Genomic DNA, 57,332 nt, shown 5'->3' with positions numbered 1-57,332 from the left:
CACGTACTGGGCGCGGCCGAAGCCGAACGACCAGTCCTGCGGCCCGTTCTCGACGTACCCGATGAAGACGTCCTCGCTCGCGACGCCGACCTCGGCGAGGCGGTCGTGCACGGCGCGGTACAGCCCCTGCTTCGCCTCGTCGCTGCGCCCGCGCTGCGTGAAGACCTGAACGACCACGACGCCGTCCGTCCGCTCGAAGCCGAGGCCGGCGTCCTGCGCGATGATCTGCTGGGCGGGGTGCTCGGTGATCACCTGGAAGCGGTCGCGCTCCGGGATGCCGTACTCGGCCACGATGGCGGTGTGGATCGCGTCGGCGATCGCGCGGACCTGTTCTGGGGTGCGGCCGGTGGCGAGGTCGATACGGACGAGCGGCATGGTGCCTCCTTGTTGGGTAAATTTGTCCTTACATACTAACAAGCACGGGTTCGAGCAGTCTCCCCGTGACGAACTGGAGGCGCGATGCGAGCCCGCACCGCGCCTCCAGATCGACTCGCGACCGGTCTACAGCACCGGTGCCGCCGCATCCGTCGTCAAGCGTCCGTCGACCCGCGCCACGTCGTGCCACGCGCCGTCGGCGAGCGATGCCTCCGCCGCCTCGACGATCGACGCGGCCGCCAGGCCGTCGGCGACCGACGGCGCGAGCTGCTCGCCGCGCAGCACGCTCGCGACGAACTGCGCCGCCTCGATCGTCTTGAGGTCGTCGTACCCCATCGCCGTGCCGGCACCGGGCTGGAAGCGCGCGAACTGGCCGTCCCCCGGCGCGACGAGGTGCGTGACGTAGCCGTCGACCTCCTGGTCGTCGAGGGCCACCTGCAGCTCGTTCAGGCGCTGGAAGTCCCAGCGCACCGAGCCCCTCGTGCCGTAGACCTCGAGCGTGTACTCGGCGTGCGGCCCCCGCACCACCCGACTCGAGTCCATGGTGCCGACCGCGCCGTCCTCGAAGCGGAACAGCAGGGCGGCGTAGTCCTCGTTCTCGACCGGCCCGTGCTCGCCCGCCACCGCGGCGGAGCGGTCGACGATCCCCTGACCCGGTCGTGGCCTGGTCGGGATGAACGTCTCGGCGACCGCGGTGACGCTCGCGATCCGGCCGACCAGGTACTGCGCCAGGTCGAGCCCGTGCGACAGCAGGTCGCCGAGGACGCCCGACCCCGCCCGCTCCCGCTCGAAGCGCCAGGTGAGCGGGGCGTCCGGGTCGGACGAGTAGTCGGCGAGGAGCGACCCCCGCACGTTGGTGATGCGTCCGAGGCGGCCGCTCCGGACGAGCTCCCGTGCGCGCTGGATCGCCGGCGCGTGCCGGTAGTTGAAGCCGACGCTCGTGACGAGTCCTGCTCGCTCGACGGCCTCGTGGATCGCGCGGGAGTCGCTGGCGTACCGCCCCATCGGCTTCTCGATCCAGAACGGCTTGCCGGCCTCGGCCGCCGCGACCGCCATCTCGCGGTGCAGGAAGTTGGGCGAGCAGATCGAGACGACGTCGACCGCGGGGTCGGCGAGGACCTCGTGGAAGTCGGCGACCGCGCGTTCGTACCCGAGCCGGCTGACGGCCTGCTCGCGGGCCTCGGGCACCGGGTCCGCGGCGACCACCAGCCTCGGGCGGACCCCGAGCTCCGGGAAGTGGTCGGGCAGGGCGCGGTAGGCGCGGGAGTGCAGTCGCCCCATCCACCCGACCGAGACGAGCCCGACACCGAGGGTGTCTGCGGTCATGCTGCGAAGTCGTCGGGGTGCGGGTCGATGAGCACGCGGATGTCCGATGCCTCGATGATCGGCAGGAGTTCCTCCATCGACCGGTAGAACGCGTCCTCGGACTCCTCCGCCCGTTCGGGACGGCCGGAGAACTCGGTGTTGATGGTGTCGACACCGAGCCGCTTCGTGATCTCGATGACGCGCTTCCACTTCTGCACCGCGGCCTCGCGGGCGTCGCGGTCGGGGCCGGACCACCGCAGGACCGGCAGCACACTGGCGATGCCGACGCCGGCGTCACGGCAGGCGGCGGCGAACGCGTCGACGAGGTCGTCGTCCGCCTTGGGGTGCCGGTAGAACGGGATGAAGTCCTTGTGTGGGGTCAGCTGCAGGTGGTCGTACCCGAGCTCGGCGACCTTCCGCGGGAACTCGAGCAGCGACAGGTCGTGGTGGAACGGCGTGGGGTCGAGTGCGATCTTCGGCACGGGCTACGCCCCCACGAGCTCGTCGGTGGCGTCGACACCGTAGAACGCCGGCTTCTCGAGCGCGTACTCGACCGCCTCGGTCACACCGGACTGCTGCGCCCGCACCGCGACCTCGGCGACGACGGACGCCGTGTACCCGTCCCAGGCACTCGGTCCGTCGATCCCGCCCCGGCGGGCTGCGTCGACCCAGCGCTGGACCTCTTCGTCGTAGGCGGCACCGAAGCGCTCCTTGAACGACGGCGTCACGCCCTGACCGGACGCACCCGCGGTGACGACGGTGGCCGAGGTGTCACGACCGATGTACGCGACACCCGACTCGAACACCGCGTCGGTGGTGACCTGGTACCCGAACTGCGCGTTGACGTTGATCTCGACGATCGCCATCGTGCCCGACTCGGTGGTGAACAGCACGAACTGGGGCTCGGGCAGGTCTGCCGGGGCGAGCGAGTTCTTGCGCGGCTTCTTCACCTCGACCGCCACGATCGACTCGCCCGTCAGGAACGGGATGATGTCGATCTCGTGGATGACCGAGTCGTGGATCAGCATCGACTCGCTGAAGTTCGGGGGCGTCGTCGGGTTGCGGTGCGCGTGGTGCAGCGCCAGCAGGGCGCCGTGGGCACCGGACTCGCGGAGTGCCTTGAGCTCCTGGTACCCGGCGTCGAAGCGGCGCATGAAGCCGACCTGGATCTTCGGGCGCTCGGCGTGCTGCTGCTCGAGCTCGACGATGCGCAGACTGTCCTCGGCGCTGGTCGTCAGCGGCTTCTCGCACAGGACGGCCAGGCCCCGCTCGAGCGCCGTCACGAGGATCGGCTCGTGCAGGAAGCCCGGTGTGGCGATGATGACGCCGTCGACCTGGGTGGCCCCGAGCGCCTCCTCGAAGGACGCTGCCGTGATCGCGCCCGGTGCGAGGGCTGCGGCGGCCCGGGCGCGGGCCTCGTCCGGCTCGACGACCGCGACGACGTCGGCGTTCGAGATCTTCGCGGTGATGCGACGGACGTGGTCGGCGCCCATCATGCCGGCGCCGACGACGGCGACGCGGAGGTTCTGCGTGGTCATGCTGGTGTTCTCCCGGGTTGGTGACGGCGCGTCAGGAGACGCGAGCGGCCGAGGTGGAGCCGAAGATGTGCTGGAAGGTGCGGTCCGCGATGGGGCCGGGAGCGTCGACCGAGCAGCCGTACATGTCCTGCTCGACGATGCCGAAGATGTCCGGGTCGATCTGCGCGACCGCCTCGATGATCGGCGCCAGCGCCGGCGTGCCGTGCGGGGGTTCGGTCATGATCCCCTGCGACACGGCGGTGGCGAAGGGGACGTCGTTCTTCAGCACGTCGAACAGCAGGTCGGTGTCCACCTGCTTGAGGTGCAGGTAGCCGATGCGCTCGGGGTGCTCGGCGATGAGCTCGAGGTTGTCGCCGCCGTAGTAGGCGAAGTGGCCCGTGTCCAGGCAGAGGTTCGTGTACTCGGGGCTGGTGACCTCGAGGAAGCGCACGGTCTCCTCGTAGGTCCCGACGTGACTGTCCGCGTGCGTGTGGAACTGCTGGTGGACGCCGAACTCCTCGAGCAGCGCCTTCCCGAGCTGGTCGTGCCCCTTGCCCAGTCGGTCCCACTGCTCTCCGGTCAGCGTCCGCGGCTCGAGGACCTCCTCCGTCGCGTCCGACCGCCAGAGGTCCGGGATCGTGACGAGGTGCTGGGCACCGAGCTTCGCAGCGAGCCCCGCCACCGCGACGGCCTGGTCCCAGGCGCGCTGGAACTGGTCGTCGCCCTTGTGGAACCCGGTGAAGACGGTGCCGGCCGAGAGCTTGAGCCCGCGGGACTCGAGTTCGTCGGAGAGCTGGTTCGGGTCCGTCGGCAGGTACCCGTAGGGTCCGAGCTCGATCCACTCGTAGCCCGCGGCCGCCGCCTCGTCGAGGAAGCGCTGCCACGGCACCTGCTTCGGGTCGTCCGGGAACCAGACGCCCCACGAGTCGGGCGCCGTGCCGATCCGGATCGAGGCGGGCGCCGCGTCCGTGGACGGGGACCCGATGGGGGTTGCGGTGTCGGTCATGACGTCGCTGTCGCTTTCTGGGCCGCGGCCCGGGTGTGGTGGAGTGGTCAGCCGAGCAGGGGCCGCTGCGACGCGACCTGCTGTTCGTACTCGGCACGGGCGGCACGGGTGCTCTCGAGCGTGGAGGTCTGCGCGACCGGCACGTCCCACCAGCCGTCGCCCTCGGGGGCGTAGACGAGCGGGTCCGAGTTGATGTGCACGAGCGTGGTGTGGTCGTTCGCCTTCGCCTGGCGCACCGCGGCCTTGAGGTCCTCGATGGCGTGCGGGCCGGGCTGCACCTCGATCACGTCGACGCCGTACGACCGGGCGTTCGCGGCGAGGTCGACGGGCAGCGGGTCGCCGTCGTCGAACGAACGGGTCTCGTCGAGGTACCGGTACTTCGTGCCGTAGCGCTCGGAACCGACGGTCTCGGACAGGTGTCCGATCGACGCGTACCCGTGGTTCTGGATGAGCACGACGATGATCTTGATGCCCTCGGCGACGGCGGTGACGAGCTCGGTGTGCAGCATGAGGTACGAGCCGTCGCCGACCATGACGATCGCGTCGCGGTCCGGGGCACCGCGACGGACGCCGATGCCTCCGGCGATCTCGTAGCCCATGCACGAGAACGCGTACTCGACGTGGTAGCCGAGTGCGTCCCGCACCCGCCACAGCTTGTGCAGGTCGCCCGGCAGCGAGCCGGCCGCCTGGATGACGACGTCGCGGGGGTCGGAGACCTCCTGCACGGCGCCGATGATCTCCGGCTGTCCGGGCAGGGCGCTGCCCGACGGCGCGAACGCGGCGTCCACCGTCTGGTCCCACTCCTGCTTGCGCGACGCGATCTCGGCGGCGTAGCCGGCGTCCACGGCGGAGGACGACCCGGTCGTGAGTGCCGATGTGAGCGCGACCAGCGCCTCCCGGGCGTCCGCGACGAGCGGCAGCTGCGAGCCGTGCTTGTAGGCGTCGAACGCCGCGACGTTGACGTTCACGAAGGTGACGTCCGGGTCCTGGAACGCGGTGCGCGACGCGGTCGTGAAGTCGCTGTAGCGCGTGCCGATCCCGATCACGACGTCGGCCTGGGCCGCGATCGCGTTGGCGGCGGCCGTCCCGGTCGCGCCGATGCCGCCGAGGTACTGCGGGTGGTCCCAGCTGAGCGAACCGCCACCCGCCTGCGAGGTGCCGACCGGGATCCCGGTCGCCTCGACGAACGCGCGCAGCTCGTCCTCTGCGCCCGAGTACAGGACGCCGCCGCCGGCGACGATGACCGGTCGCTCCGCAGCCGCGATCGCCGCGACGGCGCGGGCGAGCGGGCCGTGCTCGGGCAGCGGGCGGCGGATGTGCCACTCGCGGGGCTGCAGGAAGGCGACGGGGACGTCGAACTCCTCGGCCTGCACGTCCTCCGGCAGGGCGATCGTCACGGCACCGGTCTCGGCCGGGTCGGTGAGCACACGCATCGCGGCGAGCGCGATCGAGAACAGCTGCTCCGGGCGCTCGACGCGGTCGAAGTACCGCGACAGCGGGCGGAACGCGTCGGTCACCTGCAGCGAGGTGTCGTGCGGCAGTTCGATCTGCTGCAGGACCGGGTCGGTCGTGCGCGTGGCGAAGGTGTCCGACGGCAGCAGCAGCGCGGGCAGCCGGTTCGTCGTCGCGAGGGCGGCGGCGGTCAGCATGTTCGCGGCGCCGGGGCCGACCGACGCCGTGCTGGCGAACGTCGCCCGGCGGCGGTGCATGCGGGCGAAGCCGACGGCCTCGTGGACCATCGCCTGCTCGTTCCGGGCCTGGTGGTACGGCAGCAGGCCGGGCTGCTCGACGTGCAGCTGCTTGATCGCCTGGCCGAGCCCGGCGACGTTGCCGTGCCCGAAGATGCCGAAGATCCCGGGGATGGTGCGCTCGCGGACGTCGCCGTCGACGGTCCACTGGTTGGCGAGGAACTCGACGAGTGCCTGGCCGACGGTCATCCGGCGGGTCTGCTCCGCACCGGTGTGCTGGCTCATCGGGAGGGCTCCTTCTCGTAGGGCAGGCGCGGATCGACCGGTTCCGAGGTCCACGTCTGACGGACCCAGCCGTGGGCGGGGTCGTCGGTGATGTTCCAGACGCGCTCCGGGTCCGGCCCGGCCATCACGTTGAGGTAGTACATGTCGTAGCCCGGTGCCGCCACGGCCGGACCGTGCCAGCCGTAGGGCACGAGAGCGATGTCGCCGGTCCGCACCTGGCGGAACTCGTCGATCGGGCGGTCGTCGGACGCGTACGTCCGGTGCAGTGCGAACGGATCGGCCTCGGGGGGAGCGGAGACGCCCCGGGCGACGGCGGTCTCGTAGTAGTAGATCTCCTCGAGGTCCGACTCCTGCCCGGGCACGAGCGTGTCGTGCTTGTGCGGCGGGTACGACGACCAGTTGCCGGCCGGCGTGATCACCTCGCAGACGATGAAGCCCACGGCGTCGAGCGCCGCAGGAGTGCCGAAGTTGTGCACCTGTCGGCTCGACTGCCCCGCGCCGCGGAGCTCCACCGGGACGTCGTCGCGGGCGATGTACACGCTCGGCTTGACGGTACCGGTGGGCGCCTCGGCCACGGCGATCCGGCCGGAACCGGTGATCGTCGCGGCGGTGCCGGACCCGAGGTACAGGACGTCGGTCTGCCCCTCGAAGACGCCGGCGCGTCCCTCGAGCGCCTGCTCGGTGTCGTCGTACGCGACGGTGAAGCTGCCCGCGAGCGGGACGATGAGCCGCTCGACCGCGTCGGCCGGGAGGCGCAGCTCACCCCCGTCCTGCAGGGCACCGGTCCGCAGACCGGTGTGCGTCCACCCCTGGATGCGGCCGTCGACGACGTCGGTCCAGCCCGCCTCGGGGCGGGAGCCCGCCGGGATGAACCAGCGGTCGTGCTGTTGCTGTTCGTTCGCCATGCTGCGGATCAGCCGTTCGACGGGAAGCCGAGGTCGACACCGCCGTGCGTGGCCGGGTCGAGCCAGCGGGAGGTGATCGCCTTCTGGCGGGTGAAGAAGCTCACGCCGTCGGCGCCGTACGCCTTGTGGTCGCCGAACAGGGAGTTCTTCCACCCGCCGAACGAGTAGTAGGCCACCGGGACCGGGATCGGGACGTTGATGCCGATCATGCCGACCTGCACGTCGCGCTGGAACCGGCGGGCGGCGCCGCCGTCGTTGGTGAAGATCGCGGTGCCGTTGCCGAAGGCGCCGGAATTGATCAGCTCGAGGCCTTCGTCGTAGGACTGCACGCGGACGACGCTCAGCACCGGGCCGAAGATCTCCTCGGTGTACACGCGGCTCGTGGTGGGCACCTCGTCGATCAGCGTCGGACCGAGCCAGAACCCGTTCTCGTCGCCGTCGGGTCGGACGGTGCGGCCGTCCACCACGACCACCGCACCGTCCTGCTCGGCGACCTCGATGTACGAGGCGACCTTGTCGCGGTGCTGCTCGGTGACGAGCGGACCCATGTCGCAGCCACGGCGTCCGTCGCCGATGCGCAGGGTGGCCGCGCGCTCCGTGATCTTCTGGATGAGTTCGTCCGCGACGGGCTCGACCGCCACGACGACCGAGATCGCCATGCAGCGCTCACCGGCCGAGCCGAAGCCGGCGTTGATCGCGTTGTCCGCGACGAGGTCGAGGTCGGCGTCGGGCAGGACGAGCATGTGGTTCTTCGCACCACCGAGCGCCTGGACGCGCTTGCCGTGCTTCGTGCCGGTCTCGTACACGTACTGGGCGATGGGGGTGGAACCGACGAACGAGATCGACTCGACGTCGGGGCTGGTGAGGAGTCCGTCGACCGAGGCCTTGTCGCCGTTGAGCACCGTGAATACGCCGTCGGGCAGGCCGGCCTCCTTGAACTTCGCGGCCAGCCAGATCGCTGCGGACGGGTCCTTCTCGCTGGGCTTCAGCACGACGGTGTTGCCGGCGGCGATCGCGATCGGCAGGAACCAGAGCGGCACCATCGCCGGGAAGTTGAAGGGCGAGATGATCCCGACCACGCCGAGCGGCTGGCGGATCGAGTACACGTCGATGCCGGTCGAGACCTGGTCGGAGAACTCGCCCTTCATCAGCGACGGGATGTTCGTCGCGAGCTCCACGACCTCCTGCCCACGGGCGATCTCGCCCAGGGCGTCGTCGATGACCTTGCCGTGCTCGCTCGTGATGATCTCGGCGAGCTCGGCCTTGTCGCGGTTCAGGACCTCGCGGAAGGCGAACAGGATCTGCTGCCGCTTCGCGAGCGACAGGGTGCTCCACGCCGGGAACGCAGCCTTGGCACTCGCGATCGCCCGCTGGATCTCGGCCTCGTCGGCCAGGGCGACCTGCTTCGTCACGACGCCGAGCGCCGGGTCGTACACCGGGGCGGTCCGTCCGGAGGTCGACGCGACGTGCGCGCCGTCGATCCAGTGCCCGACGGTGGTGGTCTCGGTGCTGGTGGTCATGCGTTGCTTCCTTCCGGGACGGACGTGTCCAGGGTGGTGGACGTGGTGGGCGAGTCGGCGTGACCGCGAGCCGGTGTGGAGAACTCGCCACGGTCCTCCCGGCTGTGGACGAGTGCGGAGGCGACGTCGACCGCGGTGGCGACGTCCCCGTCCTGCGGGTAGAGGAGGGTCCGGCCGACGACGAGTCCGCGGACGCCCGGCAGGGCGAGCGCGTCCGCCCACGTGGCGTACGTCTCGTCCGGGCTGCCGGACGGGTCGCCACCGAGCAGCAGCGTCGGCAGGGTGGTCGCGGCCATGACGCGCGCCATGTCGTCGACCACCGGGATCTTCAGCCAGCTGTAGGCGCTCGACTCCCCGAGGCCCGCGGCGATCGCCATCGACGTGATCACGGCGTCGGCGGTCAGGTCGTTGACCACCTTGCCGTCGCGCCACGACGACATGAACGGCTCGAGCATGATCGGCAGCTGCAGCGCGGCCGCCTCGCTGACGGCACGCGCCGTGGCCTCGAGCGTGGGCGCCGTGCCGGCATCGTCGAGGGCGACGCGGACGAGCAGCTTCGCGAAGTCCAGGCCGGCGTCCTTGATCGCCCGCGCGGAGTACGCGGTGTAGCGGTCGTCGAGCTCGAACGAGGCACCGCGCAGGCCGCCCCGGTTCATCGACCCGACGACGACCTTGCCGTCGAGCGCTCCGAGGAGCGCGAGGTCCTCGAGGACGTCCGGTGTGCCGAGGACACCGTCGACGCCCGGTCGGGCGAGGGCCACGACGAGGCGTTCGAGCAGGTCGTAGCGGTCGGCCATCGCCGACGCGTCGTCGCGCACGGCGAGCGCACCGCGGGCGGGGTGGTCGGCGGCGACGATGAAGAGCTTGCCGTCGTCGGCGAGGAGCGGTCGGCGGGTCCGGGTCCGCAGGACCGCGGCGACCCGTTCCGGCGACCCGGCACGCAGGTCGCGCAGCCGGGCGAAGTCGGCAGGGCTGATCTCAGGCATCGACGCCCTCCTTCGTGGTCGCCTGCGCCGGGTTCGTGCGCAGGAAGTCCTCGATCTCGTCGCTCGTCGGCATCGCGGTCGAGCACTCGAACCGGGTGGCGACGATGGCACCGGCCGCGTTCGCGAAGGCGAGGGTGCGGTCGAGGCTCCAGCCCTGCAGCAGCCCGTGCACCAGGGCCCCGCCGAAGCCGTCGCCGGACCCCAGCCCGTTGACGACGTCGATGGTGTGCGGTCGGTACTCGACGGTCTCGTCGCGGGTCTTCGCCAGCACGCCCTTGGGTCCCTGCTTCACGATCGCGATCTCGACGCCACGCTCGAGCAGGGCGTCCGCGGCGCGGACGGGGTCGGTCTCCCCCACGGCGACCTCGCACTCCTCGCGGTTGCCGACGGCGACGGTGGCGTGCTCGAGCGCGACGGCGACCTCACGCGTGGCGGCCTCGGGACTCGACCAGAACACCGCCCGGTAGTCCAGGTCGAGCACGGTGTGGAGCTCCGTGCTGCCCGAGGTGTCCCGCAGTGCCGCGCTCCGCGCCTCGAAGGCCGTGTGGTGCGCGCTGCGGCTCGGCTCCTCGCTGAGTCCCGTCACCGTCGTCCAGAAGACCCGCGCGCGCTCGATGGCGTGCAGCGGCAGGGACTTCGCGGTGATCATGAGGTCCGGGGCCTTCGGCGCCCGGTAGAAGTACAGCGGGAAGTCGTCCGGCGGGAAGATCTCGCAGAAGGCCACCGGGGTGTTGAGCCCGTCGACCGTGGTGACGAAGTCGTTCGCCACGCCGAACTCCGGCAGGGTGCGCGCGATGTAGCGGCCGAACGGGTCGTTGCCGGTGCGGGTGATCACCGCGGCGTCCGCACCGTGTCGAGCTGCGGCGATGGCGACGTTGGTCGCGCTCCCGCCGACGGACTTCGAGAAGGTCGAGACGTCCTCGAGCGGGCCGGTCTGCTGGGGGTAGACGTCGACGCTGACGCGTCCCATCGTGATCACGTCGTGGGCGTGAGGAGCTTCGTTGGTCATGCGACGTGATGGACCTTCCGTTCGGCTTCGTCGGCGGACGATCACGACTGTACACGGACTTTGCCCTAATGTCAGTACATGGATCGAGAGGGGTGCGGCGAGCGGCTCCGGCGGGCCGGGAGGCGCGTGTCGGTGGGACCTGCCACAGTCGCGTCATGCAGATCCTCGCCCTGGTCATCGGCCTCGTCCTCGGGATCGCCGTGGGCGCCGTCGTCGCGTGGTCGCTCGCCCGTGCGCGCGCCGGCGTCGACGCCGCCTCGGCCCGCGCCACGGCGGACGCGCTGCGCGCCCAGCTCGATTCCGTGCGCGCCGACGCCGAGGAACGGCTCGACGCCCAGGACGCCCAGTACCGCCGCCAGGTCGACTCGCTCGAACGCCGTGCCGCCGAGCTCGAGCACCTCGTGCAGCGGATGCACGGGGCCGACGCGGCGCGCAACCAGGGCGAGTCGAAGGTGCTGTCGGCGCTCAGCCCCGTGGCGCAGACGCTCGACCAGATGCGGGCGAAGATCGCCGAGCTCGAGCAGTCGCGGACCGAGCAGTACGGCGCACTGTCCGCCCAGCTGCGGTCCGCCGCCGAGTCCGAGGAACGACTCCGCGCCACGGCCGACACGCTCGCGAGCGCCCTGTCGTCGAACAGCACCCGGGGCGTCTGGGGCGAGACGCAGCTGCGCAACGTCGTCGAGGCAGCCGGCCTGCTCGAACGGGTCGACTTCGACGTGCAGTCCTCGGTGACGACCAGCGCCGGCACCGCCCGACCCGACATGGTCGTGCACCTCCCGGGCGGCAAGACCATCGCCGTCGATGCGAAGGTGCCCTTCAGCGCCTACCTGCAGGCCGCCGAGATCCCGGCGAGCGCGACCGGGGCCGAGGGCGCCCGGCGTGACCAGCTGATCGGGCAGCACGTGAAGGCGCTGCGCGCGCACGTGGACGCCCTCGCTGCGCGGGAGTACTGGACCGGCTACGACGCATCGCCCGAGCTGACGATCGCCTTCATCCCGTCCGAGTCCCTGATCTCGAGCGCCCTCGCCGCCGATCCGGGGCTGCTGGACCACGCGTTCCGCAAGCGGATCGCCCTGGCGTCACCCGTCACGCTGTGGTCGGTGCTGAAGACCGTCGCGTTCTCGTGGCAGCAGGACGTCGTCACCGCCGAGGCGCGGGAGCTCTTCCGGGTCTCCCGGGAGCTCTACGGCCGCCTGGCGACGCTCGGGGGCCACGTCGACAAGCTGGGCCGGGCGATCCGCGGGTCCGTGGTCGACTACAACCGCTTCGTGGGGTCGCTCGAGCGCCAGGTGCTGCCGAGCGCCCGGCGACTGTCACTGCTCGACGAGTCGAAGGTGCTCGCCGACCCGGGGACGATCGACGACGAGCCGCGGCTGCTCACCGCGCCCGAGCTCGTCGGCGCGCTCGACGACGACTGAGCGCGGCGTCGCCGCGGCGCGACGTGCTCCCGCACGACGAGCCGCACCCCGAACCACGTGATCCCGTGGTTCGGGGTGCTTCCGGTCGTGCAGGCGGTCAGACGCGCGGCGGCACCGACGGACGTCAGCACACCGGCTGGGTCAGAACCACTTCTCGGCGCGGTGGTCCGCCTGGATGCGCCGGATGGTGTTCGAGCGGGAGCGGAGGACGAGCGAGTCCGTGTGGATGACACCGCGCGACCGGCGGACACCGTCCACGAGCACACCGTCGGTGACACCGGTGGCGACGAAGAAGGTGTTGTCGCCCGTCACCAGGTCGTCCTGGTCGAGCACCTTGTCGAGGTCGTGGCCGGCGTCCAGGGCCTTCTGGCGCTCCTCGTCGTCCTTCGGCTGCAGCTTGCCGAGGATCACACCGCCGAGCGCCTTGATCGCGCACGCGGTGATGATGCCCTCGGGGGTGCCGCCGACACCGACGCACATGTCGATCTTCGAACCCGGCAGCGCCGCCGAGATGCCTCCGGCGACGTCGCCGTCGAGCAGCAGGCGGGTGCCGGCGCCCGTGGCACGGATCGCGCGGATGAGTTCGTCGTGACGGGGACGGTCGAGGACGGCGATCTGCATGTCCTCGATGTCCTTGTGCTTCGCCTTCGCGAGCGCGCGGATGTTCTCACCGATCGGCTTCTCGAGGTCGAGGACCCCGCGCCCCTCGGGACCGGCCGCGATCTTGTCCATGTAGAAGACGGCGGACGGGTCGTACATCGAGCCGCGGTCCGAGACGGCCATCACGGAGATGGCGTTCTGGCGGCCGGCGGCCGTGAGCGAGGTGCCGTCGATCGGGTCGACCGCGATGTCGCAGGCCGGCCCGTGACCGTTGCCGACGTGCTCGCCGTTGTAGAGCATCGGCGCGTTGTCCTTCTCGCCCTCGCCGATCACGACGACGCCGTCGAAGTTCACGGTGCCGAGGAACTTGCGCATCGCGTCGACGGCCGCTCCGTCCGCGAGGTTCTTCTCGCCCCGGCCGACCCACGGCTGTGCACGGATCGCGGCGGCCTCCGTCGCACGCACGAGCTCGAGCGCCAGGTTGCGGTCGGGCTGGAGGAACAGGGAGCCGGTTTCCGTAGTGGGAGTCACGACCAGAGCCTACCCACCGCACTCACAGCCCTCACGCCGACTGCACGGACGTGCACGTGTCACCCGTGGAGGACCGCTGACTAGGCTCGGCGACGACACCACCGAAGTCGAAGGAGATCGCAGTGCCCATCGCAACGCCGGAACAGTACGCCGAGATGCTCGAACGAGCGAAGGCCGGCAAGTTCGCCTACCCCGCGGTGAACGTGTCCTCCTCCCAGACGATCAACGCGGTCCTCCAGGGTCTGCAGGAGGCCGGTTCGGACGGCATCCTCCAGGTGACGACCGGCGGCGCCGACTACTTCGCCGGCCACACCGTCAAGAACCGCGCGGCGGGCGCCCTCGCGATGGCCCGCTTCGCGCACGAGGTCGCGAAGAACTACGACGTCACCGTCGCACTGCACACCGACCACTGCCCGAAGGATGCCCTCGACGGCTTCGTCATGCCCCTCATCGCCGCGAGCGAGGAGGAGGTCCGCCAGGGCCGCAACCCGATCTTCCAGTCGCACATGTGGGACGGCTCGGCCGTGCCGCTCGACGAGAACATCGAGATCGCCCGCACGATGATCGAGAAGACGCGCAACATCAACGCGATCCTCGAGGTCGAGATCGGCGTCGTCGGCGGCGAAGAGGACGGCGTCCAGCACGAGGGCACCAACGACGCGCTGTACACGACCCCGAACGACGTCGAGAAGGTCGTCGACGCGCTCGGGCTGGGTGACCGGGGTCGCTGGATCGCCGCCCTGACCTTCGGCAACGTGCACGGCGTCTACAAGCCGGGCAACGTCAAGCTCCGTCCGGAACTCCTCGGCGAGATCCAGGCCTCGGTCGCGCAGAAGCACGGCACCGGCGAGAACCCGCTCGACCTCGTCTTCCACGGCGGTTCCGGCTCGACCGACGACGAGATCCACGAGGCCGTCCGCAACGGCGTCATCAAGATGAACATCGACACGGACACGCAGTACGCGTTCACCCGCTCGATCGCCGACTCGATGTTCCGCAACTACGAGGGCGTCCTGAAGATCGACGGCGAGGTCGGCAACAAGAAGCAGTACGACCCGCGCGCCTGGGGCAAGGTCGCCGAGACCGCCATGGCGGCACGCGTGGTCGAGGCCGCGAAGGTCCTCGGCTCGGCCGGGAACAGCAAGGGCTGATCCGGTCGCACGCCGGCGGTCACCAGCCGGGAGGAACGGGGCGCGTCCGACGGACGCGCCCCGTTCCGCGTCCGGTCACCACCACCGCGCGTGCCACGATGGGCAGGTGACCACCGACGCCATCGCCTCCTCGTTCGCCCAGTACGTCACCGAGTCCCCAACCGCGTTCCACGCGGCCGCGGTCGCACGGGACCAGCTCGTGGCGGCCGGGTTCACCGAGCTGTCGGAGCTCGACGCCTGGCCGACCGAGGCCGGCGCCTACGTCGTCGTGCGTGACGGGGCCGTCATCGCCTGGCGGCTCCCGGAGTCGGCCGTGGCGACCACCCCGTTCCGGATCCTCGGCGCGCACACCGACTCCCCCGGGTTCCGCATCAAGCCGAACCCGACCGTGCGCGTCGGCGGCTGGGAGCAGCTCAACGTCGAGGTCTACGGCGGCGCGCTCCTGTCGACGTGGTTCGACCGCGACCTCCGCATCGCCGGCCGCGTTGTCGACGCCGACGGCTCGGTGCGCCTCGTGTCGACCGACGCCGTTGCCCGGATCCCGAACCTCGCGATCCACCTCGACCGCGGGGTGAACGACGGCAAGGAGATCGACCGGCAGCGCCACACCCTGCCGGTCGTCGGCACGGACGGCACCGCCGGCGGCACCGACGTGCTCGCGTGGCTGCGCGGTCGGCTCGGGGACGACGCGGTGTCGTGGGACCTCTTCCTGGCGGACACGCAGGCCCCGGCACGGATCGGCATCGACCGGGAGTTCCTCGCGTCCGGTCGGATGGACAACCTGACGAGCGTGCACGCCGGGCTCCGCGGGATCATCGACGCACCGGCCGACGGCGACCACATCCCGGTCTTCGCGGCGTTCGACCACGAGGAGATCGGCTCGTCGACCCCGTCCGGTGCGGGCGGTCCGTTCCTCGAGGACGTCCTCGGCCGCGTGCAGGAGGGCCTCGGCGCGACCCGCTCCGAGGCCGCGCGGGCGTTCCGCGCCTCGTGGCTGCTGTCGAGCGACGCCGGCCACCTGGTGCACCCGAACCAGCCCGAGAAGCACGACCCGACCAACCGTCCGCGTCCGGGTGCGGGTCCGCTCCTGAAGATCAGCGCCAACCAGCGCTACATGACCGAGGCGAAGGGTGCAGCCGTCTGGTCCGCCGCGTGCGATGCCGCCGGGGTGTCCTGGCAGCCGTTCGTCAACGTGAACACGATCCCCGGCGGCTCGACCATCGGGCCGATCGCGGCGACCCGGCTCGGCATCCCGACGATCGACATCGGCGTCGGCCTGCTGTCGATGCACTCGGTGCGCGAGCTCGTGCACGTCGACGACCTCGCGGCACTGCACGGCGCGGTCGCTGCCTTCCTGGCGGGGTAGTCGGCCGCCCGCGCCTCGGGCGTCAGAGCGTCAGAGCGTCAGAGCGTCACGACGACCTTGCGCGCGGACACCCCTGCGCGCTGCCGGTCGACGGCGCCCTGGACGGCGTCGAGTCCGTGCCCGACGACGAGCGGCTCGGGCATCGGGCGGATCGAGCCGTCCGCGAGCCCCTCGGGCAGGACCCGACCCCACAGCTCCGGCCCCAGGTCGTCGTCGCGGAGGCTGCTCCCCCACACGAACGCGGCCCGGATGCCGGCCCGGCGTGCCCGCAGGGTGAGCGCCACCGTGGTGAGCCCGATCCTGGTGAACACCGGCAGCATCCCCGGGAAGAGTCGCCGTCGCCCGGCGATCCGGTCGAGCGACACCGGCGTGCTCGCCATCGCCAGCACCGTGCCGCCGGTGCGCCGCAGCACCGCGATGCAGGCGGCGGTCGAGGTCGTCCCGAAGGCGACCGCTCCGACGACCGGCCGTCCGGCGACGGCCGCGACGAGGTCGTCGACCGCCGTCGGCGACCCGTGGTCGACGACGACCTCCGCGCCGAGCGACCGCACGGTGTCGGCGTTGCGGGGCGAGGCGGTGCTCACGACCGTGTACCCGGCGGCCCGGGCGAGTTGCACGGCGTTCATCCCGACGCTCGTCGAGCCGCCCCAGACCACGACGACGCCGGACCGGTCGGACGACGCGTCGGCGGCACCGGGCAGCGGGAGCCCGAGGTGCTTCGGCTGGAACAGCGCGCACGCGGCGGTCGACGCACCGAGCGGCAGGACAGCGGCGCGGTCGAACGACACGTCGTCGGGGATCGCGGCGGTCAGGCGTTCGAGGAGCGCCGTGTGCTCCTGGAACGCGCCCTCGTGCAGCGGGTCACGCCCCCGATCGGTGCCCGTCGCCAGGCCGACCACGCGGTCCCCCGTCCGGAAGCGCGTGACCGCCGGGCCCACCGCGACGACCTCGCCCGCGACGTCGGAACCGAGCACCGCCGGCGTGCGGAGCCAGCGGTAGGTGACGGGCCCCGTGCCCTGGATCACCCAGTCCACGGGGTTGACCGCCACGGCCCGGACGCGGACGACGACCTCGTCGTCGGCGGGCTCGGGAACCGGGAGCCGGTCGACGACGAGGGCGCCCCGGGGTTCGCGCAGGACAGCGGCGGAGTGGTCGGGCACGGTGGGCCTTTCGTCGAGGGTGATGGCACCGGGTGCCATCACCCTACGCTGGAACGGCACCGGGTGTCATCACTAGGGTGTCCCCATGGCGAGATGGGCACCCGACACCCGCGAGCGGTTGCGCGGTGCAGCGCTGGAGCTTTTCGCGGAGCGGGGTTTCGCGGCGACGACGGTCCCGGAGATCGTCGAGCGCGCGGGCGTCACGCGTCGGACGTTCTTCCGGCACTTCAGCGACAAGCGCGAGGTCTTCTTCGGGGACGACGAGATCCCCGTACTGGCCTCCCGGATGATCGCGGCGGCTCCGGCCGGAGCGCCCCCGATGACCGTGGTCGTCGACGGACTCCGGCAGCTCGCAGCCGAACGGTTCGACCCCCGGCGCGACCAGGTGCTCGCGGCGCGGCGGATCATCAGCGCGGAACCCGACCTGCGCGAGCGCGACCTGCGGAAGCAGGAGGACCTGCGGCAGGCGGTCCGGGAGGGCTTCCGTCGCCGCGGCGTGGACGACCGTACCGCGCGGGTCGTCGCCGGCGTGACGGTCCTCGTCCTGCAGACCGCACTCGAGGCCTGGCTCGACGACGCAGATGGTGCGCCGCTCACCGACCACCTCGACGCGACCGTCGACCAGGTCACGTCGATGCTCGCCCCCGGTCCCTGACGGGAGGCACGGGACCGCGCGGCCGCGGCGCTGGCCCCGGACGGTCAGGCGCCGGACTGCTGCAGCAGGGCCTGCACGAAGCCCGGGTCCTGGAACATCACCAGGACGAAGGCGACGAGGCTGATCAGCGACGCGACGCCCCCGCCGAGCAGCGGCACCCAGAACGTCCACTTCCGTGCGCGCAACCGCCGCAGCGACCACCAGGCGACGAGCGCGAAGACGACGACGCTGCTGATCGCCCCGACGACCGCCGCGGTCGACAGGGCCCCCGGGTCGGACAGCTGGAGGCCCTGCTGCCGGAAGGCCTCCCGGACCCTCGATGCGACCTCGGTGACGGCGAGGGACTGCAGGACCGAGAACAGCCCGAACGCCAGCAGACCGACCGTCACCACGAAGTCGAACTGAGACGCACCGTACCGACTGGTGGGCAGCGCGGTCCCTGCCGGCCGACCGTCCGGTCGCTGCGCAGGGGCCCGACCCGGAGCGCTGCGCTGCGACGGCGTCGCGGGTTCCGCGCGAGCTGCGCGCTCGCGCTCCTCGGTCGCCCGCCGCTCCTGCTCGACGAGCACCGGGTTCACCCAGCCTGCCGGCGCGTACTCGCCGTACTCCGGCGCCGGTGTGCCGTGGACCCGGCCGCCCGCGCCACCGGCCGCCGACGTGTCGGGCGCGGGGCGGGCCTCCCGGCCGGACGACGTGTCCGCCACGCGACCCGGCTCGCGGGCCGGGGCCGACGACCAGTCGCCGCGCGGGCCGCTCACGAGCGACGCCCGCCGAGCGCGCGCGTCGGGTTGCCCGACGCGTCGGTGCGGAGCTCCTTCGGGAGCGAGAACATCAGGTCCTCGTGCGCCGTGACGACCTCTTCCACGGTGCCGTACCCGGCGTCCGCGAGCTGCTCGAGCACCTCGGTGACGAGTTCCTCGGGCACGGACGCACCGCTCGTGACGCCCACGGTGCCGACCCCGTCGAGCCAGTCCTGGCGGATCTCCTCGGCGTAGTCGACGCGGTGGGCCGCCTTCGCACCGTGCTCGAGCGCGACCTCGACCAGACGGACGCTGTTCGACGAGTTGGCCGACCCGACCACGATGACGAGGTCGGCAGCGGGCGCGACCTTCTTCACCGCGACCTGGCGGTTCTGGGTGGCGTAGCAGATGTCGTCCGACGGCGGGTTCTCGATCGACGGGAACCGCTCGCGGAGCAGCCGGACCGTCTCCATCGTCTCGTCGACGCTCAGCGTGGTCTGCGAGAGCCAGACGAGGTTGTCGGGGTCGGGGACCTCGAGCGCGGCGACGTCCTCCGGCCCGTTCACCAGGATCGTGCGTTCCGGCGCGTGGCCCATGGTCCCCTCGACCTCCTCGTGCCCCGCGTGCCCGATGAGGATGATCGTGCGGTCCGCCCTGGCGAACCGGGTGGCCTCGCGGTGGACCTTGGTGACGAGGGGGCAGGTCGCGTCGATGGCGTGCAGGTCGCGGTCCGCGGCACCGGCGACGACCGCGGGCGAGACGCCGTGCGCACTGAAGACGACGTGCGCGCCGCGCGGGACCTCGGCGACGTCGTCGACGAACACGGCGCCGCGCTGCTCGAGCGTCGAGACGACGTGGACGTTGTGCACGATCTGCTTGCGGACGTAGACGGGCTCGCCGTACTGCTCGAGTGCCTTCTCGACGGCGACCACCGCTCGGTCCACCCCGGCGCAGTACCCGCGGGGGGCGGCGAGCAGGACCCTCTTCGCGCCGGCGACCGGCTCGTCCCGCAGACGGCCGCGCGCTGCGTGCACCCGGGGCGGGGCGAGCGGGACCGTGTGGCCGTTGGTGATCGTCACGACCCCGATGATAGGCGGGCGCACGGCACGCCACCTGGGGGTCCGACGCACCTGCGCGCGGCCGGTGACCCGGGTCCCCTCGGCGGTGCACGGCCGGCGACGCGGGGTCCGACCGGAACGGTGCACCGGCGGTCCGTCGGTTGTCCGTCGGGGCGGTGCACGGCTGTCGCCGGCGTCCGGCAGGATTGGACGGCACCACCAGGAGGAGCGCATGGCGATCGAACAGGGGCCCCCGACGGCCGACAACCCGTGGCCCGTCGCGCTGCTCGGCGCGAAGCTGCGCGACTGGATCGACCGGCTCGGCACCGCCTGGGTCGAGGGCGAGATCACGCAGTGGAACGTCGCCGGCGGCAACGTCTACGGCAAGCTCAAGGACGTCGAGGTCGACGCGACCGTGTCGTTCTCGATCTGGTCGAGCGTGCGGACGCGGGTGCCTGCGGACCTGAAGCAGGGCGACCGGGTGGTCGCCGCCGTCAAGCCGAACTACTGGGTCAAGGGCGGCTCCCTGACCATGCAGGTCGTCGAGATGAAGCACGTCGGCCTCGGTGACCTGCTCGAACGCCTCGAACGGCTGCGCCGGACGCTGGCCGAGGAGGGCCTGTTCGACCCGTCCCGCAAGAAGCGCCTGCCGTTCCTGCCGCACCGCATCGGGCTGATCACCGGCAAGGACTCCGACGCCGAGAAGGACGTCAAGCGGAACGCGCAGCTGCGCTGGCCGCAGGTCGAGTTCCGGACCGTCCACACCGCTGTGCAGGGCGAGCGCGCCGTGGGCGAGGTCACCGCGGCGATCGTCGAGCTCGACACGGACCCCACCGTCGACGTCATCATCGTCGCCCGGGGCGGCGGCGACTTCCAGAACCTGCTCGGCTTCAGTGACGAGGGCCTCGTGCGCACCGCGGCGGCGGCGACGACCCCGATCGTCTCGGCCATCGGGCACGAGGCCGACCGGCCGATCCTCGACGAGGTCGCCGACCTCCGCGCGTCCACCCCGACCGACGCGGCCAAGCGGGTCGTGCCCGACGTCGCCGAGGAGCTCGCGAACGTCCGGCAGGCCCGGGCCCGGCTCGGCCTGCGGCTCTCGCACGTGCTGTCCGTCGAGGCCGACCGGATCGCCGCCCTGCGCTCGCGCCCGGCGCTGGCGTCGACCGCGTGGCTCGTCGACACCCGGGCCGAGGAGGTGGCCCGTGACCTCTCCCGCGCCCGCGAGCTGCTCGACCGCCGGCTCGAGCGGTCGCACGCCGACGTCGGGCACCTGACCGCACGGCTCCGCGCACTGTCCCCGCGGGACACCCTGCGCCGGGGCTACGCCATCGTGCAGACCGCGGACGGCGACGTCGTGCGGGGTTCCGCGGACCTGGACGGTGCCACATCGGTGCACGTGACGCTCGGTGCGGGCACCGCCACCGGGACGCTCGAGCCGGACGGGCCCGGACCGGACGGTTCCGGCGCCTGAGTCCCGCCCTCCACGGGTTCCCGGCGCGGTGCACCGCGTCGGAGGGTGCTCGGTAGGATCGAGGGGTGTCGACCCAGCAGGAACCCGTGCCGTCCGACGTGCAGTCGTTGAGCTACGAGGCAGCGCGCGACGAACTCGTGCGCGTCGTCGCCGAGCTCGAGCAGGGGTCCGCCACGCTCGAGCGGTCGCTGACGCTCTGGGAGCGGGGTGAGTCGCTCGCCGCCCGCTGCGAGGAGTGGCTCGTCGGTGCCCGGGCCCGCCTCGACGCCGCTCGTGCCGCCTCGGCCGGAGCCGCCGACCAGGACGGGGCTGCACGGTGACCGACCCCGACGGACGCCCGATCGTCGCCGAGCTCGGCCGCCCCGAGACCCCCGAGGAGACCTGGGCGCGGAAGGACGCCGCACGGCGCACCCGCCGCGAGCACCAGACCGCGTTCAACCTCGTCCTCGCGCTCATCGCCTCGCTCGGCATCGTGCTCTTCCTGGTGGCCGTGGTGGTCCGCCCCGACCAGACGGTGGACCGCACCGTCGACTACCAGCAGATCGCCGCCCAGGCGAACGTGCCGGGCGTGACCCTCGCCGCACCCGACCTGCCGGACGACTTCTCCTCGAACCGCGCCGACTACCAGGACCGGACGTCCGACCAGGTCGCGGTGTGGACCGTCGGTCTCGTCACCCCGGACCGCCAGTACATCGGTCTGCAGCAGGGCATCGACGCGAACGCGTCGTGGGTGGCGAACCAGCTCGACCAGAAGCCGGCAACGGGCGACCGCACCATCGACGGCACGAAGTGGACCGTGTACGACCGCCGCGACGAGGGCAAGGACGCGGGCAACCACGCGTACTCGCTCGTCCACACCTTCGACCGCAACACCATCGTCCTGTCCGGCACGGCCGACGACGCGTCCTTCACGACGCTCGCGGAGGCCGTGACCGCGCAGTTCGCGGACTGACCCCCACCCCCGACCGAACCCGAAGCACGAGGAAGACCATGCCCGACCGCGCCGCCTCCACCCCGTCCGACGCCCTCCGCCTGCTCGTCGAGGGCAACGCCCGCTTCGCCGCAGACAAGCGCCGCACCGGCCGGATCGACCCGGACCGCCGCGGCGAGCTGACCGGGTCGCAGGCTCCGTTCGCGACCGTGCTCGGCTGCTCGGACTCCCGCGTACCGTTCGAGCACGTCTTCGACGCGGGCATCGGCGACCTGTTCGCGATCCGCAACGCCGGACAGATCGTCGACGACGTCGTGCTCGGGTCCATCGAGTTCGCGGTCGTCGCCCTCGGCACCCCGCTCGTCGTCGTCCTCCGTCACACCGCGTGCGGTGCCGTCGCCGCGGCTCGCTCGGGCGAGCCGGTGCCCGCGCCGCACCTGCAGGCCCTCGTCGACGCGATCGCGCCGAGCGTCGAGCGGGTCCGCGCGACCGACGCCGACCTGCCCCAGGAGTCCGTCGGCGCCGCGCACCTCGAGTCCACGCTCCGCCAGGTGATCGAGCGCTCCGGTGTCGTCTCCGACGCGATCGCCGCGGGTACCCTGGCCGTCGTCGGGGCGACCTACGACCTCACCACGGGCGAGGTCACCATCGACACCGTCGTGGGTCAGGCCTGACCGGTCCCCCACGGCGGAGCGCCCGGGCACCCCCGGGCCGACCCAGACACCGGAGCGACCGCTCCGCACGTGCACCACAGGAAGGACCACGACGACGTGACCCACACCACCGAGCCCACCGCGACCGCGACCGACCAGCCCGCGACGACGGGTGGCGACGGCTTCCGCATCGAGCACGACACCATGGGCGAGGTCCGGGTCCCGGTGCACGCGCTGTACCGCGCCCAGACGCAGCGTGCCGTCGAGAACTTCCCGATCTCGGGCAGCGGGCTCGAACCGGCGCAGGTCGTCGCCCTCGCCCGGATCAAGCGCGCCGCCGCGGTGGTCAACGGTTCTCTCGGCATCGTCGACCCGGCGGTCGCAGAGGCCATCGCGCAGGCGGCGGACGTGATCATCGGTGGCGAGCACCACGACCAGTTCCCGGTCGACGTCTACCAGACCGGCAGCGGCACCTCGTCCAACATGAACATGAACGAGGTCCTCGCGACCCTCGCGACCCGCATCGCCGGCACCGACGTGCACCCGAACGACCACGTGAACGCGTCGCAGTCGTCCAACGACGTGTTCCCGACATCGGTGCACGTCGCAGTCACCGAGGCCCTCATCCGCACCCTCGTCCCCGCGCTCGAGCACCTTGCCGAGTCGCTCGAGGCGAAGGCGACGCTCTGGGCCGACGCGGTGAAGTCCGGTCGCACCCACCTGATGGACGCCACGCCCGTCACGCTCGGCCAGGAGTTCGGCGGGTACGCGCGTCAGGTCCGGCTCGGCATCGAACGTGTGCAGGCCACGCTCCCCCGCGTCGCCGAGGTCCCGCTCGGCGGCACCGCGGTCGGGACCGGCATCAACACGCCGAAGGGCTTCCCGCAGCAGGTCATCGCCCGGCTGGCAGAGGACACCGGCCTGCCGATCACCGAGGCGGTCGACCACTTCGAGGCCCAGGGCGCGCGGGACGCGCTGGTCGAGGCGTCCGGCGCACTGAAGGTCATCGCGGTCAGCCTCACGAAGATCAACAACGACCTGCGCTGGATGGGGTCCGGTCCGAACACCGGTCTCGGCGAACTCCACATCCCGGACCTGCAGCCCGGCTCGTCGATCATGCCCGGCAAGGTCAACCCGGTCATCCCCGAGGCCACCCTGATGGTCGCCGCACGGGTCATCGGCAACGACGCCACGGTCGCGTGGGCCGGAGCATCGGGCGCGTTCGAGCTGAACGTCGCGATCCCGGTGATGGGCACGGCGCTGCTCGAGTCGATCCGCCTGCTGGCGAACAGCTCGCGGGTGCTCGCCGACAAGACCATCGACGGACTGCAGGCGAACCTCGATCGCGCCCGCGCCTTCGCTGAGTCGTCGCCGTCGATCGTGACCCCGCTCAACCGCGTCATCGGCTACGAGGCCGCCGCGAAGGTCGCCAAGTACGCCGTCGCCGAGGGCATCACGGTGCGCGAGGCCGTCGTCGCCCTGGGCCACGTCGAGCGCGGCGAGGTCACCGAGGAGCAGCTCGACAGCGCGCTCGACGTGCTGAGCATGACGCACCCGAACTGACGGGCGTCCCCGCGGCCGGACGGGAGGCGCGGTGCCAGCCGGCACCGCGCCTCCCGTCCGTCATGTGGTCGCGTTCACCGCCGCGAAAGCGACAGATCGCCGGGAACCGTCAGCGGCGATCTGTCGCTTTCGCGAAGGAAACGCCGCGGGCCGCGGGCCGCGGGCCGCGCGCCACGGCCACGGCCCGGCCCGCTACCCGAGGTCGGGCGAGTCGAGCATCTCGGTCACGAGCGCCGCGATCGCCGACCGCTCCGAGCGCGTCAGCGTCACGTGCGCGAACAGCGGGTGCCCCTTCAGCCGCTCGATCACCGAGGCGATGCCGTCGTGCCGGCCGACCCGCAGGTTGTCCCGCTGCGCGACGTCGTGGGTGAGGACCACGCGTGAGTTCTGCCCGATGCGCGACAGCATGGTGAGCAGGACGTTCCGTTCGAGGGACTGGGCCTCGTCGACGATCACGAAGGCGTCGTGCAGGGACCGCCCGCGGATGTGCGTCAACGGCAGGACCTCGAGCATCCCGCGCTCGACGACCTCGTCGAGCACGTTGTCCGAGACGAGCGCCCCGAGGGTGTCGAACACCGCCTGTGCCCAGGGGTTCATCTTCTCCGCCGCGTCACCGGGCAGGTAGCCGAGTTCCTGGCCGCCGACCGCGTACAGGGGTCGGAAGACCATGATCTTCTTGTGCTGCTGCCGTTCGAGCACGGCCTCGAGCCCGGCGCAGAGCGCGAGCGCGGACTTGCCCGTGCCGGCGCTGCCGCCGAGCGACACGATGCCGATCTCGGGGTCGAGCAGAGCGTCGATCGCGAGCCGCTGCTCCGCGGAGCGGCCGCGGAGGCCGAAGACCTCGCGGTCGCCGCGGACGAGCGACACCGCGCCGGCCTCGTGCACGCGTCCGAGGGCCGAGCCGCGCTCCGAGTGGATGACGACCCCGGTGTTGACCGGCACACCCTCGAGCTTCGAGGACCGGATCTCCTCGCGCTCGTACAGGTCGCTCATCTGCTCGCCGGACACCTGCAGGTCGGTGATGCCCGTGTAGCCGGAGTCGACGGCGAGTTCGGCGCGGTACTCCTCGGCGGCCATGCCGATCGACGAGGCCTTCACGCGGAGGGGCAGGTCCTTCGAGACCACGACGACGTCGAGCCCGTCGGTGGCGAGGTTCGACGCCACCGCGAGGATCCGCGAGTCGTTGTCACCGAGCTGCAGCCCGGACGGCAGGACCGACTGGTTCGAGTGGTTGAGCTCGACGCGGAACGAGCCGCCGTCCTCGAGCGCGATGGGGAAGTCGAGTCGTTCGTGTTCGATCCGCAGCTCGTCGAGCAGTCGGAGCGCCTGGCGTGCGAAGTACCCGATCTCCGGGTCGTTGCGCTTGGACTCCAGCTCGCTCACCACGACGACGGGCAGCACGACGGCGTGCTCGGCGAAGCGGAACAACGCCCGCGGATCGCTGAGGAGCACCGAGGTGTCGAGCACGTACGTGCGTTGGGCGACCGATGTGGACGAGTCCGCGGTGGGCCGCTGGGCGGGTTCGCGAGAGACGTTACGAGAGGTCACGACCACTCCATCCCCGGGCCGCGCTCGGCCCGGTCACTGTCCTCGAACGCGGCCGTGGAGCGGTCCCGAAGCACCGACCGTGGCCGCTTCGACCGGGCACTGTGCCCGATGCGGCCAAGCTACGACCCGCCTCTGACGGCCGCACCGCGACACGCTGGGCCGGAGGTTACGGTCGCGTGAACGCGCACGGCGCCGGAGGAGGCCGCAGCGCTGTCGCTCTCGCAGACCACCCCCGGGCATGCGCGCGCCGCGGCGCGACCCGGCGCGCTACTGCATCGTGGCGTAGGACAGGCAGGCGTCGCGGAACATGTCGAGCGTCTCGTCCGTGGTGGACGCGAACACCGACACGCGCGCGACCCCGAGCCGCGTCGTCAGCGTGACCCCGTGGTTGTGCAGGGCCGCCGACAGCGCGGTGAGCCGCCCCTGCGGCGGACGGAGCACGACGATGCCGGCACGCTCGCGGGGGTCGCGGCTGGACTCCACCGACAGCCCGAACTCGTCGGCGATGTCGAACACCCGCTCGACACGGTCGGCGACACGGTCCTGGACCGCGTCGACACCCACCGAGACGAGCCGCTCGAGCGACACCGCCATGCGGGCCTGGGCGACCGGGTCGATGCGCGTCATCTGGTACCCGGCGGCGCCGGGCTTGACGGACGGCACCTCGGTAGGCCAACCGGTCGTGCCGTGCGGACCGGAGAGCGCGGGACGCAGCCGGTTCAGGGCGCGGTCGCTGAAGGCCGTGAAGCCCGTGCCCCACCCTGCGTGCAGCCACTTCTGTCCGCCCGTGGCGACGACGTCGGCGAGCTCGTACGGGGCGTCGACGACACCGAAGCCCTGGATCGCGTCGACGATGAGCAGTCGCTCGCCGATGACCTCGCGGATCGCGGCGAGGTCGGCGAGGTAGCCGGTCTGCCAGTCGACCAGGGACACGGCGACCGCGGTCACGTCGTCGGTCAGACGCTCCTGGACGAGCGACGGGGTCATCCAGCCCGCTCCGGACTCGACCACGACGGGCTGCACACGGCCACCGGTCGCCGAGGCGGCACTCGCGAGCGCGAGCGGCAGCGAGGGGTACTCGTCCGCAGCGACGAGCACACCGCCGGTGAGCCCGAACGCGGTGTGCAGCAGGCCGGGCGTCGTGGCGGTCTGCGAGACGACCTGGTCCTCGCGCCGACCGACGAGCCGCGCGGCGACGGTGCGCACCCGGGCGTCCTGCTCGTCGAGCGTCTCCATCGCGCCGAAGCGCATGCGTTCCTGGATCGTCCCGAGCACGCGCTGCTCCTCGAGCACGGCGGTCTGCACGGGACCGAACGCGGCGTGGTCGAGGTAGCCGGGCTCCTCGGCGAAGCCGGCTGCGTACTCGGCGATGTTCACAGGTGCAACCTTCCGTGGGACGAAAACCCTGTGAGTCTACTGGGATGCCCGGACCAGGGCGAAACCCGAGCCCGCGGACGCACCGCGAACCGACCGGCGAGCGTACCGGGCGGGGGCCGTCGCACGAGTCGCGGGCCGGGGTCCCTCAGCCGCCGAACCGGCGGGACCGCAGACCGAAGTCGCGCACGGCACGCAGGAAGTCGACCTCGCGCAGGTCGGGGTAGAAGGCCTCGACGAAGTAGAACTCGCTGTGTGCGCTCTGCCACAGCATGAAGTCCGACAACCGCTGTTCGCCGGAGGTGCGGATGACCAGGTCGGGGTCGGGCTGGCCCTGCGTGTACAGGTGGTCGCCGATGAGCTCCGGCGTGAGGACCTCGGCCAGGGTGTCGAGCGTGCCGCCGCCCTCGCCGTGCGCCCGGACGATGCTCCGCATGGCGTCCGCGATCTCCCGGCGTCCGCCGTAGCCGACGGCGAGGTTGACGTGCAGGCCGGTGTGGTCCGCGGTGCGGTCCTCGGCGTCCGCGAGCGCGGTGACGAGCTCGGCGGGGAGCCCCTCGTCGGACCCGACGTGCTGCACCCGCCAGTCACGGTGCTCCGAGAGCGTGCCCGCGAGGTCCGCGATGATGCCGACGAGCTGCTCGAGCTCCTCACCACCGCGGCCGGTCAGGTTGTCCGCCGACAGCAAGTAGAGCGTCACGACCTCGATGCCGAGGTCGTCGCACCAATCGAGGAACTCCGGGATCTTCGCCGCCCCGGCGCGGTGCCCGTGGGCGGCGGACTCGAGGCCGAGCTGCTTCGCCCAGCGACGGTTGCCGTCCACGATCATGGCGACGTGCTTCGGCATCGCCTGCGCGTCGATCTGGCGGCGGATACGACGCTGGTAGGCACGGTAGAGGACGCCGCGCCCTGCCCATCCCACCCTGCCGGTCACGGCACGACTGTAGTGCACGACGACGCGGCCCGCGCTGGGCACGGCCGCTCGGTGGACGTTCGGCTGCCGTTCGGCATCGGGCCCTACTGTCGCCCCATGCAGGACGAGACCGCCATGCTGCCCCACGTCCCGTTCACGGAGGAAGCAGCCGCCACCGAGCCACCGCGACCGGCATGGCGCGGCTGGATCCACCTGGGCACGTTCCCGTTCGCCGTCGCCATGGGGATCGTGCTCATCTGCCTGGCGGACAGCGGGGCCGCGAAGGCCGGCAGCGCCGTGTTCATGGCGACGTCGCTGCTCATGTTCGGCGTCTCGGCGACGTACCACCGGTTCCCCTGGGGGCCGACGGTGAAGCGGATCCTCAAGCGGATCGACCACACGAACATCCTGCTGCTCATCGCGGGCACCTACACGCCGATCGCGATCTGCGCCCTCCCGCACACGCTCATGGTCGTCGTGCTCTGGGTGATGTGGTCCGGCGCCGCGCTCGGCATCGCGTTCCGCGTCCTGTGGATCAACGCACCGCGCTGGCTGTACGTGCCGATCTACCTGGTGCTCGGGTGCGCCGCGTTCGGCCTGCTCCCCTGGTTCTTCGCCGCGAGCGTGCCGATGACGGTGCTCGTGCTGTCCGGCGGCGCCGCGTACATCCTCGGGGCGCTCGTCTACGGCTTCAAGCGGCCCGACCCGTCGCCGACGGTCTTCGGGTTCCACGAGGTCTTCCACGCCCTGACGGTGGTGGCCTTCGCCGCACAGTGGGTGGGTGTCCTCATCGTGGCGCTCGACCCGGTGCGCTGAGGCGACCGGACGACGGACGGGAGGCCCGTGGCGCGCTCGCCACGGGCCTCCCGTCCGTCGTGTGCGGGCTCAGCCCCGCTCGGTGTCGTCGCCCACGTCGGCGCGGCCGTCCTCGGCGGCGCGGCGCGCCGCCTCGTCCGTCGACGTGGCGTCGCCCGCGTCCGCCTCGAGCCGCTCCCGGACCTCGGAGCGGTAGCGGGTGCGACGGATGCGCCGCGTCATGTCGACCACGAGCAGGATCGTCACGACCGCGACGACCGCGATCGCGACGAAGCCGGCGACACCGGGGGTGACGTCGACGTCGGGGACGACCGACGGGCTCGGGCTGGGGGCGGCGGCGATGGCCGTCAGGATGCTGCTCACGCGGTGGTGTCCTCGTCGTCAGGGATCCCCGCGAACAGGTCGGACTCCGGCAGCTCGGTGGGCACGCGTGCCTCGACCAGCTGGTAGTCCTCGGTGGGCCACACCGTCGCGAGGAGGTCGTTCGGCCAGTAGAAGAAGGCGCTGTCGGGCGGCACCTGGCTCGCGTGCGCCCGGAGCGCGGCGTCACGGGCGTCGAAGTACTCGTGGACGTCGACGTGCGTGGTCGCGAGGTCGGGCCGGTCGGCGAACCGCTCGACCCACTCGCGCAGCTGCTCGACGGCCGGACTGTCCGGGTCCCGCTCCTGCAGGGCCTCGAAGACCGTGCGGAAGCGCCGCGGGTTCATCGTGCGCTCGTAGTAGAGCTTGCTGATCGCCCAGGGCTCCCCCGCCGTCGGGTACTTCGCCGGGTCCGCGGCGTCCCGCCACGCGGCCACCGAGACCTCGTGCGTCCGGATGTGGTCGGGGTGCGGGTAGCCGCCGTTCTCGTCGTAGGTGACGAGGACGTGCGGGCGGAAGCGACGGACGACGCGGACCAGCGCCTCGGTCGAGAACTCGAGCGGCACGGTGGAGAACGTGCCGGGGCGCACGGTCTCGCCCTTCTCCGCGTCGGGGAGGCCGGAGTCGTGGTAGCCGAGCCACAGGTGGTCGATGCCGAGCGCCGCCTGCGCCGCTGCCATCTCGGTGCGCCGGTACCCCGCCATGTCGCGGTGCGCCCGGCTCGTCGCCGGCTCGCCGAGCTGCTCGTTGAGGATGTCGCCGGCCTCACCGCCCGTGCACGACACCACCAGGACCTGGTGTCCCTCGGCCACGTACCGCGCGGCGGTCCCGGCGCCCTTGCTCGACTCGTCGTCGGGGTGGGCGTGGACGGCCAGCAGGCGGTACGGCACGGTGTTCCTCACGGGGGCCATTCGGACGGGGCGTGCACACGGGATCCGCGTGCATGCGGGCAGCGCACAGCGGGGCGTGAACTACCCTGGAGATCAGGATAATCACCCCAGGAGCCCCGAACTGTCCGAACCGCTGCACCCCGCCGGATCCGCTGGCCCTGCGTCCTCGACCGCCGCGTCCGCCACGGCCGCGACGCTCGACGACCGGTACGGCCGCACGCCCGACCGGCGCCGTCGGGGCCGGCTGTTCGGGATCACCGCCGCGATCGCGGTCGTGCTCGTGTTCGTGGCCTGGGTCGTCTGGGCCGGACTCGACCAGACGTCGCACGGTCTGGACAGCACCGAGGTCGGCTACACCGTGGTCTCCGAGCACCGTACCGTCGTGCACTCCCAGGTCTCCGTCGATCCCGGGACCGAGGCGAAGTGTGCCGTGCAGGTGCTCGACAAGGCGTACTCGATCGTCGGGTGGAAGGTCGTGACCCTGCCGCCGTCCGAACAGCGGACACGCAGCATCTCGACCGAGTTGAACACGACGACCCGCGGCGTGACCGGCTTGATCCACGACTGCTGGGTTCCCTAGACTCGACTGATTCGCGGACGAGACCGGCCACTCCGGCCGGTCTCGTCCTTTGTCGAAAGGGAGACCGATGAGCAACGACACGCAGACCACCTGGCTGACCCAGGAGGCGCACGACCGTCTCACGGCCGAGCTCGAGCAGCTGTCGGGCCCGGCCCGCAAGGAGATCGCGGACCGCATCGAGGCGGCGCGTGAAGAGGGTGACCTCAAGGAGAACGGCGGCTACCACGCCGCCAAGGACGAGCAGGGCAAGATCGAGGCCCGCATCCGCCAGCTCACCGAGCTGCTCAAGCACGCCACCGTGGGCGAGGCGGACTTCGACGGCACCGTCGAGCCCGGCACCGTCGTCACCGCCGTGATCGCGGGCGACGAGTCGACCTTCCTCGTGGGCAACCGCGAGATCGTGGCCGAGGGGTCCGACCTGACCGTGTACAGCCCGGTCAGCCCGGTCGGTGCGGCCATCCTCGGGCTCCGCGCCGGCGAGAAGACGAACTACACCGCCCCGAACGGCAAGGACATCGCCGTCGAGGTGACGAAGGTCGAGCGCTACGAGCCGTAGGCACGCGCAGCCACGCCCCGTCGCCCACGCGCCCTCGCGCACGCACAGCAGCTCGCGCCACCTGATCGGTGGCGCGAGCTGCTGTTCGTCGTGCAGGCCCTGCGCGGGCGCGTCGCCTCAGCGCGTCACGAGGTCGCGGTGCGTGAGCGCCCGGACGCACGGGAAGCACACGAGGTCCCCGACCCGGACGTCACCGGGCAGCAGCGCCTCGCGCCCCGCGGTGCCGGTCGGGTTCGTGGTGAGCGTCACCTCCGCCACCGGCGCGACCGTGCGACGACCGATGAGCCGGGCCTCGGCGAGCACCGCGCAGTCCGGCACCACCGCGTCGAGCTCGACGAACAGCACGCCCCACGGCCGCCGGACCCGCGTCACCGTCGCCACGGTGACGCAGACGTCGACCGGCTCCCAGTCACGCGGGCGGTACCGGGGCGGGGCCTGCTCCGCGGTGTGCACGCACGGGGTGCCGGCGACGGCGGCCAGGCGCTGCATCGACACGGCGCACACACGGACGTCGTCGACGGTCGCCTCGGTGCGCGCGGGCCAGAGCGTCGGGTCGAGCGGATCGGGCAGCGAGGCACGGAGCGAGGGCAGGATGGTCGTGAGGGTCATGACGGGAGCATCACGCGCCTCCCGGCCCGCGGCGCCGCCCCGAACGGGACGCTGACGGCGTCAGCGCACACCCGTGCGGTCCGCTGACGGAACGACGCTCAGTGCTCGAGCAGCTCCGGGCGGAAGCCGACCTCGTGGAGTCGCTGGATGACCTCCTGCGCGTGCTCCGGACCGCGGGCTTCGATCGACAGGTCCAGGGCCACCTCGTTGATCACGAGGCCCTGACCGTGCCGGGTGTGGAGCACCTCGACCACGTTCGCTCCGGCGTCCGAGATGACCTGCGCGACCCGCGCCAGCTGCCCCGGACGGTCCGGCAGCATGATGCGGATGCCGATGTAGCGCGACGCGGCGACGAGACCGCGGGTGATCACGCGCTCCATCATGAGCGGGTCGATGTTGCCGCCACTGAGGAGCACCACCGTGCGGCCGGTGTCGCGGACGGCACCGGACATGATCGCCGCGACGCCGACGGCCCCGGCCGCCTCGACCACGAGCTTCGCGCGTTCGAGCAGCACGAGCAGGGCACGGGCGGTGTCGTCGTCCGAGACGGTGACGATGTCGTCCACCAGGTCGCGGATGATCGGGAAGTTCAGGTCACCGGGCCGGGCCACCGCGATGCCGTCGGAGATGGTCGGCTTGGTCGCGACCGTGACCGGTTCACCGGCGGTGATCGACGACGGGTAGGCCGCAGCGTTCTCCGCCTGCACGCCGATCACCCGGATCGGGCGGCCGAGGCGCTCGGACATCCCCTTCACCGCGAGTGCGATGCCCGAGATGACCCCGCCGCCCCCGATCGGCACGACCACGGTGTCGACGTCGGGCACCTGGTCGACGATCTCGAGTCCGAGCGTGCCCTGGCCGGCGATGACGTCCGGGTGGTCGAACGGCGGGATGAACACCGCTCCGGTGTGGGCGGCGAAGTCCTTCGCGGCACTGAGGGCCTCTTCCACGGAGTGACCGCGGAGGACCACCTCGGCGCCGTAGTGCCGCGTCGCCTGCAGCTTCGGCAGGGCGACCCCGACGGGGGTGAAGATCGTGGCCGGGATGCCGAGCTCGCGAGCGGCGAGGGCGACGCCCTGCGCGTGGTTCCCGGCGCTGGCGGCGACGACACCCGCGGCACGCTGCTCGGGGCTCAGGGCGGCGAGGCGGTTGTACGCGCCACGGACCTTGTACGCACCGGTCCGCTGCAGGTTCTCGCACTTGAGGTGCACCGGCGACCCGAGCAGCTCGGCGAGGAACTGCGAGGTCTCCATCGGGGTCACGCGCGCGACGCCCGCGATGGTCTGCCGCGCGGCCTCGATGTCCGCGAGCGTCGGGAACGCTGCGGTCTGCTGCTGGGGCACGGAGGTGTCGGTCACGGTCCCATCATCGTCGGTCCGGGCCGTCACGGCGAACTCGTGACGGCTGACCGCGCGGCTCTTCAGCCCGCGGTCCCCTTCGTCGCGGTCGGCTGCTCGTCGGTACCGGGTGCGGGCACGCCCTCCGGGTGCCGCTTCGCCCAGCGGCGGCGCTTCTTCGCCTCGACGCTCGCGTGGTGGTCGCGCTGCTTCGCCTCGAGCACGTGGTCGGAGTCGAGCCCCTTCCACCGGCCGCTCGCGATCGTCGTGACCATCGAGTTCACCGTCGCGATGAGCGGCACCGCGAAGAAGGCCCCGGCGATGCCGGCCAGGCCGGACGCGGCGGTCACGCCGAGCACGACCGCGAGCGGGTGCACCTTGACCGCGCTGCCCATGACGAGCGGCTGCAGGATGTGCCCCTCGACCTGCTGCACGACCAGGATGACACCGAGCATGATCAGGGCCGCGACCCAGCCGTTGAAGATGAGCGCGATGAAGACCGCGAGGAACCCGGTCACGATCGCGCCGACGACCGGGATGAAGGCGCCGAGGAAGACGAACACCGCGATCGGGATGACGAGCGGCAGCTGCAGTGCGGCGGCGCCGATGCCGATGCCGACCGCGTCGACGAACGCCACGAAGATCTGCACGCGGATGAAGCTCGTCAGGGTCGTCCAGCCCGCGACACCCGCGCCGTCGATCGCTCCGCGCGCCTTCTTCGGGAAGAGGCGGACGGTCCAGCGCCAGACGTTCTTGCCGTCGATGAGCAGGAAGATCACCGTGAAGATCACGACGAACAGGCCGGCCAGGATGTGGGTGAGCGATGACCCGGCGCTCGCGACGCCGGACAGGATGGAGCCGGAGTTGCTCGACAGCCAGTCCGTCGCCTGGTTCAGGTAGTTGTTGAGGTCGCGCTGGCTGATCCCGAGACCGGAGCCGAGTACGAACTCGCGGATGTTGTCGTACTGCGAGAGCGTTCGGTCGCGCAGCGAGGGGTAGGACGCGGCGATCTGGTCGACGACCAGCCAGATGAGCGCGGCGACCGCAGCCAGACCGCCGACGAGGCTCACGACGACGGCGATCCACTTCGGCACGTGGTGTCGCTGCATCCAGTTCGACAGCGGTACGAGCAGGGCGGCGACGACGATGCCGATGAGGAACGGGATGAGGACCTCGCTGAACAGCGTCACGAGGTAGATGACGACCGCGACCACGCCGATGACGACGAGGACGCGCCACGACCACGCGCCCGCGATCCGCATGCCCATCGGCACCGAGTCCTCGACGACGGGATCCGGATGCGTCTTCTTTCCCCAGGCCATGCGGCGAGTGTACCGACGGGTACCGGGATGCGTTCCCGGTGCGGAATGCACGGTCGCAGGCCCCGGACCGGCAGCGCTGTCGGCCCACGTCGGTAGCGTCGACCCATGGTCAGGTCCACGCTCTCCGCCGCCGAGGCACGCCGCGTCACCCTGGCGGCGCAGGGCTTCGGCACGCCGCCGTCCGACGCCGTCGCGACCCGTACCCTGACGAGCACGATCGCCCGGCTGGGGCTGTTGCAGATCGACTCCGTCAACGTCTTCGAGCGGAGCCACTACCTGCCGCTCTTCGCCCGGCTCGGCTCCTACGACCGCACGGCGCTCGACCGTCTGACGCTCACCCGGCATGCGCCCCACGCCGAGTACTGGGCGCACGAGGCGGCCTTCGTACCGCGCACCCACCTGCCGCTCTTCCGGTGGCGGATGGACGCGTACCGGGAGCGGGACGCCCGGCCGAACCGCGTCGCCGGCGTCGAGCGGACCGCCGGTGTCCGCCGCGAACTGCGGGCCCTGCTCGCGGCAGAGGGCCCGCTCCCCGCGAGCGCCGTCGAGCACGAGGCGAACGTCCGCCGCGGTCCCTGGTGGGGCTGGAGCGACGTCAAGACCGGGCTCGAGCAGATGTTCCGTTGGGGCGAGGTCGTCAGCGCCGGACGCTCCGGCTTCGAGCGCGTGTACGCCCTGCCCGACCAGGTGCTGCCGGTCGGCACGCTGGAGAACGCGCCGGACCGACACACCGCGATCACGGAGCTCGTCCGCCGGGCTGCACGCGCCGTGGGCGTCGGCACGCGCGCGGACCTCGCCGACCACTACCGGCTGCGTGCCGACGACACCGCCGCGGCGATCGCCGAGCTCGTGGAGCGCGGCGAGCTCGTACCCGTCCGGGTGGAGGGCTGGCGCGAACCAGCATGGTTGCACGCCACCGCCCGGGTGCCGCGACACGTCACCGCCGACGCCGTGCTGAGCCCGTTCGACCCGGTCGTCTGGTTCCGCCGTCGGGCCGAGCGCATGTACGGCTTCCACTACCGGATCGAGATCTACACACCGGCGGCGAAGCGTGTCCACGGCTACTACGTGCTGCCCGTGCTGCAGGACGACCGCCTGACCGGACGCGTCGACCTGAAGAGCGACCGGCAGCGCGGGGTCCTGCGGGTGCGGACGGCCTGGCAGGAGCCCGCTGAGCACCTCGACGCCGACCGGCTCGCGGCGACGCTGCGGCGGGCGGCCGCGTGGCAGGGGCTCGACGGCATCGAGGTCACCGATCGCGGCACCGCTGCCGCAGCCGTGGCGGCAGCGCTGGGGGTCGGGCTCGTCCCGCACGAGGCAGCCGACGACGCCGACGCCGCCGCCGCAGCAGCCCCCGATGACGACGCGGCCTGAGGCGGGGCGGGGTCCGGGCCGGTCCGCTCCGGTCCGGTCCGGTCAGAAGCGGTCGATGCTGTTCCGCAGGCGCGCGACGCGGTCGGGCAGCGGCGGGTGCGTCGAGAACAGGCGGTCCATCACACCGGGTCGCATCGGGTCCGCGATCCACAGGTGCGCCATCGACGAGTTCTGCGTGCGCGTCGGTCGACCGTACGCGGCGAGCTTCTCGAGGGCGCGCGCCAGCCCCTCCGGGTACCGCGTGGTCATCGCGCCGGTGGCGTCGGCGAGGTACTCCCGCTGGCGGGACACGGCCGCCTGCACGACGGCGGCGGCGAGCGGCGCGACGAGCACGGCGACGAGCCCGGCCACGATGAGCAGCGGGTTGCCCCCACCGCCCGAGTCGTTGTTCCGGCCCCGGCCGCTCAACCCGCTGAAGATCGAGATGCGCAGGAGCACGTCGGCGAGGAACCCGACGGCGACGACCAGGCCGAACACCATCGTCGAGACGCGGATGTCGTAGTTCCGGACGTGCCCGAGTTCGTGCGCCATGACGCCCTGGAGCTCGGTGTCGTCCATGATCGCCAGGAGGCCCGTGGTCGCCGCGACGATCGCGTGGTCCGGGTCGCGGCCCGTGGCGAAGGCGTTCGGAGCGGGGTCGTCGATGACGAACACGCGGGGCATCGGCATGCCGGTCGTGATCGCCAGGTTCTCGACCGTCCGCCACAGCCGGGGCTCGGTCGACCGGTCGATCTCGATCCCGCCCGCGATGGCCGTGGCCTGCCGTCCGGCGAGGAAGTACTGCAGCACGGCGTAGCCGAGAGCGACGAGCAGGACGATCACGCCGACCGACACGTTGCCGGCGAGGTACCCGCCGAGGAACCCGAGCGCCCCGACGATCAGCAGGAACGCCAGGATGATGAGGACGGTGTTGCGCTTGTTCCGCGCGATGGCGCTGTACACGGGTCAGCCCGACGCGCCGAGGGTCAGAACTGCACGCGCGGCGGTTCGGCGATCGCCGCGGGCTCGGCCGTCTCGAAGAACGTCGCCTCGGTGAAGCCCTTGCTCTTCGCGAATGTCGAGTTCGGGAAGACGCGGATCTTGGTGTTGAGCTCGCGCACGCCGCCGTTGTAGAAGCGTCGCGCGGCCTGGATCTTGTCCTCGGTGTCGACGAGCTCCGACTGCAGCTGCAGGAAGTTCTGGCTCGACTGGAGCTGCGGGTACCCCTCGGCCACGGCGAAGACGCTCTTGAGCGCCTTCTGCATGTGTCCCTCGGCAGCCGAGGCACTCGCGGCGTCACCGGCTCCGAGCGTCTCGGACCTGGCGCGCGTCACGTCCTCGAACACCGACTTCTCGTGGGCTGCGTAGCCCTTGACGGTGTCGACGATCGTGGGGATGAGGTCGGCGCGCCGCTTCAGCTGCACGGTGATGTCGCTCCAGGCCTCGTCCACGCGGAGCTTCAGGGTCACCAGCGAGTTGTAGGTCACCCAGAGGTAGATCCCGATCACGACGAGCAGGACCACCACCACTCCGACGACGATCAGCGTCGTGACGAGTCCGGTGTCCATCGGGCGTGCTCCTCTTCGCGTCGGGTCCGGCGCGGTGGGAACACGGCCGGTGCGTGGCCGGGACGGCCGCCCACGATTGTACCGAGGCGCCCGGATGCGGCCGGTCCGTGGAGCGCGGTTCACGGGGGATTCCCGAGTGGCGTACACCGGGCGTTCGGCGGGTACCGGGCTCCGGTCAGTCTCGGGACACATCATCCGTGTGGTGGATTGACCGCGGCACCGTCTTCGCGTGGGATGGAGGTGGTGAGCACGCTCGGGGACAACGTGGACGAGGCGGCCGTCGGGCCTGACGGCCGTGTCCGTCGACCCCGATCGCGCTCCGGGTGGACGAGGGCCGTGCTGGTGACCGTGCTCGCGACGGGCGCCGTCCTGCTCGGGGCACCGACCGCCTCCGCTGCGACCGCGACCGCCGACGGCCCGCCCGCCGGCACCGCGACGGCGCCCGGTGCTCCTGCGAGCGTCGGCACCGCAGCCGCGACCACCGGCACCGTCGCCGTCCGCACTGCGGCGGACCCGTCCGACGGCGACGCGGCCCGCGCCCAGCAGACGTCGCCACCGACGCCCTCCCCGCAGGTCGGCACGCTCCCCCCGGGCACCGGCTCCCCCAGTCCGGCGCCGTCCGACCGGCCCGCCGTCCGACCGTCGATCAGCGACCCCGGCGACGTCACGACCGGCACGGTGCGCTTCCACGGCCTCGGGACCCCCGGACACCTCGTCCGCGTCACCGGTCCGACCACGACCGGGTCCGCCGGGTGTTCCGCGACGGTCGGCGCCGACGGCTCGTGGGCCTGCATCGCGACCGTGCGGTCCGGACCCCAGCAGGTCTTCACCGTCTCCGACCGCAGCGACCCGGCCCTCGGGTCGTCGAGCGCCCCGGCCTCGGACGTCGTCGTGCCCCCGGTCGTGACGACCGACCGGCCGACGCCAGGCCCCGTCTCCGGCAGCGGCCTGCCCGGCGCGACGGTGTCGCTGACCGTCGTCGGCTCGTCGACGGTCCACACCACCACGGTGGGGCCCGACGGCCGGTGGACGGTCTCGCTCTCCGGCGACGGAGCGCGGGACGGCAGCGTCACGGTGTCCGCGGCCCAGACCGCGAGCACGACCGGCGGGTACCGCTCGGACCTGCGGAGCGCACCGTCGGCCCCGCGCCCGGTGGTCCTCGACCGGACGGCCCCCGCTGCCCCCGTCGTCGGTTCACCCGGCCGCGGCGAGCAGGTCCGCGCGCAGCCCTTCACGGTGCGCGGCACGGGCGAGCCCGGCGCCGTCGTCACCGTGTACCTCGACCGGTCCCCGGTGTGCCGGTCCGAGGTCGGTGCCGACGGCCGGTGGGCCTGCACCACCTCCGGCACGGCGGCGGCCGGAGCGCGCACGGTCAGCGCGATGCAGCAGGACGCTGCGGGCAACGCCTCCCGGTCCTCCGCAGCGGTGCGCGTCGTGCTGTCCGGCGCGACGGCGTCGGCGACCGGAGGAGCGACGAACGGCACCACGGCCGCTCCCGGTGCCACGGCCCCGGCCGGTCCCGGTGCTCCCGCGACGCCTGGTGGGACCGGATCGAGCGCGGGCAGCGGCGGACCGGGCGCCGACGGCTCGACCGCCGGCGGCTCCGGGGACACCGGCGGTGCCGCGGGTGCCGGCGGTTCGGGCACGGGTGGAGGCGGCCGCGGCCTGCCGGACTGGTCCGGCCCGGCGGGCGACTGGACGGCCGGCACCGCCTTCGACCACGGCGTCCCGACCATCCAGGCGTCGTTCTCCTGGAGCACCGTCCTCCTCGCCACCGGCGTCGCAGCCGGCTTCCTCGTGCTCGTCGCGGCTCCGCTCGCCCTCTTCGGCGCCGCGGTCCACGGTCGGCTCCGCAACCCGGTCACCGCGCTCCTCGGCCGCAACCGCTCGCGGGCCGAGCGTCGACTCGGCGACGACGTCCTGCCGACCTGGGCCGCGGCCGCGATCGGCGTGGGCATCGTCGGCACGACCACGGTGCTCGGCGTCGGTGTCGCCCTCGAGGCCCGGTACGTCCGCCTCGGCATCGCGGTGCTGCTCGGGGCGGCGGTCACGACGGCCGCGGTGGTCCTCGCCGTGCGCTGGGCCGCCGGGGCAGACCACCGCGCGATCGGCTTCCGCGTCTCCCCCTGGCTCGTCCTCGCCGCCCTGGTGGCGTGCGTCCTCACCCGCACGGGAGACCTCTCCCCCGCCCTGGTCGTCGGCAGCGTGCTCGTGCCGGTCGGCCGCCCGGGAGCCGACACCGCGGCGCTGCGCCTGGCGTCGAGCGCCGCGACGGGGGTGCGGAGCGCCACCGCGCGGTCGGTCGCCCTGCTCGTGGTCGCTGCCACCGGGTGGGCGCTGCACTCCGTCGTGCACGGCGCGGGTTTCTGGTCGACGCTCGTCGCCGAGTTCGCCGCAGCCCTGTGCATCGGGGCCGTCGGAGCGCTGGTCGCGACGCTGCTCCCGGTACCGGGCTCCGCGGGGGCGGTGCTCGTGGCCGGAGCGCGTGGGCGCTACGTCGGTCTGACGGTCGGCGCGGTCGCCCTCGCCGCGATCGTGGCCGGTGGTCGGGCGCCGGTCGCGCCCTCGCCGGCCGAACTCGGCGTCGCCACGGGGCTCTGCGTCCTCGCAGCGGGCTGCTGCTGGGCGTGGCTCCGCCGTCCACGACCGAGGGTCAGCGCGACCCGGCCCTGACGACCGGGACCTGCTCACCGAGCAGTGGGCACCGAGCAATGGGCACCGAGCAATGGACAGCGGGCAGCGACGACGGACTGCACGCGACACCGGACGACGGACGGGAGGCGCGGTGCGGGCCCGCCACGCGCCTCCCGTCCGACAGTCGGTCGCGGCAGCGGCAGTGCGCGGTTGCTCGTCAGAGTGCGGTTGCTCGTCAGTGTGCGCGGTGCGGCACGTTCCGGCGGAAGAGACCGGGCAGCAGCCCGCCGATCTTCGTGCCGATGCACAGGCTGACGAAGGTCGCCAGCGGCGTCGCGAGTGCCACCGGGTCGAAGGTCGCCACGGCCACGAGCCCGACCGTTCCCGGGACGAGCAGCAGGAACGCGGGGAAGAACGACACCGTTGCCGGGATCACCGGGACCAGCCGCTCCAGCAACCGCGTCGCGACGAACAGCAGTGCCGCAGCCGCTCCCGTGGCGACCACGCTGCCCCACAGCGGCGTCGTCCCGCTCACCACGGCGTACGCGCTGACCATGACCGCCACGGAGACGACCGTCAGCCGCCTCCCGGAACGGAACACGAGCCCGAGGCCGACCGCCAGGCCGACCACCGCGACCCACGAGACCCAGTAGGAGGGCACGGCCTCCCAGCCGCCGCGCAGCGTGCCGACGCCGGCGACCTCGCCGACGAGTGCCGCGGACGACGGGTCGACCCGGAGACCGGTGAGGGCGCTCCCGGCACCGATGCCGGCCGCCATGAACCCGAGCATGATGAGCCCCTGCACGAGCCGCGAGGCCCCGGTGACGATGTCCGCCGCGGTCAGCTCGAGCAGCGCGTTCGTGATGAGGGCGCCGGGCACGAAGACCGCGACCGGGGCGCACACCGCGAAGAGCGGGACGTGGTCGAACCCGGTGCCGGCGGCGACGAGGCCGACGACCGTCGTCGACATGAAGGCGGCGAGGAACGGGATGATCGCCACGGCCTCGCGGAAGCGGCGGAGCACCAGGCTGAGCACGCCGACCAGGGCCCCGACCACGAGGGCGAGCACGATGGCCCACCAGGGGCAGCGGAACACGACTGCCAGGCCCACCGAGGTCAGGGCGTTGCCGGTGATCCACGGCAGGGCGGGCGGCGGCGTCGTGCCGGCGCGGATCGCCCGGACGCGCGCGGGGATCTCGGCGAGGGCGATCGACCCGCGCTCGAGTCCGAGCACGAGCCGGTTCGCCCGGGCGGCCTGGCGCGACGAGAGTTCGACGCCCTCGGCGTTCACGATGGTGGCGGCGCCGGTGGCCACCTCGCTCACCATCACGAGGGCCGGCAGGACACCGATGGCGAGGGTCGGGCCGACACCGGACGCGTCACGCGCCTTCTCGAGCGCCGACCGGACGTCGGTGACGGAGCTGCCGGCGTCGAGCAGCAGGGCGCCGAGCGTGCCGAGGAGCATGCCGACGGGGACGGTCTCGCCGTCGACGACCTCGACGTGCGCCTCCGGGCGGTTGAGCGCGTTGCGCAGGTTCGCGAGGGCGCTTCCGAGTCCGACCACGGGACGATCGTAGGGGTCCCGCGAGTGGTGCGCGAAAGCGACCGTGCTCCCCCTGATCCTCGGCCGATCACTGTCGCTCCGGGCGACCACTCCTGGGTCGCGTGGTGCAGGTCGCCGGCGGGGCGCGCCTCCAGGCCGGTACCGGGTGCGCAGCCGATGCCCGACGTCCGTCCGGTGCTGACGGCGCGGCCGGCGCCGGGCCGGTGCGCTCGGTACCCCCGGTGGGACTCGAACCCACAACTCGGCGATTTTAAGTCGCATGCCTCTACCGATTGGGCCACGGGGGCCGGCCGCAACAGCCTACCGACGCCGAGAGGCGGTCACCCCGCCGGGGTGACCGCCTCTCGTGAGGAGCGGATGCCTACTTGGCGTCGGCAGGAGCCGCGACCGGGGCGGCGTCCTTCGAGACGTCCTCGGCCGGGGTGGCGTACGCCGGGCCGGCGGCGTCAGCCGGCTGCCCCTCGGCGGGAGCCTGCGCCGCTGCGGGTGCCGGCGCCTCGACCGCGGGCTTCGGACGCGACGCGAAGGCCTCGAACGCGGCGCGCGGGGTCTCACGGTCGTCGAGCGACGCGATGTCGCGGCCGAGGAAGAAGCCGCCCACCCAGTCGCCGATGACGCGCCACTTGCGCTCCCACGACGGCATCGCCAGACCGTGGTAACCGCGGTGCGCACCCCAGGCGAGGAAGCCCTTCATCGCGAACTTGCCGGACTGGAACACGCCGGTTCCGAGACCGAGGCCCGCGACGGCGCCGAGGTTCTCGTGCTTGTAGTCGGTCGTCGCCTCGCCACGGATGACCGCGGTCAGGTTCTTGGCGAGCTGCTTGGCCTGGCGCACCGCGTGCTGGGCGTTCGGCACGCAGAAGCCACCGACACCGCCACCGGTCAGGTCCGGCACGGCCGCGACGTCACCGCAGGCCCACGCATCGGCGACCACGCCCTCGTCGTCGACCACGCGGAGGTCGGGCTGCACGCGGATCCGGCCGCGCTGCTCGAGCGGGAAGTCGGTGCCCTTGACCATCGGGTTCGCCATCACGCCGGCGGTCCAGACGATGAGGTCGGACTCGATCGTCTCGATCGACTCGTCCTTCGCCTTGAGCTGGCACACGCCGCCCTCGGCCGAGGCGAGCTGGGTCTCGAGGTGCACGATCGCACCGCGGGACGCGAGGTTCTGCAGCACCCAGTGCGACGTCTCGAGCGAGACCTCGGGCATGATGCGGCCCATCGCCTCGACCAGGTGGAAGTGCGTGTCGTCGAAGGAGAGCTCCGGGTAGCTCTTCAGCAGGTCGGACGCGAACGAGCGGAGCTCGGCGAAGACCTCGATGCCGGCGAAGCCGCCGCCGACAACGACGACGGTGAGCAGGCGGTCGCGCTCGGGACCGGCCGGCAGGTTCGCCGCCTTGTGGAAGTTCGTGAGGATCTTGTCGCGGATCGCGGCCGCTTCCTCGATCGTCTTGAGGCCGATGGCCTCGTCCGCGACGCCCGGGATCGGGAAGGTGCGCGAGACGGCACCGGCGGTCATGACGATCTGGTCGTAGGACTCCTCCCACGCCTCGCCCTCGGCCGGGGTGATGGTCGCGGTCTTCGTGGCGTGGTCGACCTTGGTGACCTTGGCCGTGACCACGCGGGTCTTCTTGAGGTGACGACGGTGCGACACGACCGCGTGACGCGGCTCGATCGAACCGGCGGCGACCTCGGGGAGGAACGGCTGGTACGTCATGTAGGGCAGCGGGTCCACCATGACGACCTCGGCTTCGCCCTGGCGAAGGTGCTTCTCGAGCTTCCAGGCGGTGTAGAAACCGGCGTAGCCGCCGCCGACGACGAGGATCTTGGGCACGGGGGATGATCTCCTTGGAGTGGGGTGATGGCTTGCCGGGAGGCTGGTCAGACTTCGCCGCCACCCGCCCCGACTCCAGCGTCTGCCGTGCCATCATACGCCCGGCACTCACACCGGGAGGGCGACCAGGTCGCGCGCTCGAGCGCGAGGTCGCCGATGGGGTTGACGCCGGGGCCGGCTGCGAGGGCGTGGCCGACGAGCGCGTGCAGGCACTTCACGCGGGTGGGCATGCCGCCCGCGCTGATGCCGTCGATCTCGTCGACGTGCTCGATCGACTCGCGGTCCGCCAGGTAGGACTCGTGGGCCGCGCGGTACTGCGCCGCGACGGTCTCGTCCTCGAGCAGCGCCGCGAGCTCGGGCATGACGTGGTTCGCCTCGAGGGTGCTCACGGCCGCGGTGGCGGCGGGGTGGCACAGGTAGTAGAGCGTCGGGAACGGGGTGCCGTTGCCGAGTCGGGGCTTCGTGGACACGACGGTCGGGTTGCCGCAGACGCACCGTGCCGCGATCCCGACGACGTCGCGGGCCGGTCGCCCGAGCTGCGCCGAGACGACCTGGATGTCGCGGTCGGACGGCGGGTCGAAGGGAGGGGTCGTCACGGGCACGTGAGCCTACCCGAGTCGCGCGCGCGGACCTACTTCGTGTCGCCGGTGGCCGCGCCCGTCGGGTCGCCGGTACCGGAGACGTCCGGAGCGACGAGCTCCTCGGTGCTCTTGTCGGTCAGGCCGGACTGCAGCACGCTGGACAGCATCGCCTGCACCCAGTCCACCTTCGGCGTCTGCACGCGCGAGCTCACCGGGCTGCCGGAGTCGGTCTCGGCCCGGTCGGACCCCTCCGCGCGCTCCGCACCCATCACGAGGTAGCTCTCCTCGCCCGGGTAGACGTAGAGCAGCCGGTCACGGGCCTGCGCCTCGATGTAGGCGGGGTCGTCCCACCGCGCGACGTCGTGCTCCTTCTGCGTGACGTCGGCCTTCTGCGCGGCGACCTCGCGCTGCTGCTGGGCGATCTGCTCCTGCTGCTGGATGAGGGTGCGCAGCGAGGGCGCGAGCACGACCACGAACAGCACGATGATGCCGAGCATGAGCAGGCTGAAGCCCGAGAACCGGATCGACCGGTACCAGGGCTGCTCGTGCGCGCCGGTCTCCGGCATGGCCACGGGGACGCGGCGGACGCGGGGCTTCTGGCTGGGCACGTCTCGACGATAACCCGGTGTCGCTCCGACGTGCGGCTCGGCACGCGGACCGGCACGCGTCGTTCGGCACCCTCCCAGCGGCCGGGAGGCGCGGTGCACGGCCGTCACGCGCCTCCCGCCCGGTGGCTGGTCCGGCCGCGGCGCGTCGAGCGAGCGGGACTCGCCGCTCACCCCCGGCGAGCGGGCGGAATCTGTCGGGCCTCTGCGGCGAGCGTCGCCGGTCGTGCCCGCTCGGTCTCGGGGCGGGCCTGTGGCTGACCAGGCGGGCCGGATGCCCATCGGGCAGGGCTCGCCGCTCACGTCTGCCGAGCGGGCGAAGTCGGTCGGGCCGCGCCCGTGAGCGTGACGGATCGTGGCCGTTCGGCAGCGGCGGTCCCGGCGGCGGCAGCACCCGGGAACGGCGAGACGCCGCCCTCCCGGAGGAGGACGGCGTCTCGTGGTGGTGCGGGTGCGACCTAGAGCGCGGCGGCGCGGGGGAACGCGGTGCGGCCGGCGTAGACGGCGGCGTCGCCCAGTTCCTCCTCGATGCGGAGCAGCTGGTTGTACTTCGCGACGCGGTCCGAGCGGGCCGGGGCACCGGTCTTGATCTGGCCACCGTCGACGGCCACCGCGATGTCGGCGATGGTCGTGTCCTCGGTCTCGCCCGAGCGGTGCGACAGGATCGCGGTCATGCCGTGGCGGTGCGCCAGGGAGACGGCGTCGAGCGTCTCGGTGAGCGTGCCGATCTGGTTCACCTTGACCAGGATCGAGTTGCCGGCCTGCTCGTCGATGCCCCGCTGCAGGCGCTTCGGGTTGGTGACGTACAGGTCGTCGCCGACGAGCTGGAGCTTCGAGCCGAGCTCGGCGGTGAGGTGCTTCCAGCCTTCCCAGTCGTCCTCGGCGAGGGCGTCCTCGATGGTGACGAGCGGGTAGTTGGCGACGAGGTCCGAGAAGTACCCGGTGAACTCCTCGCTCGAGAGCTGCTTGCCCTCGAACGCGTACTTGCCGTCGTGGAAGAACTCGGTCGCGGCGACGTCGAGGCCGAGCGCGATGTCCTTGCCCGGGGTGAAGCCGGCCTTCTCGATGGCGGCGAGCAGGAAGTCGAGCGCCGCGCGGTTGGAGGCGAGCTCGGGGGCGAAGCCGCCCTCGTCGCCCAGGCCGGTCGCGAGGCCCTGCTTCTTCAGCTCGCCCTTGAGGGCGTGGTAGGTCTCGACGCCCCAGCGGAGGGCCTCGGAGAAGCTCTCCGCACCGTAGGGCACGAGGAAGAACTCCTGGATGTCGACGTTCGTGTCGGCGTGTGCGCCACCGTTGACGACGTTCATGAGCGGGACGGGCAGCGTGTGCGCGTTCGGGCCACCGAGGTAGCGGAACAGCGGCAGGTCGGCCGAGTCGGCGGCGGCACGGGCCACGGCGAGCGACGCGCCGAGGATCGCGTTCGCACCCAGGCGCGACTTGTTCTCGGTACCGTCGAGCTCGATGAGCGCGGCGTCGACCAGGCGCTGGTCGGTTGCATCGAAGCCCTCGAGCGCCGGACCGATCTCGTCGAGGACGGCGTCCACGGCCTTGAGGACGCCCTTGCCGCCGTAACGGTTCGCGTCGCCGTCACGGAGCTCGTACGCCTCGAACGCGCCGGTGGAGGCACCGGACGGGACGAGCGCGCGCGAGACGACGCCGTCGTCGAGGAGGACCTCGACCTCGACCGTCGGGTTGCCTCGGGAATCGAGGACTTCGCGTGCGCCTACGGCATCGATCTGGGCCACGGGGTACTCCCTACGAGTTCGGTTGTGGTGGACAGCGGGTCGATCCTACCGAGGCGCGGGCTCCGGCTCGCCGAGGATGACGTCGGTGGTGCAGGAGTTCACGCCAGGGGGCGGAACTCGACACCCTCCAGGGTCTCGGTGTCGGCACGCACGCTCGCGAAGGCGGCGAAGCCCTGGTCGGCGAGCGAGGCGAGCAGGTTCTTGGTGTTCTTCGGCCGGCGCTCGAGCCGCACGCGACGGTGCGTGGCAAGGGCCTCGGTCTTCAGCGCGGCGAGACGAACCGGGTCGACGTCCTTGTCGTGGAGGAGCACGACGGCGTCCGACTCGGCCGACTCGGGCAGCGTCACGAGGTCGACCAGGCGCTCGAAACCGAGCGAGAACCCGACCGCGGGGACGTCCTGCCCGAGGAAGCGACCGATCATGCCGTCGTAGCGACCACCACCGCCGAGGCTGTAGCCGAAGTCGGGGTGCGCGACCTCGAAGATCGTGCCCGTGTAGTACCCCATGCCGCGCACGAGCGTCGGGTCGAAGCGCAGGTCGACGTCGGGCAGGGCCGCACGCAGGCGGAGCAGGTCGTCGAACGCCTCGGCGTCGAGCCACGGTGCTCCGACGACGCTCGTCCAGTCCGCCGCCTCGAGCGCTCGGATCGTGTCCTCGAGCCCGGGCAGCTCGGTTCCGACGGTGTCGCGCAGCTCGGCGGCCACCCCGTCGGGCCCGATCTTGTCGAGCTTGTCGACGGTGATGAGGGCCCGGTCGGCCGCGGTCGGGTCGGTGATCCCCCACGACGCGAGCAGCGCCAGGAGGATCCGACGGTCGTTGATCCGGATGGTCGTGTCGGCGATGCCGAGTGCGTCGAGGGCAGCGGTCGTGGCACCGATCAACTCGATCTCGGCGAGCTGACCCGGCTCACCGAGGATGTCGATGTCGCACTGCACGAACTGGCGGTAGCGACCCTTCTGCGGTCGCTCGGCACGCCAGACCGGGGCGATCTGCACCGCGCGGAACACCGAGGGGAGCTCAGCGCGGTGCGAGGCGTAGAAGCGGGCGAGCGGGACCGTCAGGTCGAAGCGCAGGCCGAGGTCGGCGAGGTCGAGCGGTGCCTGCGCCTGCTGCAGGTCGTCCGTGGTGAGCCCACGGCGCATGACGGCGAACGCCAGCTTCTCGTTGTCGCCACCGAGGCCCGAGTGCAGGCGTGCGGCGTCCTCGACGACGGGCGTCTCGATCTCGTCGAACCCGTGCTGCGCGTACACGCCCCGGATCACGCCGAGGACGTGCTCGCGACGGGCCTTGTCCGCCGGGAGGAAGTCACGCATGCCACGGGGAGCCGTCACGGTCGTCGCCATGCCTCAATCCTGCCAGAACGGCATCCGCTCCTTGCACGCCGGCCGTCACACTGATACTCTGCATGCAGAACCTCGGTTCGGTGGTCCCCTGATCCGGCCACCGGATCGTTCGCGGGGCCGGTGTGCTGCAACGGTGCCCCGCGGTTCGAGCGGGCGTCCCTGTCGACGTGACCTCCCCGGCACGTCGTGGCCCGCTCGCGGGCACCCTCCTTTTTCGGGTTGGGAGGGTGCCCGCCTCTCTGGCCCGGCGCAGTGTCCCTCGAAAGCGCAGCCATTCGAGCAGCCAACCGTCTTCGCGGCCCGTCAGTCGCAGGTCACGTCCGAGTCGACGGCACTGATGTTCGATTCGCCGACGTCTCGGGCAAACCCGCTCCGCCAAAGACCGAAACTCGTCGAGGAGGTTCCGGGCGATCTCCTCGAACACCCTTTCTCGATCAGCCATCACAGGTCCGTCCCCGTGCAGGCCGCTCATGTCGGTGTGAGTGGACGTGGAGAGGCGGTGCAGGGTTCGGGCCGGAGTGAGGCGCGGCCCGACCGAGCGGGCCGCGCCCCACCTCACTCCGTGATCGTGAACCGCACATCGGCGCTGGCGCTCTGCAGCCGGAGGGTCCCGTCGAGCTTGAAGTCACCGACCTCGTCGAACGTTATGTCGATCACCCCGAGCAGTGGTCCGCTCGACGACTGGACGAGACCCGAGCTGAGCGTGTGGCCCTGCTCGTCGGTGAGCGTGAACTGCTCGGATCCGAGGACCGGCGTCAGGACTTCGTGGCGGCCGACCGCCTCGGTGACGTCCGAGCGGACACGGACAGCGAGCCATCCGTCGCCGGTCTCCACCGACTGCACCCGAAGTGGAACTCCAACGGGATCCTCCTGGGTTGCACGACCACGGAACATGCTGTCCTCCTACTTGGAGATGCCACTCGCGGTGTCGAAGTAGTCCACGCGCCCCTCTCGGAGGAACGCCTCAACCTCCCAGTGCTCGCCCCTGGGCGGGCAGATCGTGTTGGTGCGCGTGGAGAGGTAGGTCTGGGTGCCAGCTGCTTCCCCGCATGACGTCCAGGCGCCGTAGTCGACGCGGTACTCGCAGGTCAGCTTCTTGTGAACGCTCGAGGCGTGCTGCGCCGTCGCGAGCCAGCGGGCGAGGCCGACGGTCAGGGTCAGGTGTGCGGTGACTGTCGGCGATGAGCTGGCGAGCGTGGCCGCCTTGCTCTGCTGCAGCGTGGAGGTCGTGCCCGTCTGCATGGCGCCGTGCGAGAGATCACCGTGGACGCAGCGGAAGGCTGCGTGGTCGATGAGCTGCTGCTGCTCGTCTGTGGACAGCACGCTGCCGTCGATGGCGTTGAGGTTGACGGACTCGTCAGCGCAGACGGAGACGATCCCGCCGGCCGCCGAGGGCGCCGGGACTGCGTCCGTTGCGGAGGCGGTCTGTGCGCCTGCGAAGATCATCGCTGCTGCGAACGCGGTCCCGACGAGCGCGGAGATCGACTTCTTCATGTTCACCCCTTGATGCAGCCCCGCGACCCCCTGTCGCGAGTGTGACTGCTCTCCGGACGCTAACAGCGGCACGAAGCCTCTGGGCGGACCCTGAACGAGGTGACAGTGGTTGTTGGTGCAAGGCCTTCGACGCCTCATGTCGGTGGACGACGATAGATCCGACGGGGCCCGAGAGGCGGCCGTGGGTGAACTCGTGCCGAGCTGCCGGGCGATGTCGATCTGGTCGAGGTCCTCGACTGAGACCGTCGAGGTCGGGTCTCCGACGCTCGCCTCGGCGCTGACAGGATCGGCGCTGACGCCGGACGCGGCGGGAGCGCTGGTGCGGCGTCGGTCGGTCGTGATGGACGGCACGGGTGTCTCCGGGCCTGCTGAGGGGTCTCCCCGTGCTCACGCCGCATGCCCTGGTTCGCGGGCACCGGCCGGGAGGCCCGGCTCACTCCCCGACGCGCGCCTCGGCTTCCAGCCGGGTCACCGCAGCCCGCAGGCTCGCCACCACGTCGACGCCCGCTTCCCGCGCCGCGGCGACCTCGGCGAGCATGCCGGCGCCCCACCGCTCGTCCACCGCGTCCGCGCCCGCCGCCCCGCTCGCGCCAACATCCGCCGACACGTCCGCGTCCACGACCGCCTGCTCCGGTGCACGCACGACGGCGGCGACGACCGTGGCGGCGTCCCCACGCTCCTCCAGGCGTTCGAGCAGCTTCACGGCGCGCTCCAGCGGCGGCATCGCCCGCGGGACCCCGTCGACCACACTCGTCCGTGCGGCCTTCTCCGCCGCCTTCGCCGCCCGCCACACCCGGACGACCTCGTCCTCCGTGTCCGCGCGTTCGGCACCGAACACGTGCGGGTGCCGGCGGACCATCTTGTCCCGGACCGCGGCGGCGACGTCCTCCAGGTCGAACCGGCCGGCCGCGTCTGCGATCCCGGCGTGGAGCACCACCTGGTAGAGCACGTCACCGAGCTCCTCGCGCAGGTCGTCGTCGTCGCCGGAGTCGATCGCGTCCACCAGCTCGTACGACTCCTCCACCGCGTAGCGGGCCAGTGAAGCGTGGGTCTGCGCGCGGTTCCACACGCACCCGCCCTCAGGAGCGAGCAGGCGGTCGACGACTTCGACGAGGTCCGTGACGGCGGTCATCGCGCCATGCTCGCACGGAGGGCCCTCCGGTACGATGGCCGTTGGTGTGTCGGGAAGTCTGGTCGACGGTTCCGCTCCCCTGCCCGCGCACCCCTGGAGATCCATGTCGGCACTCGTCCGCTCCCCCCGCTTCAGCGCGATCGCGCTCCTGACCGCTGCCGTGCTCGGCCTGGTCGTGGCGAACTCGCCGCTCGGCCCCGGCCTCGAACGCGCCCTCGCCGCGCACTCGCCGTGGGGAGCGGTCGGCCTCGACCTGTCGGTGTCGCACTGGATCAGCGACGGGCTGCTCGCGGTCTTCTTCCTGCTCGTCGCGATCGAGCTGAAGCAGGAGCTCCTCGACGGGGAGCTCTCGAACCCGAGGACGGCGGTCATCCCGGCGATCGCGGCCGTCGGTGGTGTGGTCGTCCCCGCCGGCATCTACCTCGCCGTCACCTCGGGCACCCAGTACATGCACGGGTGGCCCATCCCGACGGCGACGGACATCGCGTTCGCACTCGGGGTCCTGGCGATGTTCGGCAGGGGGCTACCGTCGACGATCCGCGTGTTCCTCCTCGCGCTCGCGGTGCTCGACGACCTCATCGCGATCGTCATCATCGCCGTCGTCTTCGCGCACGGCACCGACTTCCTCGCGCTCGGTGGCGCGGTCGTCGCGCTCGCCGTCTTCGCCGCGCTCGGACGGCTGCTCCGCCCGGGCCGGGCGGGTCAGGTGTGGATCATCGCGGCGATGGTGCTGATCGGCCTCGTCACCTGGTGGCTCGTGTACCACTCGGGCGTGCACGCGACGATCGCCGGCGTCGCGCTCGGTCTCGTGCTGCCGCGCCGTCCGGGACACACGCTGCACGAGCACGTCGAGCCGTGGTCGAACGCCGTGGTCCTGCCGGTCTTCGCGTTCGCCTCGGCTGCTGTCGTGATCCCGGCGGTCGGCATCGGCGAGCTCTCCCCCACGTTCTGGGCCGTCGTGCTCGCGCTGCCGGTGGGCAAGGTGATCGGCATCACGCTGTTCGGTGCCGTCGCGACGCGCATCTTCCGGGCCCCTGGTCGATCGACGCTGTCGTTCTGGTCGATCGTGACCGTCGGTGTGCTCGGCGGGATCGGCTTCACGGTCTCGCTGCTCATGAACGAGCTGGCGTTCGCCCGGAACGAGGAGATCCTCGACGAGGGCGTCCTCGCCGTGCTCGTCGGCTCCGGGATCGCGATCCTCGCCTCGGCGGTCGTCGTCAGCCTGCGCGCGCGTCGCTACCGTGCGCGACGCGAGCTCTCTGAAGCCGAGGCGACCGAGTAGCGGTCCCGAGCCACGACCGACTGGAGGCGCGGTGCCAGCTGGCACCGCGCCTCCAGGCCGACAGAGGGGGCCGCGTCAGGACGCGGGCGTCTCCGCAGGAGCCTTGGTTGCGCCGTAGACGGCCGTCAGGATGCTCTCGACCCACTGGATGAGTCCGTCGTCGGGCAGCGTCTCGCCGTGCGGCTTCGGCAGCGGGATGCTCGCGGCGTCCTGCTGCGGGAACCAGCGCGCACCCGGGTACATCCGCTTGAGCCGGACCTGGGCCGAGTCGGCGAGCTCCTTGCCCGCGACGCGCAGGTTCGACCCCATGACGACCACGTCGGACAGGCCGACCTGCTGCGCCATCCGGCGGAGCCGCGAGACCTCGACCAGCGTGAGCACCGCCTGCGGGGGCTGGCCGTAGCGGTCGGTGAGCTCGTCGAGCACCATGTCGATCGCCTCGGGCTGGGCCGCGGGGGCCGACGCCGCCGAGAGCTTCTGGTACGCCTCGAGGCGCAGGCGCTCGGACTCGACGTAGTCCTCCGGGATGTGTGCGTCGACGGGGATCTCGAGCCGGAGCTCGGTCTGTCCCTCGGCCACGTCGCCGCGGAACTGCGACACCGCCTCGCCGATCATCCGCAGGTACAGGTCGAAGCCGACGCCGGCGATGTGCCCGGACTGCTCACCACCGAGCAGGTTGCCCGCGCCGCGGATCTCGAGGTCCTTCATCGCGACCTGCATGCCCGCGCCGAGCTCGTTGTTCGCGGCGATGGTCTCGAGGCGGTCCTGCGCGGTCTCGGACAACGGCTTGTCGGCGTCGTAGAGGAAGTACGCGTACCCGCGCTCACGACCGCGACCCACGCGGCCGCGCAGCTGGTGGAGCTGCGACAGGCCGTACTTGTCGGCCTTGTCGATGATGAGCGTGTTGGCGTTCGCGATGTCGAGACCGGTCTCGACGATGGTGGTCGACACGAGGACGTCGAACTTGCGCTCCCAGAAGTCGACCATGACCTGTTCGAGGGTGCCCTCGGACATCTGCCCGTGGGCGACCTGGATCCGCGCCTCGGGCACGATCTCGGCCAGGTGCGACGCCACCGACTGGATGTCCTTCACGCGGTTGTGCACGTAGAACACCTGGCCCTCGCGCAGCAGCTCGCGGCGGATCGCCGCGGCGACCTGCAGGTCGGACTGCGGTCCGACGAACGTCAGGATCGGGTGGCGGTCCTCCGGCGGGGTCGCGAGCGTCGACATCTCGCGGATGCCGGTCACGGCCATCTCGAGCGACCGCGGGATCGGCGTGGCGGACATCGCCAGGACGTCGACGTTGGTCTTCAGCTTCTTCAGCTGGTCCTTGTGCTCGACGCCGAACCGCTGCTCCTCGTCGATGATGACGAGCCCGACGTCCTTGAACTGGATGCTCTGCGACAGGATGCGGTGCGTGCCGATGACGATGTCGACCGTGCCGTCGGCGAGCCCGGCGATGGTCTCCTTCGACTCCTTCTCGGTCTGGAACCGGCTGAGGGCGCGCAGGTGCACCGGGAAGCCCGCGAAGCGCTCCTGGAACGTCTCCATGTGCTGGCGGACGAGCAGCGTCGTCGGGACGAGCACGGCGACCTGCTTGCCGTCCTGCACGGCCTTGAACGCCGCACGGATCGCGACCTCGGTCTTGCCGTAGCCGACGTCGCCGGACAGGAGCCGGTCCATCGGGATCGGGCTCTCCATGTCGCGCTTGATCTCGTCGATGGTGGTGAGCTGGTCGGCCGTCTCGGCGAACGGGAAGGCCTCTTCCAGCTCGCGCTGCCACGGGGTGTCCGGGCCGAACGCGTGGCCCTTCGACGCCATGCGCGCGGAGTACAGCTTGACGAGGTCGACGGCGATGTCGCGGACGGCCTTCCGCGCCTTCGACTTCGCGGCCGACCAGTCGGAGCCGCCCATCTTGGACAGCGTCGGGTTCTCGCCGCCGACGTAGCGCGACAGCTGGTCGAGCTGGTCGGTCGGGACGAAGAGCTTGTCGCCCGGGTAGTTCCGCTTCGACGGCGCGTACTCGAGCACGAGGTACTCGCGCTGCGTCTTCACCGCGTTGCGGCCGCCGGAGCTGACCTCGCGCGAGACGAGCTCGACGAACTTGCCGATGCCGTGCGTGTTGTGCACGACGACGTCGCCCGGCTTGAGCTGCAGCGGGTCGACGACGTTCTTGCGGCGACCGGCGAGCTTCTTCACCGTCCGGGCGCCCTGCTGGACGCTGCGGCCGTAGAACTCGGCCTCGCTCAGCACGGCGATGCGGGGGTCGGGGGTGGCGAACCCGGCCTCGACCATGGCGGTCGTGACGATCGCGACGCCCGGCTCCGGCGGCGCGGTGAGGTCCTCGGCGCGGGCGGCGACGCCGGCGTCGGCGAGCACCTGCACGGCGCGCTCGACGAGCCCCTTGCCCTGCGCGGTGACGACGACGGCCCAGCCGTCGTCCACCAGCTGCTGCACGTGCGCGACGGCACCGTCCGCACTGCCGGCGAAGCTCGGGATCGACTCGGCCCGGACGCGGATGTACTCACCCGCTTCGGCAGCGGCCTCGGCGTCGGTCAGGACCCGGTCGCGGTCGCCCTCGTCGAGCCCGGAGTCGAACGGCGTGACGGTCCACCACGTGCGCTGGCCGCGGCCGTTCTTCAGCTGCTGCACCGTGAGGAAGTTGCCGGCGTCGAGGTCGATCGGCGCCTGGGCACCGGCGACCGCGGCGCTCCACGCGGCCTGCAGGAACTCGGTGTTCGTCTCGGCGAGGCTGTGCGCACGACCGGCGACCCGTTCCGGCGACAGCACGGCGATCGTGGCGGCCTCGGGCAGGTAGGTCGTGATCGGCACGAGGTCCTGCACGAGTGCCGGCGCGAGGGACTCCATGCCCTCGACCGGGATGCCCTCGGCGATCTTCGCCAGCATCTGCGACAGGTTCGGGAACTCGTGGAGCATCTCGCGCGCCCGCTGCCGGACGTCGTCGCTGAGCAGGAGCTCGCGCGAGGCGGTGAGCTCGACGGAGCCCAGGTCGTCGTCGGTGGTGCGCTGGTCGGCGACCGAGAACGCCTTGATCGCCTCGATCTCGTCGCCGAAGAAGTCGACGCGGACGGGGTGGTCGGCTCCGGGCGGGAAGACGTCGAGGATGCCACCGCGGACCGCGAACTCCCCGCGCCGGGTGACGAGGTCGACCCGGGCGTACGCGAGGTCGACGAGCTGCGATGCGATGGCAGCGAGGTCGTTGCCGCGCGAGCCCGTCACGAGTGCGACGGGGGCGAGCGACGTCAGGTTGCCCGCGATCGGCTGCAGCGCTGCGCGGACACTGGCCACCACGACGGTCGTGCGGCGGTCGGCCGGGTCGGCGTCCTGCCACGCGGCGAGCTTGCGGAGCGTCGCGATGCGCGTGCCGACGGTCTGGGCGCTCGGGCTGAGGCGCTCGTGCGGCAGGGTCTCCCACGCCGGGAACTCGAGGACCTCGGCATCGGGCACCGTGCACGTGAAGGCACCGCGGACCGCCTCGGCCTCGCGCCCGGTGGCGGTGACGACGAAGAGGCACTGGGGACCGTTCCGCTCGGCGAGCAGCGCTCCGAGGAGCGGGACGCGCAGGCCGTCGACGACGGAGAAGTCCGCGTCACGCCCGGCGGCGCGGAGGACACGATCGAACGCGGAGGCGCGCGAGAGCGCAGGGATGATGCCCGAGATCGTCACTCAGACGATGGTACCGGCGGCGTCCGACACCCGACCCGGCGTGCGCGGGCGGCGAACACGGGTCAGCTCCGGCGACGGCGTGCGTGACCACCGAGGAGCACCCCACCCACGACGAGGGCCGTGGCGGTGAGGAGCGCGGGCACGACCGGGCCGGGACCGGTCCAGGCGAGGTCCCCCTCCTGTCCTCCGGTCGGAGCGACGTGCGCTCCGTCTGCGGAGCCGTCCCCCTCGTCCCCTCCGGTCACCGGGGCGTCGGTCGCCGGTCGGCCGGGAGGCTCGGTGCCGGCACCCGGCACCGCAGCCGTCATCGAGGGGGTCGCCTCGGGGCCGGGGGCCGAGGTCGGGGCCGTGGTCGGCGCCGCCGTCGTCGGCTCGGCCGTGGGCTCGGCCGTCGGCGTGACCGTCGGCTCGGCCGTCGGCTCGGCCGTCGGTTCACTCGTCGGCGCGCTCGTCGGCTCGGCGGTCGGCTCGGCGGTCGGTGTGGCGGTCGGCGTGGCGGTCGGCTCGGCCGTCGGCAGGGCGGTCGTCGGCGCCGGGCTGGGGACGACCACCGCCCGTCCCGACGACACCGCCGTCACCACGCGCTGACGGTTGTAGTCCGCGACGACGAGACTGCGCCCGGGGCCGACCGACACCGCCGTGGGGTTCACCAGTGGCGAGCCGTCCGGAGCGCTCGAGAACGCCTCGGTCCACGCGCCACCGATCATGGCCCAGACCGCTCCGCGCCCGTTGTCCACCACGAAGACGTCCCCGTCGTCGACGGCGACCCCGCGAGGTCGGGTCTGCGCGTCACCCGGGAAGCCGAGCGACGTCACCGTCCCCGAGGCCCGGTCGAGCTGCCACACCTCGTCGGTACCGGCGTCGGACACCGTGAGCGTCCCACCGTCGGCGGACAGCGCGACACCGCTCGGGTCCGTCCACGGGCCGGGCACAGCGGTCCAGCTCCCGCTCCCGAGCTCGGTCGTGAAGAGCGTCCCGCTGCCCGGCACCGTCGCGTAGACGGTCGGTCCGTCGACGGCCAGTTCCGACACCGCACGTCGTGTCGGCGGAGCGGTGCGCGAGAGCACGGTGCCGTCGGCGCCGAGGACCGTGAACGCGGGGCGCCCGGCCTCAGCGACCAGGATGCGTCCGTCGGTCGTGGTCGTCACCGCCGACGGGTTCCACATGTCGCGGGCACCCGTGCCGAACGGCGCGACCACGCTCCAGGTACCGTCGACCACCCGCCGCAGCAGCCCGTTCGCGGAGAAGTCGGCCACGAGGAGCGAACCATCGGACTCGTGGTGCACGTCGTTCGGCGCGCCGAAGGTCGATGCGACCGGAGGCGCGGACGTCTCGGCGGCCGTCGGCGTCCAGGTCTCGGTCGCGGCGACGGCGCCGTCCTGCGTGAGGAGCGATCCGAGCCCCACGGCGATCACCGCGATCGCGGCGGGGACGACGGCGATCGCCGCCCGGGCCCCGTCCGTCCGTCGTGCCCGGTGTGCTGCTCGTCCCACGGTCGTTCCCCTCGTCGTCGGGGGTGGTCACCCCGTGGGCGAACGTACCGACCACCGGGGTACGTGAGAGTCCCCCAGTTCGGGGACGGCACGCCTTCCGGACAGCGCCGTGGTGGGAGCAGTCCGCGCCTCCGGGCCGACGACGGAACCACCCGCGCGGCGTGCGCGACGGATCAGGACGGGGCGTGCACGCGCTGCTGCGCAGCGAGCAGGCCGAGCTCCGCGATCGCCTCGACGGCGTCAGCGCCATCGGCGAGCAGGTTCGGCAGCGTCTTCTTCTCGGTGGGCGAGAAGTCGCGCAGCACGTAGTCGGCGGGATCTTGGCGTCCCGGGGGTCGGCCGATGCCGATCCGCACCCGGGTGAACTCGTTCGTGCCGGTCGCCTTGATGATGTCCCGCAGCCCGTTGTGGCCACCGTGCCCGCCGCTGCCCTTGAGGCGGACGGTGTCGAACGGCAGGTCGAGCTCGTCGTGGACCACGATCAGCTCGGCGGGGGTGGCGCTGTAGAACCCGAGCACGCTCGAGACCGGTCCCCCGGAGGTGTTCATGAACGACCCCGGCTTGGCCAGGACGAGCTTGGGCCCGCCGGGCACCAGGCGGCCCTCGGCGACCTGGTTCGGGGTCTTGTGCTTCTTGAACGTCGCACCCATGCGGGCTGCGAGTTCGTCGAGGACCATCTGGCCGACGTTGTGACGGTTCCCCGCGTAGCCGGGCCCGGGGTTCCCGAGCCCGACCACGACGAGGGTCGTTCCTGTCATCAGCGTCGGCCAGACGTTCCGCGGAGGGTGTCCTACTCGGAGTCGACCGGGGCGGAGCCGC

51 protein-coding genes, 1 tRNA gene and 2 pseudogenes (2 of these 54 cut by a window edge) are annotated in these 57,332 nt (G+C 72.0%); 16 read left to right on the top strand and 38 right to left on the bottom strand.

All coding sequences use genetic code 11. The features are described from left to right. The 10 genes and pseudogenes from DEJ22_RS03735 to iolC all read right to left on the bottom strand — a co-directional run. A protein-coding gene (locus DEJ22_RS03735) for a tautomerase family protein (protein ID WP_111226530.1) crosses the window boundary here: on the bottom strand, positions 1-375 show its 5' portion. Its footprint begins 33 nt before the window's first position; the window shows 375 of its 408 coding nt (coding positions 1-375); it begins with the start codon at positions 373-375; its stop codon lies beyond the left edge, outside the window. 126 nt (positions 376-501) lie between these two features. Further along, the gene (locus DEJ22_RS03730) at positions 502-1,701 is read right to left on the bottom strand and encodes a Gfo/Idh/MocA family protein (protein ID WP_111226531.1); all 1,200 of its coding nucleotides are present in this window, start codon (positions 1,699-1,701) and stop codon (positions 502-504) included. 5 nt (positions 1,702-1,706) lie between these two features. Next, positions 1,707-2,162 (bottom strand): annotated as a pseudogene (locus DEJ22_RS03725) (sugar phosphate isomerase/epimerase family protein); the annotation flags it as partial. A 3-nt stretch (positions 2,163-2,165) separates the two neighbouring features. After that, positions 2,166-3,218 carry a Gfo/Idh/MocA family protein gene (locus DEJ22_RS03720; RefSeq protein ID WP_111226532.1) on the bottom strand — a complete coding sequence of 351 codons (1,053 nt, stop codon included), beginning with the start codon at positions 3,216-3,218 and terminating at the stop codon, positions 2,166-2,168. A gap of 31 nt (positions 3,219-3,249) precedes the next feature. Next, positions 3,250-4,203, bottom strand: a complete 954-nt coding sequence (locus DEJ22_RS03715) for a sugar phosphate isomerase/epimerase family protein (RefSeq protein ID WP_111226533.1) — start codon at positions 4,201-4,203, stop codon at positions 3,250-3,252. A gap of 47 nt (positions 4,204-4,250) precedes the next feature. After that, complete coding sequence (gene iolD / locus DEJ22_RS03710; RefSeq protein ID WP_111226534.1) at positions 4,251-6,176, bottom strand: 3D-(3,5/4)-trihydroxycyclohexane-1,2-dione acylhydrolase (decyclizing); 1,926 nt, start codon at positions 6,174-6,176, stop codon at positions 4,251-4,253. Beyond that, positions 6,173-7,081 carry a 5-deoxy-glucuronate isomerase gene (iolB, locus tag DEJ22_RS03705; protein WP_111226535.1) on the bottom strand — a complete coding sequence of 303 codons (909 nt, stop codon included), beginning with the start codon at positions 7,079-7,081 and terminating at the stop codon, positions 6,173-6,175. The genes iolD and iolB overlap by 4 nt, the downstream gene beginning before the upstream one ends. Positions 7,082-7,089: 8 nt before the next feature. Next, positions 7,090-8,601, bottom strand: coding sequence for a CoA-acylating methylmalonate-semialdehyde dehydrogenase (locus DEJ22_RS03700; protein WP_111226536.1), 1,512 nt, complete (start codon positions 8,599-8,601; stop codon positions 7,090-7,092). Beyond that, positions 8,598-9,587 (bottom strand): class I fructose-bisphosphate aldolase, encoded by a 990-nt coding sequence (locus DEJ22_RS03695; protein WP_111226537.1) that lies wholly within the window; start codon positions 9,585-9,587, stop codon positions 8,598-8,600. Before DEJ22_RS03695 ends, DEJ22_RS03700 begins: the two co-directional genes overlap by 4 nt. Beyond that, positions 9,580-10,596, bottom strand: a complete 1,017-nt coding sequence (gene iolC, locus DEJ22_RS03690; RefSeq protein ID WP_111226538.1) for a 5-dehydro-2-deoxygluconokinase — start codon at positions 10,594-10,596, stop codon at positions 9,580-9,582. The genes DEJ22_RS03695 and iolC overlap by 8 nt, the downstream gene beginning before the upstream one ends. Before the next feature lie 155 nt (positions 10,597-10,751). Here iolC and DEJ22_RS03685 point away from each other — a divergent pair, with 155 nt between their 5' ends. Continuing rightward, a complete protein-coding gene (locus DEJ22_RS03685; RefSeq protein ID WP_111226539.1) occupies positions 10,752-12,014 on the top strand; it encodes a DNA recombination protein RmuC in 1,263 nt (420 codons plus the stop codon). Positions 12,015-12,155: 141 nt separating this feature from the next. Here DEJ22_RS03685 and glpX read toward each other — a convergent pair whose 3' ends face one another. Further along, on the bottom strand, positions 12,156-13,145 hold the full coding sequence (gene glpX / locus DEJ22_RS03680) for a class II fructose-bisphosphatase (RefSeq protein WP_111226540.1): 990 nt from the start codon (positions 13,143-13,145) through the stop codon (positions 12,156-12,158). Between the two features lie 122 nt (positions 13,146-13,267). Here glpX and fbaA point away from each other — a divergent pair, with 122 nt between their 5' ends. Next, positions 13,268-14,296, top strand: a complete 1,029-nt coding sequence (gene fbaA, locus DEJ22_RS03675) for a class II fructose-bisphosphate aldolase (protein ID WP_066652690.1) — start codon at positions 13,268-13,270, stop codon at positions 14,294-14,296. A 106-nt stretch (positions 14,297-14,402) separates the two neighbouring features. Further along, the gene (locus DEJ22_RS03670) at positions 14,403-15,662 is read left to right on the top strand and encodes a M18 family aminopeptidase (RefSeq protein ID WP_111226541.1); all 1,260 of its coding nucleotides are present in this window, start codon (positions 14,403-14,405) and stop codon (positions 15,660-15,662) included. Between the two features lie 38 nt (positions 15,663-15,700). Here DEJ22_RS03670 and DEJ22_RS03665 read toward each other — a convergent pair whose 3' ends face one another. After that, entirely contained in the window at positions 15,701-16,861 is a 1,161-nt protein-coding gene (locus DEJ22_RS03665; protein ID WP_258379566.1) for a zinc-binding alcohol dehydrogenase family protein, read from the bottom strand. 46 nt (positions 16,862-16,907) lie between these two features. Between DEJ22_RS03665 and DEJ22_RS03660 the strand changes: the two genes are divergently transcribed. Continuing rightward, a complete protein-coding gene (locus tag DEJ22_RS03660) occupies positions 16,908-17,477 on the top strand; it encodes a TetR family transcriptional regulator (RefSeq protein WP_111226543.1) in 570 nt (189 codons plus the stop codon). Between the two features lie 44 nt (positions 17,478-17,521). Here DEJ22_RS03660 and DEJ22_RS03655 read toward each other — a convergent pair whose 3' ends face one another. Further along, positions 17,522-18,181, bottom strand: coding sequence for a DUF6264 family protein (locus DEJ22_RS03655; RefSeq protein WP_146241702.1), 660 nt, complete (start codon positions 18,179-18,181; stop codon positions 17,522-17,524). A gap of 50 nt (positions 18,182-18,231) precedes the next feature. Beyond that, the gene (locus DEJ22_RS03650) at positions 18,232-19,296 is read right to left on the bottom strand and encodes a 4-hydroxy-3-methylbut-2-enyl diphosphate reductase (protein ID WP_502862272.1); all 1,065 of its coding nucleotides are present in this window, start codon (positions 19,294-19,296) and stop codon (positions 18,232-18,234) included. A gap of 211 nt (positions 19,297-19,507) precedes the next feature. Here DEJ22_RS03650 and xseA point away from each other — a divergent pair, with 211 nt between their 5' ends. The 5 genes from xseA (at position 19,508) to DEJ22_RS03625 (ending at position 23,896) form a co-directional block, all read left to right on the top strand. Continuing rightward, positions 19,508-20,749 carry an exodeoxyribonuclease VII large subunit gene (xseA, locus tag DEJ22_RS03645; RefSeq protein WP_111226545.1) on the top strand — a complete coding sequence of 414 codons (1,242 nt, stop codon included), beginning with the start codon at positions 19,508-19,510 and terminating at the stop codon, positions 20,747-20,749. Positions 20,750-20,814: 65 nt separating this feature from the next. Then, positions 20,815-21,069: an exodeoxyribonuclease VII small subunit gene (locus tag DEJ22_RS03640; protein ID WP_111226546.1), complete on the top strand. Its 255-nt coding sequence runs from the start codon at positions 20,815-20,817 to the stop codon at positions 21,067-21,069. Beyond that, positions 21,066-21,701 (top strand): DUF4245 domain-containing protein, encoded by a 636-nt coding sequence (locus tag DEJ22_RS03635; RefSeq protein WP_111226547.1) that lies wholly within the window; start codon positions 21,066-21,068, stop codon positions 21,699-21,701. Before DEJ22_RS03640 ends, DEJ22_RS03635 begins: the two co-directional genes overlap by 4 nt. A gap of 38 nt (positions 21,702-21,739) precedes the next feature. Next, a complete protein-coding gene (locus tag DEJ22_RS03630) occupies positions 21,740-22,354 on the top strand; it encodes a carbonic anhydrase (RefSeq protein WP_111226548.1) in 615 nt (204 codons plus the stop codon). Between the two features lie 168 nt (positions 22,355-22,522). Next, on the top strand, positions 22,523-23,896 hold the full coding sequence (locus DEJ22_RS03625; protein ID WP_111226912.1) for a class II fumarate hydratase: 1,374 nt from the start codon (positions 22,523-22,525) through the stop codon (positions 23,894-23,896). Between the two features lie 192 nt (positions 23,897-24,088). Here DEJ22_RS03625 and phoH2 read toward each other — a convergent pair whose 3' ends face one another. From phoH2 to DEJ22_RS03610, 3 genes are all read right to left on the bottom strand, one after another. Beyond that, positions 24,089-25,450: an RNA 5'-3' helicase PhoH2 gene (gene phoH2, locus DEJ22_RS03620; RefSeq protein WP_181430702.1), complete on the bottom strand. Its 1,362-nt coding sequence runs from the start codon at positions 25,448-25,450 to the stop codon at positions 24,089-24,091. Positions 25,451-25,711: 261 nt separating this feature from the next. Continuing rightward, the gene (locus DEJ22_RS03615) at positions 25,712-26,821 is read right to left on the bottom strand and encodes an aminotransferase class V-fold PLP-dependent enzyme (protein ID WP_111226550.1); all 1,110 of its coding nucleotides are present in this window, start codon (positions 26,819-26,821) and stop codon (positions 25,712-25,714) included. Between the two features lie 145 nt (positions 26,822-26,966). Next, positions 26,967-27,752 carry an isoprenyl transferase gene (locus tag DEJ22_RS03610; RefSeq protein ID WP_181430703.1) on the bottom strand — a complete coding sequence of 262 codons (786 nt, stop codon included), beginning with the start codon at positions 27,750-27,752 and terminating at the stop codon, positions 26,967-26,969. Positions 27,753-27,848: 96 nt separating this feature from the next. On the opposite strand from DEJ22_RS03610, the gene trhA reads away from it, so the two are divergent. Next, complete coding sequence (trhA, locus tag DEJ22_RS03605; RefSeq protein WP_181430704.1) at positions 27,849-28,547, top strand: PAQR family membrane homeostasis protein TrhA; 699 nt, start codon at positions 27,849-27,851, stop codon at positions 28,545-28,547. Positions 28,548-28,616: 69 nt separating this feature from the next. Here trhA and DEJ22_RS03600 read toward each other — a convergent pair whose 3' ends face one another. Both DEJ22_RS03600 and mca read right to left on the bottom strand, forming a co-directional pair. Next, entirely contained in the window at positions 28,617-28,910 is a 294-nt protein-coding gene (locus tag DEJ22_RS03600) for a hypothetical protein (RefSeq protein ID WP_111226551.1), read from the bottom strand. After that, complete coding sequence (gene mca / locus DEJ22_RS03595) at positions 28,907-29,818, bottom strand: mycothiol conjugate amidase Mca (RefSeq protein WP_181430705.1); 912 nt, start codon at positions 29,816-29,818, stop codon at positions 28,907-28,909. Before mca ends, DEJ22_RS03600 begins: the two co-directional genes overlap by 4 nt. A gap of 28 nt (positions 29,819-29,846) precedes the next feature. Between mca and DEJ22_RS03590 the strand changes: the two genes are divergently transcribed. Then, positions 29,847-30,377 (top strand): DUF4307 domain-containing protein, encoded by a 531-nt coding sequence (locus DEJ22_RS03590; RefSeq protein ID WP_181430706.1) that lies wholly within the window; start codon positions 29,847-29,849, stop codon positions 30,375-30,377. Positions 30,378-30,444: 67 nt separating this feature from the next. After that, complete coding sequence (gene greA / locus DEJ22_RS03585; RefSeq protein ID WP_111226554.1) at positions 30,445-30,933, top strand: transcription elongation factor GreA; 489 nt, start codon at positions 30,445-30,447, stop codon at positions 30,931-30,933. Positions 30,934-31,050: 117 nt separating this feature from the next. Here the strand turns inward: greA and DEJ22_RS03580 are convergent, their stop codons facing one another. The 3 genes from DEJ22_RS03580 to DEJ22_RS03570 form a co-directional block, all read right to left on the bottom strand. Further along, complete coding sequence (locus tag DEJ22_RS03580; RefSeq protein ID WP_111226555.1) at positions 31,051-31,542, bottom strand: hypothetical protein; 492 nt, start codon at positions 31,540-31,542, stop codon at positions 31,051-31,053. A gap of 98 nt (positions 31,543-31,640) precedes the next feature. Continuing rightward, positions 31,641-32,900 carry a threonine ammonia-lyase gene (ilvA, locus tag DEJ22_RS03575; RefSeq protein ID WP_111226915.1) on the bottom strand — a complete coding sequence of 420 codons (1,260 nt, stop codon included), beginning with the start codon at positions 32,898-32,900 and terminating at the stop codon, positions 31,641-31,643. A gap of 62 nt (positions 32,901-32,962) precedes the next feature. After that, positions 32,963-34,201, bottom strand: coding sequence for an AI-2E family transporter (locus tag DEJ22_RS03570; protein WP_111226556.1), 1,239 nt, complete (start codon positions 34,199-34,201; stop codon positions 32,963-32,965). A gap of 105 nt (positions 34,202-34,306) precedes the next feature. Between DEJ22_RS03570 and DEJ22_RS03565 the strand changes: the two genes are divergently transcribed. Next, the gene (locus DEJ22_RS03565; protein WP_111226557.1) at positions 34,307-35,575 is read left to right on the top strand and encodes a winged helix-turn-helix domain-containing protein; all 1,269 of its coding nucleotides are present in this window, start codon (positions 34,307-34,309) and stop codon (positions 35,573-35,575) included. A 42-nt stretch (positions 35,576-35,617) separates the two neighbouring features. On the opposite strand, the gene DEJ22_RS03560 is transcribed toward DEJ22_RS03565, so the two are convergent. Both DEJ22_RS03560 and DEJ22_RS03555 read right to left on the bottom strand, forming a co-directional pair. Next, a complete protein-coding gene (locus DEJ22_RS03560) occupies positions 35,618-36,517 on the bottom strand; it encodes a M48 family metalloprotease (protein ID WP_111226558.1) in 900 nt (299 codons plus the stop codon). Positions 36,518-36,540: 23 nt separating this feature from the next. Beyond that, positions 36,541-37,122 (bottom strand): LemA family protein, encoded by a 582-nt coding sequence (locus DEJ22_RS03555; protein WP_111226559.1) that lies wholly within the window; start codon positions 37,120-37,122, stop codon positions 36,541-36,543. Between the two features lie 243 nt (positions 37,123-37,365). Here DEJ22_RS03555 and DEJ22_RS03550 point away from each other — a divergent pair, with 243 nt between their 5' ends. Beyond that, positions 37,366-39,795 (top strand): Ig-like domain-containing protein, encoded by a 2,430-nt coding sequence (locus tag DEJ22_RS03550; protein ID WP_146241704.1) that lies wholly within the window; start codon positions 37,366-37,368, stop codon positions 39,793-39,795. A 196-nt stretch (positions 39,796-39,991) separates the two neighbouring features. Here the strand turns inward: DEJ22_RS03550 and DEJ22_RS03545 are convergent, their stop codons facing one another. From DEJ22_RS03545 to DEJ22_RS03500, 10 genes are all read right to left on the bottom strand, one after another. Next, entirely contained in the window at positions 39,992-41,320 is a 1,329-nt protein-coding gene (locus tag DEJ22_RS03545) for a threonine/serine exporter family protein (RefSeq protein WP_181430707.1), read from the bottom strand. A gap of 213 nt (positions 41,321-41,533) precedes the next feature. Next, positions 41,534-41,607 (bottom strand) — tRNA-Leu (locus DEJ22_RS03540). Between the two features lie 74 nt (positions 41,608-41,681). Continuing rightward, positions 41,682-43,154, bottom strand: coding sequence for an NAD(P)/FAD-dependent oxidoreductase (locus DEJ22_RS03535; RefSeq protein ID WP_111226561.1), 1,473 nt, complete (start codon positions 43,152-43,154; stop codon positions 41,682-41,684). 47 nt (positions 43,155-43,201) lie between these two features. Beyond that, positions 43,202-43,750 carry a DUF501 domain-containing protein gene (locus tag DEJ22_RS03530; RefSeq protein ID WP_111226917.1) on the bottom strand — a complete coding sequence of 183 codons (549 nt, stop codon included), beginning with the start codon at positions 43,748-43,750 and terminating at the stop codon, positions 43,202-43,204. A 35-nt stretch (positions 43,751-43,785) separates the two neighbouring features. Next, positions 43,786-44,343 (bottom strand): FtsB family cell division protein, encoded by a 558-nt coding sequence (locus DEJ22_RS03525; protein ID WP_111226562.1) that lies wholly within the window; start codon positions 44,341-44,343, stop codon positions 43,786-43,788. Between the two features lie 455 nt (positions 44,344-44,798). Next, complete coding sequence (eno, locus tag DEJ22_RS03520) at positions 44,799-46,082, bottom strand: phosphopyruvate hydratase (protein ID WP_058728084.1); 1,284 nt, start codon at positions 46,080-46,082, stop codon at positions 44,799-44,801. Positions 46,083-46,180: 98 nt separating this feature from the next. Continuing rightward, positions 46,181-47,425: a histidine--tRNA ligase gene (gene hisS, locus DEJ22_RS03515; RefSeq protein ID WP_111226563.1), complete on the bottom strand. Its 1,245-nt coding sequence runs from the start codon at positions 47,423-47,425 to the stop codon at positions 46,181-46,183. A gap of 555 nt (positions 47,426-47,980) precedes the next feature. Next, positions 47,981-48,259: a hypothetical protein gene (locus DEJ22_RS03510; RefSeq protein ID WP_146241705.1), complete on the bottom strand. Its 279-nt coding sequence runs from the start codon at positions 48,257-48,259 to the stop codon at positions 47,981-47,983. A gap of 69 nt (positions 48,260-48,328) precedes the next feature. After that, positions 48,329-48,919 (bottom strand): hypothetical protein, encoded by a 591-nt coding sequence (locus tag DEJ22_RS03505; protein ID WP_146241706.1) that lies wholly within the window; start codon positions 48,917-48,919, stop codon positions 48,329-48,331. 433 nt (positions 48,920-49,352) lie between these two features. Next, positions 49,353-50,051, bottom strand: a complete 699-nt coding sequence (locus DEJ22_RS03500; protein WP_258379567.1) for a MazG family protein — start codon at positions 50,049-50,051, stop codon at positions 49,353-49,355. Between the two features lie 103 nt (positions 50,052-50,154). Between DEJ22_RS03500 and nhaA the strand changes: the two genes are divergently transcribed. Then, positions 50,155-51,333 carry a Na+/H+ antiporter NhaA gene (gene nhaA, locus DEJ22_RS03495; protein ID WP_111226567.1) on the top strand — a complete coding sequence of 393 codons (1,179 nt, stop codon included), beginning with the start codon at positions 50,155-50,157 and terminating at the stop codon, positions 51,331-51,333. 75 nt (positions 51,334-51,408) lie between these two features. On the opposite strand, the gene mfd is transcribed toward nhaA, so the two are convergent. Continuing rightward, positions 51,409-55,020 carry a transcription-repair coupling factor gene (gene mfd / locus DEJ22_RS03490; RefSeq protein WP_111226568.1) on the bottom strand — a complete coding sequence of 1,204 codons (3,612 nt, stop codon included), beginning with the start codon at positions 55,018-55,020 and terminating at the stop codon, positions 51,409-51,411. Positions 55,021-55,140: 120 nt separating this feature from the next. On the opposite strand from mfd, the gene DEJ22_RS15825 reads away from it, so the two are divergent. Continuing rightward, a complete protein-coding gene (locus tag DEJ22_RS15825) occupies positions 55,141-55,608 on the top strand; it encodes a glycine zipper domain-containing protein (protein ID WP_502862567.1) in 468 nt (155 codons plus the stop codon). Between the two features lie 128 nt (positions 55,609-55,736). On the opposite strand, the pseudogene DEJ22_RS15820 reads toward DEJ22_RS15825, so the two are convergent. The 3 genes and pseudogenes from DEJ22_RS15820 to DEJ22_RS03475 all read right to left on the bottom strand — a co-directional run. Then, positions 55,737-56,186 (bottom strand): annotated as a pseudogene (locus DEJ22_RS15820) (YncE family protein); the annotation flags it as partial. A gap of 500 nt (positions 56,187-56,686) precedes the next feature. Further along, positions 56,687-57,271 carry an aminoacyl-tRNA hydrolase gene (gene pth, locus DEJ22_RS03480; RefSeq protein WP_111226569.1) on the bottom strand — a complete coding sequence of 195 codons (585 nt, stop codon included), beginning with the start codon at positions 57,269-57,271 and terminating at the stop codon, positions 56,687-56,689. A gap of 32 nt (positions 57,272-57,303) precedes the next feature. Beyond that, a protein-coding gene (locus DEJ22_RS03475; protein WP_111226570.1) for a 50S ribosomal protein L25/general stress protein Ctc crosses the window boundary here: on the bottom strand, positions 57,304-57,332 show its final stretch. The gene runs 604 nt beyond the window's last position; only the last 29 of its 633 coding nucleotides appear in the window; its start codon lies beyond the right edge, outside the window; the stop codon is at positions 57,304-57,306.

This window comes from Curtobacterium sp. MCSS17_007 (assembly GCF_003234175.2).
Lineage (GTDB): Bacteria > Actinomycetota > Actinomycetes > Actinomycetales > Microbacteriaceae > Curtobacterium.
Note: the sequence above shows the minus strand (reverse complement) of the source record. Positions and strands in the feature narration are given on the sequence as shown.

What these genes read in the sequence shown, in the direction of transcription:
- DEJ22_RS03730 (WP_111226531.1), bottom strand. Translation starts at nt 1,701, where the DNA reads ATGACCGCAGACACCCTCGGTGTCGGGCTCGTCTCGGTCGGGTGGATG.
- DEJ22_RS03720 (WP_111226532.1), bottom strand. Translation starts at nt 3,218, where the DNA reads ATGACCACGCAGAACCTCCGCGTCGCCGTCGTCGGCGCCGGCATGATG.
- DEJ22_RS03715 (WP_111226533.1), bottom strand. Translation starts at nt 4,203, where the DNA reads ATGACCGACACCGCAACCCCCATCGGGTCCCCGTCCACGGACGCGGCG.
- iolD (WP_111226534.1), bottom strand. Translation starts at nt 6,176, where the DNA reads ATGAGCCAGCACACCGGTGCGGAGCAGACCCGCCGGATGACCGTCGGC.
- iolB (WP_111226535.1), bottom strand. Translation starts at nt 7,081, where the DNA reads ATGGCGAACGAACAGCAACAGCACGACCGCTGGTTCATCCCGGCGGGC.
- DEJ22_RS03700 (WP_111226536.1), bottom strand. Translation starts at nt 8,601, where the DNA reads ATGACCACCAGCACCGAGACCACCACCGTCGGGCACTGGATCGACGGC.
- DEJ22_RS03695 (WP_111226537.1), bottom strand. Translation starts at nt 9,587, where the DNA reads ATGCCTGAGATCAGCCCTGCCGACTTCGCCCGGCTGCGCGACCTGCGT.
- iolC (WP_111226538.1), bottom strand. Translation starts at nt 10,596, where the DNA reads ATGACCAACGAAGCTCCTCACGCCCACGACGTGATCACGATGGGACGC.
- DEJ22_RS03685 (WP_111226539.1), top strand. Translation starts at nt 10,752, where the DNA reads ATGCAGATCCTCGCCCTGGTCATCGGCCTCGTCCTCGGGATCGCCGTG.
- DEJ22_RS03665 (WP_258379566.1), bottom strand. Translation starts at nt 16,861, where the DNA reads ATGGCACCCGGTGCCATCACCCTCGACGAAAGGCCCACCGTGCCCGAC.
- DEJ22_RS03660 (WP_111226543.1), top strand. Translation starts at nt 16,908, where the DNA reads ATGGCGAGATGGGCACCCGACACCCGCGAGCGGTTGCGCGGTGCAGCG.
- xseA (WP_111226545.1), top strand. Translation starts at nt 19,508, where the DNA reads ATGGCGATCGAACAGGGGCCCCCGACGGCCGACAACCCGTGGCCCGTC.
- DEJ22_RS03630 (WP_111226548.1), top strand. Translation starts at nt 21,740, where the DNA reads ATGCCCGACCGCGCCGCCTCCACCCCGTCCGACGCCCTCCGCCTGCTC.
- trhA (WP_181430704.1), top strand. Translation starts at nt 27,849, where the DNA reads ATGCAGGACGAGACCGCCATGCTGCCCCACGTCCCGTTCACGGAGGAA.
- mca (WP_181430705.1), bottom strand. Translation starts at nt 29,818, where the DNA reads ATGGCCCCCGTGAGGAACACCGTGCCGTACCGCCTGCTGGCCGTCCAC.
- greA (WP_111226554.1), top strand. Translation starts at nt 30,445, where the DNA reads ATGAGCAACGACACGCAGACCACCTGGCTGACCCAGGAGGCGCACGAC.
- DEJ22_RS03580 (WP_111226555.1), bottom strand. Translation starts at nt 31,542, where the DNA reads ATGACCCTCACGACCATCCTGCCCTCGCTCCGTGCCTCGCTGCCCGAT.
- DEJ22_RS03570 (WP_111226556.1), bottom strand. Translation starts at nt 34,201, where the DNA reads ATGGCCTGGGGAAAGAAGACGCATCCGGATCCCGTCGTCGAGGACTCG.
- DEJ22_RS03565 (WP_111226557.1), top strand. Translation starts at nt 34,307, where the DNA reads ATGGTCAGGTCCACGCTCTCCGCCGCCGAGGCACGCCGCGTCACCCTG.
- DEJ22_RS03555 (WP_111226559.1), bottom strand. Translation starts at nt 37,122, where the DNA reads ATGGACACCGGACTCGTCACGACGCTGATCGTCGTCGGAGTGGTGGTG.
- hisS (WP_111226563.1), bottom strand. Translation starts at nt 47,425, where the DNA reads ATGGCGACGACCGTGACGGCTCCCCGTGGCATGCGTGACTTCCTCCCG.
- DEJ22_RS03505 (WP_146241706.1), bottom strand. Translation starts at nt 48,919, where the DNA reads ATGAAGAAGTCGATCTCCGCGCTCGTCGGGACCGCGTTCGCAGCAGCG.
- DEJ22_RS03500 (WP_258379567.1), bottom strand. Translation starts at nt 50,051, where the DNA reads ATGACCGCCGTCACGGACCTCGTCGAAGTCGTCGACCGCCTGCTCGCT.
- nhaA (WP_111226567.1), top strand. Translation starts at nt 50,155, where the DNA reads ATGTCGGCACTCGTCCGCTCCCCCCGCTTCAGCGCGATCGCGCTCCTG.
- pth (WP_111226569.1), bottom strand. Translation starts at nt 57,271, where the DNA reads ATGACAGGAACGACCCTCGTCGTGGTCGGGCTCGGGAACCCCGGGCCC.